We start from the raw sequence: 56,926 nt of genomic DNA on the forward strand, positions 1-56,926 counted from the left end.
CTGGTGCCGAAGAGGCCGCAGACGGTGAAGCTGTAGACGGCGGAGCTGACCAGGGGGGTCCAGCCCGGACGGGTGGCGGCGATCGAGCAGAGCACGATGCCACAGACCAGAGCGACGAAGAACGCGTACGTGTGCAGCCAGCCGCGCATCCGGGGTTTCCCGATGTCGACCGGCTTGAGCCGGGGGCGTGCTGAGGTGGTCACGCCCTTAGGTTACGGCAGCGTAGGTTACTTTCGGGTAGTGCAACTGGTCACGCTGTCCGACCAGTGGCCGACGCGGAAGCGTCGCTCCTCCGGCAGGATGGCCGAATGCGGATCAGACCGGTCGGCAGGCACGCCCTCCTGCTCGACCTCGCCCCACCGGAGGACACCGATCCCGCAGCCCCGTCGAGCCGGGACACCGACGTGGCCGCCGCCGTCGAGGCGTGGCGGGCGGAGCTGTGGCGCCGCCGCGACCAGGGCGAACTGGTCGCCGTCGAGATCGTGTCGGCCGCCGCCACCGTGTTGCTCGACGGCGTACCCGATCCGCCGGCGACCGCCGCCCGGATCGCCACCTGGACCGCCCCCGAGCCTCCCGCCGGAACAGTCCTGGCAGAGCCCACCGCCGCACCCGCCCGTATCGTCGAGGTACCCGTCACCTACGACGGGGCGGACCTCTCCCGGGTGGCCGAGCACTGGCGGACGGAGGTGACCGACGTGGTTCGCCGCCTGCGGGACACCGAGTTCCAGGTCGCGTTCTGCGGTTTCGCGCCCGGTTTCGGGTACCTCACCGGGCTGCCCGTCGAGCTGGCGGTGCCCCGGCTGGCGACTCCCCGGCAACGGGTGCCGGCCGGTTCGGTCGCCCTGGCCGGCCGGTACGCGGGCATCTATCCCACCGCGTCCCCGGGCGGTTGGCTGCTGGTCGGGCGGACCGAGGTGACCCTCTTCGACGTGACGGCGGACCCGCCGGCCCTGCTCGGCCCCGGCACCCGGGTCCGGCTGGTGGACCGGTGAGCGGCATCGTCGAGGTGCTCCGGGCCGGGGTGTTGACCACCGTGCAGGACCTCGGCCGGCCCGGCTGGGCGCACCTCGGCGTACCCCGTTCCGGTGCCCTCGACCCGGCGGCGCTGCGCCTGGCCAACCGGCTGGTCGGCAATCCGGAGCACGCGGCCGGACTGGAGATCACCCTGACCGGCTGCGAGTTGCGCCCCACCCGGGCCACCACCGTCGCCGTGATCGGTGCCGAGGCCGACGTGCGGGTCGGCCAGCGTCCCGGTGACACCGGCCGCCCGTTGGCCGTACCGGGCGGGGCGGTGCTGCGCATCGGTCCCGCCCGACGGGGCCTGCGCTGCTGGCTCGCGGTGGCCGGTGGCATCGCGGTCACACCGGTGCTGGGCAGCCGCTCCACCGACACCCTCGCCGGGCTCGGGCCGGCCCCGCTGCGCGACGGCGACCTGCTGCCGCTGGGCACTCCCGCCGGACCGCCCGCCCCGGTCGACGTCACCATGCCGGTGGCGTCCCTGACGGAGTTGCGGCTCACCGTGCGGCTCGGCCCTCGGCACGACTGGTTCACCCCGGCGGCGCTGGACCGGCTGCTCGCCACGGCGTACCAGGTGAGTCCACTGAGCAACCGGGTCGGTGCGCGCCTGAGCGGCGCGCCGCTGCCCCGCGCGGTGGCCGGGGAGCTGCCCAGCGAAGGGCTCGTGCTCGGCGCGGTGCAGGTGCCGGCGGACGGTCAACCACTTGTCTTCCTCGCCGACCACCCCACCACCGGCGGATACCCGGTCATCGCGGTGGTGGACGACGTGACCCCGCTCGCGCAGGCCCGCCCAGGCACTACGGTGAGATTTCATGGACCTCAACGCTGACCTCGGCGAGGGATTCGGCATCTGGCGTCTCGGCGACGACCGGGCCCTGCTGGACCTGGTCACGTCCGCCAACGTCGCCTGCGGCTTCCACGCCGGGGATCCGGCCACGATGCGCCGGGTCTGCGCCGCCGCCGCGGAGCGGGGAGTCGCCGTCGGAGCCCAGGTCGGGTACCGGGATCTCGCCGGCTTCGGTCGGCGGCACATCGAGTACGAATTCGCGGAACTGCGCGACGAGGTGCTCTACCAACTCGGCGCGCTGAACGCCTTCTGCCGGGCGTACCGCACCCGGGTTCGCTACCTCAAGCCCCACGGGGCGCTCTACCACGCGGCGGCCAGCCAGGAACTGCCGGCGGCGGCCCTGCTGGCCGCCGTCGACGACTACGACCCGGAGCTGCCGGTTCTCTGCCCACCCGGGTCGGTCCTCGCCCAGCTCGCCCAGGGCGCCGGTATCCGGGTGGTGGCCGAGGGGTTCGCCGACCGGAACTACCTGCCCAACGGCCGCCTGGTACCACGCACCTCCCCGGACGCGTTGGTCACCGACCCGCAGGAGGTGGCCCGTCGGGCGGTGCGGATGGCCACCGAACGGGTCGTGGTGACCGTCGAGGGCGGTACGGTCCCGTGCGTGGTGGAGTCGGTCTGCCTGCACGGCGACACCCCCGGCGCGGTGGCCGCGGCGGAACTCGTCCGCGCCGCCCTCGTCGAGGCCGGAGTCACCCCCGCCCCGTTCGCCTGAGGTGCAGGCAGGGCACCGTGTCGACGGGCCCTTCCTGTCGACGTGGTCGGATCTCAGCCGGCGTCCATGCCGCGCAGGACCAACGGCAACCGGCCGGCACCGCCGTCGACCACCCGTACCGGTACGCCCCAGTCCTGCCGGGTCAGGTGGCAGGCCGCGTGTTCCACCTCGGCGTCACAGGTCGCCGCCTGGGCGGTCACCTGAAGTACCCCGTCGGGCACCGATCCGTCGATCACCAGGCGGCGGGACAGGTCGGTGCCGGTGCCCGCCCCCTCGACCAGCAGCTCCGGCGGCGACGCGGAGACGACGAGCCGGGTGGACGGTCCGAAGGTTTCGTCGAGCTTCTGCCCGGGGGCCGGGGTGAAGACGACGTCCAGCACGACATCGCCCGCAGCCAGCTCCGTCGGCTTGCGCTCGGTGCGGTGCCGGGGACCGTCGACGGTCTCCGCGCCGGCCGCCGAGAGCGCACCGGGAGCCAGCCGGGTGATCCGGTGCGCCGCCGACTCCACCACCAGCACGGCGCCATCGGCGGTCAGCACCAGGTCGCTCGGCTCGGCCAGGCCGGTGGCGACGGTGGCGACCCGGTCGCCGGCCGGGTCGTACCGGCGTACCGCGCCGTTGTAGGTGTCGGCGATCAGGACCGAGCCGTCGGGTAGGGCACATACGCCGAGCGGGTGCTGTAGCAGGGCCTGCGCCGCCGGCCCGTCCACGTGCCCGAAGTCGAACAGGCCCTGACCCACGGCGGTACCCAGGACGCCGTTCTCGACGTAGCGGATGGCGCTGGTCTCGCTGTCGGCGACCCACAGCCGGTTGCCGTCGGTGGAGACGGCGAGCCCGGACGGCTGGGCCAGCCACGCCTCCGACAGCGGCCCGTCGCGCAGCGCCTCCACCGTGGTGCCGGCGTACATGCCGGCGGTGCGCTTGATCGGGTCGAACCACCAGAGCTGGTGGATGCCGGCCATGGCGATGACGATCTTGTCGTCGTACCAGGCGACGTCCCAGGGGGAGGAAAGGTCGACCGAGCGGGCGTCGTGCGCGTGGTCGTCGACCGTCGACCGCCACTGCCGCCCGGTGCCGGCCACGGTGAGCACCTCGCCGGTGGCCAGCCGTACGCCCCGCAGCAGGTGGTTGACGGTGTCGGCGACCACCAGGTCGTAGCCGGCGACCTCGGCCACCTGCGGCGGCAGCAGACACAGCCCCTGCGGCTCGGAGAAGGTCGCGGCACCGGCGGAGCCGTCGGTGCGACCCCGCTCGCCGGTGCCGATGCCACGGACGACGGTCTCCGCATCGGCGGCCAGCTCGACCAGGCGGTGCCGCGCCGAGTCGGAGACCAGCAGACCGCCGTCGGGCAGAGCCACCGCCTTACCCGGGAAGCGGAGGGTGGTCTCCGGCTCGGCGAGCGGGACGTACGGACCGTCGCCCCGGTGCAGCGTGCCCTTGGCCTCGTGGGTGGCGATCAGGTCGTCGATCAGCCGGGCCAGCCCGTCGGCGTGGCCCTCACCCGCCATGGTGGCCACCACGTATCCCTCCGGGTCGATCACGGCGAGGGTGGGCCAGGCGCGGGCCGCGTACTGCTGCCACATGTCCAGCTCGGGATCGTCGAGGACGGGGTGGTGTACGCCGTACCGCTCGACGGCGGCGGCCAGCGCGTCGGCGTCCTTCTCGTGCTCGAACTTCGGCGAGTGCACACCGATCACGACGAGGACGTCGGCGTACTTCTGCTCAAGAGGGCGCAACTCGTCCAACACGTGCAGGCAGTTGATGCAGCAGAAGGTCCAGAAATCCGCGATCGTGATCTTGCCTCGCAGGTCGGCGAGCGTCAGCTGCCGCCCGCCGGTGTTCAACCAGGCCCGGCCCCGAAGCTCGGGAGCCCGCACGCGTGCACTCATCGCCCCATCGTGCCCTACCGGCGAAGTTCAGCCGGTGCGAAGGGGGGAGGCTGAGGGGCCGCGCACAGTTCGCGGCATCGTGGCCCGCACGCCGCCCGGTAAGGCACGCCGCAAACCGCGAGCACAGCGCGGCGGGGCCACGGTTGCCGTGACCCCGCAACGCGGTGAGCGGACTCAGCCGCCGGTCGCCTCCTTGAGGCAGAGCACCGGGGTGTCGGTGGCGCTGCGGAGGTCCACGTGGGGCATGGCCGGGTCGGGGCACTTGTCCTTCGACTCGACCTTGGACACCACGGTGAAGGCTTCCGGATCGGCGCAGTCGACCGCCACGGGGGTGTTGCCGGAACGCTTGACGCACGAGCCGACCGCTGGGTCGAAGGCGTTCGCGTCGTCCGAACCACCGATCATGCCGAGGAGCATCAGCAGGCCGAGCGGAATGGCCAGGATGAGCACGGCCGCGACCAGCACCGCGGCGAGTACCCGTCCGTTGCGTACCTTCGGTGCCGGTGCTTCCGGAGCCGGCTCAGCGACCGGCTTGAACGCGTCGAAGCGGCCCTGCTCCGCCTCGCCCGACCCGCCGCCCGGACCCGGGCTCCACGGTGGCGCGGACTGCGGCGGCGGGGGGAACGCCGGATTGTGCTCGACACCCGGCTCGGACCTGACGGGAGAGCCGTAGGCGCCACTCGGGCGCTCGGACGGCCCGCCGAACGGGTCGTTGCCCGGCCCGCCGAACGGGTCGTTGCCCGGCCCACCGAACGGGTCACGCGGTGCACCGCCGAACGGGTCGGCCGGGCGTTCCGGCTCGGCGTGCGGCCGTACGCCGTTGACCGGCCGGTTGGCCGGAGGCGCGTCGATGAAGGACGGTATCCCGGGCGGGAAGGCGGGTGGGGCAGCCGGCGAAGCCGGGGCGGCCGGACCGGCGAAGGCGTTCGGCCCGCCCATCGGCGGCTCCCGGTCGGCGAAGCGGGGCTCCGGGGGCTGCTCGAACCGCTCTGGGCCCTGATCGCCGCGCGCTGCGGCCTGGTCCACGTCGAACCGCCCCGGGCCCTGGTCGAAGCGGGGCACCAGGGGCTGCTCGCCGTGCTCCGGGGCCGGCTCCTCGGTGTGCTCGGGGCGGGCCGGCCGACCGTACACCCGCGGTTGCGGCGCGGGTGAACCGGCCGGGCGGACCGCGTGGTCGGTCGGGGGCATGACCCGGCTGGACAGTGGTACGGAGGCGCTCGCCGCGACACCGCCGCCGGCCGGCGGCGCGGCGCGGCCCTCGGCCTCCGGAGAGGTGCGGGGCGCCGGGATGGCCGGGGACTGCGGCTCGTCGTGTCGGGGCTCGGGTTGGCCCCAGGCCGTGCCGCCGGCCGCCTGGTCGGCGACCGGGCGGACAGGCGCTCCAGACGGGTCGTCGGTGAACGGCGTGGGCTGAGCGAAGTCCGCGGGCGGTGTGGCGGCCAGGCTGGCGCCCGGCACCCGCTGCTCCTGCGGAGGCAACGGCACCATGTTGGCGGGGGAGATGCCCGGGCCAGGTGCGGGCTGGTAGACCGCGTCCTCGGACCGACCCGCGTCGGGTTCAGAGGTGGTGCGGGGTGCGGCGGGCTCCGCCGCCTGACCCCACGCCTCACCGGGTGCCCACGGCTCGATGTCCGGCGTGGCGGACCGATCGGCGGCGTTACGGGACGGAAGTGGCTCGGCGGACGGGCTCCAGGACGGTGGCGGGCCAGCAGCCGGGTTGCCTCCGGCCCAACCGGCCGACTCCTCCTGTGCGGGCGTGGCCCAGTCGGGCTGCGCCGGCCGGTCACCGCCCGGGTGCCAGCCCTCGGCCGGCTGCTCGGTGGCCCAACCGCCAGCGGCGGGCTCCCGCCGCTGGCCGGTCGCCCAGCCGGACTGCTCCGGCTGTTCGGCGGGCCAGGCGTCGGCGCGTGACGACCCGTCGGCGGGCCGCTGCTGCTGGCCCGCGTCCGGCGCCGGCACCTGGGCGCTGGCCCGGGCTGCCGGCGGCTGGTCGGACTGTGCCCAGGCCGGCTGGACCGGCTCGGGCTGAGCTGCGGTCGAGGCCCAGCCGGGAGTCTGGTCGTCGGCACTCGGTGCGCCGGCCCAGTCCGGCTGCTGGCCGCCGGCCCACCCACTGGGGGCTGCCGGGTTGGACTGGCCCGGGGCGGGCTGCCCGCCGGCCCAGTCGGGCTGACTCGCGGCTGGCTGGTTGGCGGCCCAGTCGGGCTGGCTCCCGGCCGGCTGGTTCGGCGTCCATTCGGCGGGGCGTGCGGTGTCCCCAGTGGCGGGATCAGTGGCCCAGGCGGGCCCGGCCTGACCGCCGTTCGCCCAGGCAGGTCGATCCGATGTGGGCGGTGCGGCCGGTGCCCAACCAGGGGCGGGTTGCTGCGGCTGGTCTCCCTGGGACGCCCAGGCCGGCTGGTTGCCGGCGGGCTGGTCCCAGTTGCCGGGCGTGGTTTCCGCCTGCCGGGTCGCCTGGGCGCTGCCCCACGCGTTGCCCTGCTGGTTCGCCCAGGCTGGTGCGGACGTGTCCGGGCGGGCGGGGGGTGGCGGAGCCCAACCGAGGTCGGGGGCGGATGCGCCGTACCCGTTGTCCTGCTGAGCCGGTCGGTCGCCGTACGGCGCCGGTCCGCCGCCGCCCGGCGGCACCTCGTCCGGCTCCTGGCCGGGGCGGTGCGGGCCCTCGGACGTCATGCGTGCGCCTCCTCCATCACATGTCGGCCGCCGTCGCCGATGGTCTCGGCAGGGCAGCCGGCGGTGCCGGCGTACCGGCTGTGCCGGCTCCCCGCACCGTATCCCGGTCGCCGCCGGTGGGCTTCCGGGGAGCTCCGGTCGTCACTGTCCGTCGCCGGGCGGTGTCGAGGTGCTTCTATCGCCTCGGCCTGTCCCCGAGCGCGGACGACGACCGAGCCCCACCGTACCGGGCGCTGCGTCGGGGCGGTATCCCGGTGTCAGCGGCGGTCGTAACGCCGACGACCCGCCCGGTTCACCCGGGCGGGTCGTCGATCTGGAGGAGGCGGATAACGTCGTGTGGCGTCAGTGCATGTGACGCTGGGCGATGGCGAGGATCTCGTCGCGGACCGCGGGCGAACTGGCGGAGCGCAGGGCCCGCTCGATGGCGCGGGCGCGGCGGTTGGCGTCGCGGCGGTTGCGGATTCGCTCGATCATGCTCATGGTGTCTCTCCTCCTGGGCTATTCGGTTGTCGTCCCGTCGTCCCTTCCATTGAAGCGCACGGTGCCCTGGTTTTCCAGCGATTGTTAGGTGAGCTGAGCCACCAGCCTAAGAATCTTAGGTAAGCCGCACCGAACGGCCACCCTTTCTTCATCAAACGACAACGGCCGGTGTGCCGGGCGTCAACCCGTGCACACCGGCCGTCGCCGTCGTCGCGCGTCAGGTCCAGGCGAGCAGGGCCGCCTCCGGATCGGCGAGGAAGTCGCCCACGTCGCGGAGGAACTTCGAACCCAGCTCACCGTCGATGATCCGGTGGTCGAAGGAAAGGCCGAGCGTGGTGACCAGGCGTGGCTTGACCTTGCCCTTGTGGACCCAGGGCTGTTCGCGTACCGCACCGAAGGCCAGGATCGCCGACTCACCCGGAGGCAGGATCGGCGTACCGGTGTCCACCCCGAACACCCCGACATTGGTGATCGTCAGAGTGCCGCCGGACATGTCGGCCGGCGAGGTCTTGCCGGCCTTGGCGGTCTGCACCAGGTCGGTCATCGCGTCGGCCAGTTCGCGCAGGGTCAACCGGCCGGCGTCCTTGATGTTCGGCACGATCAGACCACGCTCGGTGGCCGCCGCGATGCCGAGGTTGACGTACTCCTTGACGACGATCTCGTCGCCGGCCCAACTGGAGTTGACCATCGGATGCCGCCGGACCGCCAGCAGTACCGCCTTGGCGACCAGCAGCAGCGGCGAGACCCGTACGTCACGCCACTCCCGCCGCTCACGCAGCCGGTCCAGCGCCTTCATGGCTCGGGACACGTCCACGGTGAGGAACTCGGTGACGTGTGGGGCGGTGAAGGCCGAGCGGGACATGTTCTCGGCGGTGAGCCGGCGTACGCCCTTGACCGGGATGCGCTGCTCGCGGTCCGCGCCGAAGCTCGCGGCCGAGCTGGCCGAGGTGGTGACCGTCAGCGGCTCGGCCGCCGCCGGGGCCGCCGCCGCCCGCTGTACGTCCTCCCGGGTGATCGAGCCCGACGGCCCGGACCCGGTGAGGGTGGCCAGGTCGACCCCGAGGTCCTTGGCGAGCTTGCGTACCGGCGGCTTGGCCAGCACCGGACCGCCGGCCCGCCCGTTGCCGTTCACCGCAGGCGCAGGGGTGACCGGTGCTGCAACGATCCGTGCCGGCGTCGGCTGGACCGGCGTCGGCTGGACCGGCGCCGTCGGCACGGCCGTGTTGCCGGCCGGCCCGGTGGCCTTGCGGGGGCGACGCTTGGCCGCCGTGGTGCGCGGACCGTAGCCGACCAGAACGGCGGTACGGCCACCCGGGGCGGGACCGCCGATCAGGCCCGGCTCGACCGCACCCTCGGCCGGCGCGACCTCGACGGCGGCCAACGACGCCGCCGACGGGGTGGGCAGCTCAGTGGCGGGCGCACCGGTGGTGGACTGCTCCACCGGGCCGGCGCCCGGGTCGGTGTCGATCGCGATGATCGGGGTGCCGACCTCGACGGTGGTGCCCTCCGGATGGAAGATCGCCTGGACCTGGCCGGCCCACTTCGCCGGGATCTCCACGGCCGCCTTGGCCGTCTCCACCTCGACGATCGGCTGGTTCAACTCGATCGTGTCGCCCACCTTGACCAGCCAGGCGAGGATTTCGCCCTCGGTCAGGCCCTCGCCCAGGTCGGGCAGGTTGAACTCCTTGATCCGTGACATGGCGCTCACCAGCCGAAGGTGCGGTCGACGGCGTCGAGCACCCGGTCGAGGTCGGGAAGGTACTCCTCCTCCACCCGGGCGGCCGGGTAAGGAGTGTCGAAGCCCGCCACCCGTAGCACCGGCGATTCCAGCGAGTAGAAGCACTCCTCGGTGATCCGGGCCGCGATCTCCGCGCCCATGCCCAGGTTGCCCGGAGCCTCGTGCACCACCACCGCGCGGCCGGTACGCCGCACCGACTCGTACACCACACCGAGGTCCAGCGGGGAGAGCGTGCGCAGGTCGATGACCTCCAGGTTCCGCCCGTCCTCGGCCGCGGCGGTCGCCGCGTCGAGGCAGGTACGCACCATCGGCCCGTACGCGAGCAGGGTGGCGTCGGTGCCGGCCCGCGCGACCCGGGACGAGTGCAGCGGGTACGCCTCGGACAGCGGGGCGTCCAACTCGACCTGCCCCTTCTCCCAGTAACGCCGCTTCGGCTCCAGGAACACGATCGGGTCGTCCGAGGCGATGGCCTGCTGGATCATCACGTAGGCGTCCTGCGGGCTGGCGCAGGAGACCACCTTCAGCCCGGCGGTGTGCGCGAAGTACGCCTCGGGCGACTCGGAGTGGTGCTCCACCGCACCGATGCCGCCACCGAACGGGATCCGGATCACCATCGGGATGTTGAGCTTGCCCCGCGAGCGGTAGTGCATCTTCGCCACCTGCGACACGATCTGGTCGTACGCGGGGTAGACGAAACCGTCGAACTGGATCTCGCAGACCGGGCGGTAGCCCCGGATGGCCAGGCCGACCGCGGTGCCGATGATGCCGGACTCGGCGAGCGGGGTGTCGATCACCCGCTGGTCGCCGAAGTCCTTCTGCAACCCGTCGGTGATCCGGAAGACGCCGCCGAGCTTGCCGACGTCCTCGCCCATGATCACGACCTTCGGGTCGTTCTCCAGTGCCTTGCGCAGGCCGACGTTGAGGGCCTTGCCGAGGGTGAGCGTCTCCGTGGCCATCAGTGCGCGCTCCCCTCGAACGACTCCAGGTACCGGCTGAACTGCGCGCGCTGCTCGTCCAGCAGCGGCGATCCGTTGGGGTAGACGTGGTCGAACATGGTGCCCGGCTCCGGGTTCGGCATGGCGAGCACCCGCTCACGCAGGTCCACCGCCTCCCGGCGGGCCTGCTCGTCGACCTCGGTGAAGAAGCCGGCGTCGGCGATCTTCTCCCGCTCCAGGAACGCCTTCATCCGGGCGATCGGGTCCTTGGCCTGCCACGCCTCGACCTCGCTGGCGATCCGGTAGCGGGTCGGGTCGTCGGAGGTGGTGTGCGCGCCCATCCGGTAGGTGTACGCCTCGATCAGGCTCGGGCCCTGCCCGTGCCGGGCGTTGTCCAGCGCGTGCCGGGTCACCGCGTAGGTGGCCAGCACGTCGTTGCCGTCGACCCGGACGCCGGGGAAGCCGAAGCCGGCGGCCCGCCGGTAGAGGGGGATCCGGGTCTGCCGCTCCAGCGGCTCCGAGATGGCGTACTGGTTGTTCTGGCAGAAGAACACCAGGGGGGAGTTGAACACGCCGGCCCAGACGAACGCCTCGTTGACGTCACCCTGGCTGGTGGCACCGTCACCGAAGTAGGCGATCACCGCCTCGCCGTCGTCGGTGCCGGTCTTGCCGTCCATCGCGACGCCCATGGCGTAGCCGGTGGCGTGCAGGGTCTGCGCCCCGATCACGATCGTGTACATGTTGAACTTGAACTCGTTCGGGTCCCAGCCACCCTGGTCGACCCCGCGGAACAGGCCCAGCGGCATGATCGGGTCGATGCCGCGGCAGTAGAGCACGCCGTGCTCGCGATAGGTGGGGAACGCCATGTCCTGCGTACGCAGCGCCCGACCGGAACCGACCTGCGCCGCCTCCTGGCCGAGCAGGCTCGCCCAGATGCCCAGCTCGCCCTGCCGTTGCAGGGCCGTCGCCTCGGCGTCCAGCTTCCGGACGAGCACCAGGTCGCGGTAGAGGCCGCGGTACTCCTCGTCGGTGAAGTCGACGCGGTACTCGGTGCCGTCCGGGCCGGTCACGCTCTCGATCCGCTCGCCCGAGGGCGTGAGCAACTGCACCAGCTCCGGATCGCCGGCCGTGGCCTTCCTGGATCGGGGTGCGGCTCGCCGGCCGCGGGCCGGAGCCCCGGGGTCGCCCTTTGCCATCCGTCTCTCCCTGTCGTGTCTGCGTCGGCACCGGGGGGTCACCCGGCCGCGCGACTCGTGCGCCCGTCCCGGCTGGTGCCGGGATGGTTCCTGGCGGCCGCGCCTGACCCCGGTAGGGGTTGCCGCGCGGCATGAGCCGGATTCTGGCCGAACCCGGTTCGGGAGCGCCGGTGCCCAGTCGCGCCTACCGCGTGGGTGCGCGGAGGTCGCGGCTGCGCTGCCGCCGTGACTCCAGTTTCGCATCAGAGGTGAGGCGTCCCACACCCCGCCTGCCCCGCATCCAGCGGCCGGCCCGCTTCGTTACCCGAAGCGCTGGAGTGTCCGCTCGAACGACGCGCGACCGTTCCGGTGGTGGTTCGTCACCATTCGGTCAGATACGCATGTCGACACGCGGTACGGGGTTGGCCGACGCAGAGTCACTGCCCCAGGCTGATCGCGCGGGTCGGATCCAGCTTCGGCGGCCCGCCGGGGTGCCCCATCGGGCGGCCCTGACCAGGGGCGACGACGAGGAGTGCGTGGTGTCCGAACCAGGTGAAGGCCCCGGGACGCCGATCCTCGGCCGGCACCGGGCGTCCGGCTACCGCCGCGTGGTGGGTGCGCACCGGGCCGTGCGTACCGCCGGGCCCACCCGGGGCTACCTGCTGACTGTGGCGCTGCTCGCCGGCACGGCCTCGATGCCGGTCCTCGCCGCGATCAGCACCGGTTCCGCGACGGTCGGCAGCACGGCACTGCCGGACGGCAGCACGCCGTTCATCCCGACGCCCTCCGTCGGTCCGGTGGTGGTCCCGCCGCCACCCACCGGTTCGCCGACGTCCACCGTGACCGCGGTGCCGTCGGTCGAGCCGGCGGCACCGCCGGTCAACCCCGTGGTGCCGACGCCACGACTGACGATCGTCGGCACACCGGTCGAGCACACGCCGGCCCGTCGCCCCGGCGCGCCGGCAACCGCACCGGCTCCCCGGCCGCCCACCAGCACACCGGCTCCTCGCCCGGCGCCCACCCCGACCCGGACACCGTCGCCGGCCCCGACGAGCGGTTCGCCGACGCCGACCGCCGATCCGGACCCGCCGACCGCCTCGGCCGACCCGACCGCGTCCAACGACCCGCCGACCACGGGCCCGAGCCCGTCGACCGATCCTTCCGCGTCCGCCGATCCGACCGCGTCGAGTGATCCTTCCGCGTCCGCCGATCCGGGCCCGTCGAGCGGTCCCACCGCGTCCGCCGAGCCGACCGCGTCGAGTGACCCGTCGCCGACGACCGACCCGACCGCGTCGAGCGGTCCTTCGGCGTCGGCTGAGCCGACCGCGCCGGGAGGTCCGTCGGCCGCCCCGAGCGGTGGCGGATCCGCGCCGGAGCCTCCGCCGACCAACATCGTCACCGAACCGCTGTTGCCCGGCACGCCCGAGCGAAACGGCAGCGCCCGATCCCGGGCACGGATCCGCCTGCGGAACCGGTGCCGGTCCGCTGCCGGCCTGACGGACGGTGCCTGACCGACGGTGCCGGCCTGACCGACGGTGCCGGCCGCGAGGCGGCCCGCCGAGCGTAGGTGCGGGTCAGCCGTCGTCGGCCAGGCGGTGTCGGTTTGCCTCGATCCAGGCGTCCAGGGCCGCCGGATCATCCGGGTCGATGCCGTCGGCCATCAACTGGGCCACCGCGGCGGTGGCCGGGCTGCGCCGCTCGCCGGTCGCGTAGAGCCGGACGAACTCCGGCACCATCTCCTCGATCGCGGCGTCCGTGGCGGCGGTTGCCGATTCGGGCAGCCCACGTCGGCGGGCCGCGTATCCGGCCCAGGCGCGCAGCACCCGGGGCAGCATCGCCGCGTCGTCCATGTCGAGTACCGCCCGGCGGTGCACCCAGTCGAGCAGGAAGAGGCCGGCGACGGTCGGGCTCCACCGCAGCGGGTCGGCGTCCGGGAAGGTGGCCGCATGATCGAGCAGCAGGCCCAGACAGAAATGCAGCGAGGCCAGTTCGGCGTCGTCGACCGCGTCCAGCCCGGCCCGGGCGGCGTCCGGTGAGCCCAGGAACCGGCGGATCTCCGCGGCCCGCGCAGCGTCGGGCAACGGGTCGTCGGCCTGCCGGGGCGGCGGTGCGGTCGCGGCCGGCAGGACCGCCAGCCGGGCCCCGACGAGCGCCCGGTCGGTGGCCAGTGAGGCGGCACCGGGCAGCTGACCCAGATGGTCGGTGACGGCCAGATGCCGGCTCACCTCGTCGCGCATCCGGGTCGGGCTCTCCTCCCGGAACCAGGTCAGCTCGTCCTCGGCGCACAACTGCCGGACCTGCTCCAGGATGCGGCCCGCCGGACCGCCGACGAACACGTCCTTGGTGATGCCGATGTTGTGGTCGATCAGGGCGACCAGGGCGTGCTCCGGCCCTCCGCTGGCATCGTCGTAGGCGAACGTGGCCAGGTAGGAGGTCTGGTCGCCGTACACGTCGCCGTACGCCCAGGTGCCGGTGAGGTGCACCTTGCCGAGCTGCCCGGACCAGGCTGGTGCGGTCGCACCGGGCCGTACCCGGTCCGCGCCGGCAGCGTCCGGCACCAGGGCCGCGAAGACGGCCCGGACCGTGGTCGCCGCGACCGCGCGTCGTCTCGACGTGGCGGCGAGGAACTCGCCCACGAAGTCGCGTACCGCCGCCTCCCGGTCCGTCTCGGCGACCTCGTACACGCTGCCGAGCAGGGCCGCACCGAGCATCTCCGCGTCGAGGGCCGAGTCGAGCTTGGTCACGTCGCGTGCGGCGTGCAGCACCGCGTCGTAAGGGGTCTGTGGCGTGGCCATGACCCGACCCTACGCCGATCGTGCGGGGTCCAGGAACGTTCAGCGGCCGGGTCAGCGGTGTCGGGCGACCTCGAGGACGGTGCGTGCGTCGGCGTGCGCGGCGATGACGGCGCGCACCGGGGCCAGCACCTGCTGTTCGCCGACGCCGGCGACGGCCCGGGTGAGCTGCGCCTCCGCCCGGTGACGGGCCCGCCGGGCGGCCCACCGCACCAACGGGCGGGTAAGCGCCGCGACGAGCAACCCGGTCAGCAACCCACCGAGCAGCAGCAGGGTCGGTACCGGTACCTCACCGACCATCGGGTGCCGCAACTCCGGCAACCCGAGTGCCCGCATCGCGTAGCCGAGGACCAGCCAGCCCAGTCCGACCGCCGCGGCGAGCGTCACCAGCCACTGCACCCCGCCGACCAGTCGCCACCAGGCACGGGGACGGTCGACGCCGAGATCGGTGCCGGCGAGTGCGCCGTCCAGGGCGTCCGGCAGGTCGCCGAGGCGGGACCGGGCCGCCGTGGCCATCGCATCCGGCCAGGCGTTCGGCAGGCCGGCGCCGGCCTGCTCGGCCACCGTCCGCAGGGCCAGGACCAGCGCGGACTTGTCGGCCGCGCTGGGCTCGGGCACGGAGGTGGCGGCCACCAGGCTCTCCGCCGGGTCACCGCCGGCCCGCCGGTCGGGCAGGTGCAGCCGGCGCAGCGGGTCGGCCCGCAGCCGCCGCCAGAGCCGCATCAACGGCCAGCCGGTGGCCGCTGCGGCGCGATGCCGGTACGCCTGCTCGACCGCCGCGACGACGGTCGGCACTCCCGCCGCCTTGCACAGGGCGCGGTCCAGCGCGGTGACCGCGGGATCGTCGGCGGCGAGTGCGGTGCGGGGTGCGCCGACCATGTCGTCCAGCGCGGCGACGACGGCGTCGACGTCACCGGAGAGACGACGCAGCGCGGCCTGTCGTTCGGCGACGGTGCGCTCCAGCGCCGCCCGCAACCGCTCCGGGCCCTCCGGGTCGGCGACGGTGGTGGCCAGCAGGGGTACCCCGTCCAGTCCGTCCGCGTCGATCAGGCGGCGCAGGTCGGCCAGTACCCGGGGCACCTCGGCCGGCGGCAGCCGGTCGGTCTGGTTGAGCACGACCAGGGTCACGTCCCGGTGCCGGTGGAACTCGCGGAGGTAGCTGCGGTGCATCAACCGGTCGCCGTACTTCTGCGGGTCGACCACCCAGACCACCAGGTCCACGAGGCCGAGCAGCCGGTCCACCTCCAGCCGGTGCGAGTGCTCGACGGAGTCGAAATCCGGCAGGTCGAGCAGGATCAGCCCGTGCAGCGTGGACTCGTCCTCGCCGTCGAGCAGGCTCTCCCGTACGAACCGGTGGCGGGGCAGCACGCCGAGCCAGTCGAGCAGCCGGGTGCCCCCGTCGAGCGGGCCCCAGACGCAGGCGTGTGTGACACCGGTGGTGGGCCGGCGTACCCCGACGGGTGAGAGATCCATCCGGGCCATCGCGTTGAACAGGCTCGACTTGCCGCTACCGGTGGCTCCGGCCAGCGCCACCACGGTGTGGTCGCGGGAGAGTGCCAGCCGGGTCCCGGCGCGTTCGACCAGGGTGCGGGCCGGTACCAGCGGGGTGTCCGGCAGGTGGCCGTCGACGATGCCGAGGAACCGCCGCACCGCCTCCAGCCGGGCGACCAGTTGGTCGGCGTCCACCCGCCCGTCGGCGATGCGCAACGCCTCGCGGAGTCGTCCGCCCATGCCGGTCACGGCCGCTCCCCCTCGGTCACCGGGGCGTCGACGCCCATCTTCTGGGCGCTGAGCGCGGGTGCGGCGTCGGCGAAGCCACTGCGCAACCGGGCCGCCTCGACCCGTTCGGCCGCCTGGCGCAACGCCGTCGCGGTCCGGCCCGCCGGTCGGGCCTGCCGGGTCCGCGCGAGATAGCGGGTGGCCTCGTCGTCCAGCAGCACCGTCACCCGCTCCAGCAGATCCTCCCGGGCCTTTCTGGCCAGCGCACGCACGGCCTGATCGCCGAAGATCGCCTGAAGCACCGCCTGACCGGCGAGGGTGGTGCCGGCTCCGGTGGCGACCTCCAGCCCGGTCGGGATGAAGGCGGTGGAGGCGAACACCGCGATCATCACGGCCAGCCCGGTGGCGTTTACCGCGTACGCGGCCGTCCGTGCCACGAAGCGTCGGTCGCCACCTTCGGCCCGGACCAGTTCCAGGACGCCGCGCTGCCAGTCGCGTACCAGGCGCTCGGCGCGCTGCGGCAGGTCGGCGGAGTGGTGGGCGAGGTCGGGTTCGAGCAGGGCCGCGCCGGCCGGGTGCGCCTTCCATCCGGTGTACGCGTGCTCGGCCGCCTCGGCGGCCACCCCCCGCAGCAGGGTGACCAGTTGCGACTCGATCGCGTCCCGCAGCTCGACCGCGGGGGCCGGGCGGCGGGAGAAGGAGGCCATGACGCGGTCCCGCAGCCGGCCGATCCGCGCTTCAAGGGTGCGGAAGAGGTCGCTGGTGCCGATGAACTCCTGCCAACGGGCGAGCACCTCGCCACGGAGCAGTCGACCGTCGCGCAGCCCCTGCTCGACGGTCCGGTTCGCGGCCCGGTACGCCGCACGTACCCGGTCGTCCATCGCGTCGGCGGCGGCGGCCTGCTCGTCGACGGCGAGGGCCAGGCTCTCGACGGTGGGTTGCAGCAGGGCCAGCGCGCCGCCCAGCGTCTGCCGGACCACCGCCGAACGGGCCTCCGCGTCGGCGGCGAGTCGGGCGAACCAGTCGGCCAGCGGTGCGGTGCTGCGGCCCGGTAGCAGCCCCTGCCCGTCGACCCAGGTCTCCGGGAGCACGAACAGTGGGGCCGCGTCGAGACCCTGCCCGGCGAGCATCTCGGCGAGATGGGCGGCCACCTCGTCGGTCGCCTCCGCGGGCACCCGGTTGAGCACCAGGGCGAGTACCGCACCTCTGGCCCGGGCGCCGTGCAACAGCTCCCAGGGGACGGCGTCGGCGTACCGGGCGGCGGTGGTGACGAAGAGCCAGAGGTCGGCGGCGGCGAGCAGCTGGTTGGCCAGCGCCCGGTTGGCGTCGACCACCGAGTCGATGTCGGGGGCGTCCAGGAACGCCAGCCCTGGCAGGAGCGCCGGGGCGGTGACCAGGTGCAGGGTGCGGGGATCGTCGCTGGGCTGGTTGGTGCGGGTCAGCCCGGGCAGCAGCTCGCCCCGGCGGAACCAGGCCGAGTCGGCCGGATTGCAGACCAGTACCGGGGATCGGGTGGTGGGCCGCAATACCCCGGCCGCGCTGACCCGGGCCTGCACCAGGCTGTTGACCAGGGTCGACTTGCCGGCGCCGGTGGATCCGCCGACCACCACGAGCAGCGGTGCGTCGAGGCGGGCCAGGCGGGGCAGCAGGTAGTCGTCGAGCTGGTCGGCGAGGGCGGCGACGGTGCGCGCGGCCAGCTCGGCCGAGGGCAGGGCCAGCGGAAACCGGGCCGCCCCGATCGCGGCGCGCAGGCTGGTCAGAGCGTCGGGCAGGGTGTCGTCCCCGGTGGCCGCGGGCCGGTCCTCGCCGACGCCGGTGGACCCGGTGCGGGCTGCGACGGCGGGCGCGCCGGACGGTGAGGCGGAATCGCCGTGCGTCGTCACCGCTAAAGCGTGCCCGACCGACACAAGGTAAGACAACCGGTCGGTAGGACTGACGACTTGCGTCGATCCGACTCAACCTTGACTTGACGATTTCCGGGGGCGTGGCACTATTGAGTCAAGTTCACTCAACTTGAGGTGGGGTCGCTGCGGACGGCATGCGCCGCGTAGCGGGACGGGAGGGCCCGTCACCTGCTCAACGTAACGAAGCGAGGAAGCGAAGATGGCACGTGCGGTCGGTATCGACCTCGGCACGACGAACTCCTGCGTCAGCGTTCTGGAGGGCGGTGAGCCCACCGTCATCGCCAACGCTGAGGGCTCGCGGACGACCCCGTCGATCGTCGCGTTCGCCCGTAACGGCGAGGTGCTCGTCGGTGAGGTCGCCAAGCGCCAGGCGGTGACGAACCCGGACCGGACGATTCGCTCGGTCAAGCGGGAGATCGGCACCAACTGGTCCGTCGACATCGACGGCAAGAAGTACACCCCGCAGGAGATCTCGGCCCGGACGCTGATGAAGCTCAAGCGGGACGCCGAGGCCTACCTGGGCGAGCAGATCACCGACGCGGTGATCACCGTCCCGGCGTACTTCAACGACGGCCAGCGTCAGGCCACCAAGGAGGCCGGTGAGATCGCCGGCTTCAACGTGCTGCGGATCGTGAACGAGCCGACCGCGGCCGCGCTGGCGTACGGCCTGGACAAGGGTTCCAAGGAGCAGACCGTCCTGGTCTTCGACCTCGGTGGCGGCACCTTCGACGTGTCGCTGCTGGAGTTGGCCGAGGGCGTCATCGAGGTCAAGTCGACGAGCGGTGACAACCTGCTCGGTGGCGACGACTGGGACCAGCGGATCATCGACCACCTGGTGAAGACCTTCCGGGGCGAGCACGGCATCGACCTGTCGCAGGACAAGATGGCGATGCAGCGCCTCAAGGAGGCCGCCGAGAAGGCCAAGATCGAGCTGTCCGCCGCCACCACCAGCAACATCAACCTGCCGTACATCACCGCCGGTGCCGCCGGCCCGCTGCACCTGGACGTGACGCTCAGCCGGGCCGAGTTCCAGCGGATGACGCAGGATCTGCTGGACCGCTGCAAGGGCCCGTTCGAGCAGGCCGTGAAGGACGCCGGGATCAAGGTCTCCGACGTCGAGCACGTGATCCTCGTCGGTGGCTCGACCCGGATGCCGGCCGTGACCGACCTGGTCAAGCAGCTCACCGGCCGTGAGCCCAACAAGGGCGTCAACCCGGACGAGGTCGTCGCCGTGGGCGCCGCCCTTCAGGCCGGTGTACTCAAGGGCGAGGTCAAGGACGTCCTGCTGCTCGACGTGACGCCGCTGAGCCTGGGCATCGAGACCAAGGGCGGCATCTTCACCAAGCTCATCGAGCGCAACACCACGATCCCGACCAAGCGGTCCGAGGTGTTCACCACCGCCGACGACAACCAGCCGTCGGTGCTGATCCAGGTCTTCCAGGGCGAGCGTGAGATCGCCGCGTACAACAAGAAGCTCGGCACCTTCGAGCTGACCGGCCTCCCGCCGGCCCCGCGCGGCGTGCCGCAGATCGAGGTCACCTTCGACATCGACGCGAACGGCATCGTCAACGTCCACGCCAAGGACCTGGGCACCGGCAAGGAACAGAAGATGACGATCACCGGTGGCTCCTCGCTGCCGAAGGACGACATCGAGCGGATGCGCCGGGACGCCGAGGAGCACGCGGAGGAGGACAAGCGCCGCCGCGAGGAGGCCGAGACCCGCAACGTGGCCGAGGCCCTGCAGTGGCAGACCGAGAAGTTCCTCGCGGAGAACGGTGAGAAGCTCCCCGCCGAGAACCGCGAGAAGCTCAACGAGGCCCTCGGTGAGCTGCGCGGCGCTCTCGGTGGCAGCGACATCGAGAAGATCAAGTCGGCGCACGAGCGGCTCGCGCAGGTCTCCCAGGAGGCGGGCTCGCTGCTCTACGCCCAGCAGGCCGAGCAGCCCCAGGAGGGCGGCGAGGCCGGTGCCGGTACGGCCGGTGCCGCCGGTGCGACCGGCGGCGCGCAGGCCGGCGGCGCACGGCCCGGCGCGGACGACGTGGTCGACGCGGAGATCGTGGACGAGGACAAGAAGTGACGGTCCTGGCCACCCGAGCGCACGGGCAGAGGGATGAGGTAGTCGTATGACGGAGAAGCCACGAGCCGCCGACCCGGGTGACACCGGGTCGGCGCCGGGTGGCTCGGCGTCCGAGCCGGCCACCGGCGACGCGCCGCGGGTCGTCATCCGCAACAATCGCAAGATCAGTCAGATCCGCGAGCCCGACGGTACGGCGGCGGACGCCGGACCGGACGTGCCAGCGGAGGGCCTGGTCGAGGAGGCCGAGGTCGTGGTCGACTCGATCGAGGTCGAGGCGGGCGCGCTCAGCGACGCGTCCACCGAGGGACCGCCGGTCGTGGACGCGCCGGCACAGCCGGTCGGGGAGCCGTCCGAGCCGGCCACCGGCGGGCTTGGTGCCGAGTTGGAGGCACTCCGCGCCGAGCTGGACGAACGCACCCGCGACGTGCAGCGGGTGTCGGCCGAGTACGCCAACTACCGCAAGCGGGTCGAGCGCGACCGTGGCCTGGTCACCGAGCAGGCGACTGGGTCCGTGCTCGCCGCGCTGCTGCCGATCCTGGATGATCTCGACCGGGCCCGGGAGCACGGCGACCTGGTCGGCCCGTTCGGTTCGGTGGCCGAGCAGCTCGTCACGGCGCTGGGCAAGTTCGGGCTGACCCCGTTCGGCGAGCAGGGCGATCCGTTCGACCCGACGCGGCACGAGGCGGTGGCGCACCAGACCTCGGCCGACGTCACCGAGCCGACCTGCGTGCAGGTGATGCGTCGGGGCTACCAGGTCGGTGAGCGACTACTGCGGCCCGCGCTGGTCGCGGTCGCCGACCCCGAATAGTGCGCGACGGTGATCCGGCCGCCCCGCTCGCCGAAACCCGGCGGGCGGGGCGGACCGGGCCCGGAGGTGGGGAGGAGGTGTACGGGTGAGTTCGAAGGACTGGATCGAGAAGGACTACTACGCGGTCCTGGGCGTGGCGAAGACCGCCCCGGCTGATGAGATCAAGAAGGCGTACCGCAAGCTGGCCCGCGAGTCGCACCCGGACCACAATCCCGGCGACGCCAAGGCCGAGGAGCGCTTCAAGGCGGTGTCCGAGGCGTACGCGGTGCTCGGCGACGACGCGAAGCGCCGCGAGTACGACGAGATGCGCTCGCTGTTCGGCTCGGGCGCGTTCCGGCGCGGTGCCCGTCAGGGCGGCCAACCGGGCGGTGCGCCGTTCGACGTCTCCGACCTGTTCGGTGGCGCGCAGTCAGGTGGCGGCCGGTTCGCCGGTGGCAACATCTCCGACCTGTTCAGCTCGATTTTCTCCGGTGGCGGCGGGGGTGCGGGCGCGCCGGGTCCGGCCCGGGGCCGGGACATCGAGACCGAGGTGGCGCTCGATTTCAACGACGCGGTACGCGGCGTGACCCTGCCGCTGACGCTGCGCGCACCCGGTGTCTGCGACACCTGCCACGGCAACGGTGCCAAGCCCGGGACGCTGCCACGCACCTGCCCGGTCTGTCACGGTGCCGGGGTCACCAACCGGAACCAGGGTGCGTTCAGCTTCTCCGAGCCCTGCCGCAACTGTCAGGGCGTGGGCACGGTGGTGGACGAGAAGTGCCCGGAGTGCCAGGGCACCGGCGGGGTCACCAAGACCCGGACGCTAAACGTCCGCTTTCCCGCCGGGGTGGCCGACGGCCAGCGGATCCGGCTGGCCGGCCGAGGCGAGCCGGGTGAGCGCGGCGGTCCGGCGGGTGATCTGTTCGTGCACGTGAAGGTCCGCCCGGACGAGGTGTTCGGGCGCACCGGCGACGACCTCACCCTGACCGTGCCGATCACGTTCGCGGAGGCCGTCCTCGGCACCGACCTGCGGGTACCGACGCTCGACGGTCCGGTGACCCTGCGGGTGCCGGCGGGTACGCCGAGCGGCCGCATCCTGCGGGCCAGGGGCAAGGGCGTCAGCCGCCGGGACGGACAGCACGGCGATCTGCTGGTCACCCTCGACGTGGTGGTGCCGGCGGGGATCTCGGACGAAGCGCGGGCCGCGCTGGAGACGTTCGCCGAGCAGACCCCGCCGGCGGCCCGGGAACATCTCGACGCGCGGGTGCGTCGGTTCGGTTGATCGGTGAAGCGGTGCGGAGGTGAGCGGGATGGACGGGTTCGTCGGCTCGGATGACCCGGCATACGAGGCCAAGGTGCTGATGATCTCGGTTGCGGCGCGGATGGCGGGTATGCATCCGCAGACGCTGCGCCAGTACGACCGGCTCGGCCTGGTGCAGGCCGGGCGGGCGGCCGGTGGTGGGCGGCGGTACAGCGTCCGGGATGTGGTGCTGCTGCGCGAGGTGCAGCGGCTCAGCCAGGACGACGGCGTCAACCTCGCCGGGATCAAGCGGATCATCGGGCTGGAGCAACTGCTGGAGCAGGCACAGCAGCGGGTCGCCCAGCTGGAGGCTGAGCTCGACGCCGCGTACCGCCGGATGGCCGAGCTGGAGTCGCTGGCCCGCTTCCCCGGCCGTGATCTCGTTCCCACCAACCAGACCTCGACCGCCCTGGTGGTCTGGCGTCCCCGGCGCAGCCCGGGGCGCTGACGCCCGTTACGGCAAAGGGGTGTGGCTCCGACCTCGGGGCCACACCCCTTTCCGCTTCTCCGCAGGCGCTGCACCGCTCGTGTTTTCGCAAACCCGAGCACGAGACAGGTTGTCTCGACTAGTCTTCAGAAATCAGGTCTAAACCATCTCAATCCGGACTCCGATCTGGCGGGGGGAGCCATGACGGAATCGGCGAGGAAGGTGGCCGAGGAGACGGAGCAACGCCTCGACGACCTGGCGGAGAACGTCCAACACCGGTTCGACCGGCTCACCAAGGGACGCTTCGCCGACCAGATCCAGGCCGGCAGGTTCAGCGGCAAGGGCGATCGGGTCGCCGCGGGCAGCGGTCGGGTCGGTCGTGGTGCCGGCCAGGTGCGCAGCGACCAGCACCGGCGCGAGCGGGGCGGGTCGCGCTGACGATCCGCCGACGTGCGGGCCGGGAGCCACGGGGGGTCCCGGCCCGTTCGGCACGTTCAGAGCCTGCGGTTCTCCCGCACCAGGCCGCCCTCGCACCACTCCCGGTACACGAAGAGCTCCGGCCGGGTCAGCAGCACCCGACTGTTGTGCGCCCAGGTGCGCATCATCTCGTCGCCGTTGCGTTCGGCCTGGTCGACCAGCTTCCGGAAGCGACGCTTCGGGTGTGCCCGGAAGTTCGTCCGGATCCCGTCGGCGGCGTAGATGTAGAGACAGTGCAGCGCGAACCGACGCGCCGGACAGCGGGTGTCCATGGCGAGATCGAACAGCGTCGTCACCAGCCGGTCACCGGAGACCAGCAGGTCCCAGTCCGGCGGCATCGACGTCAACGGGACCGAATCGGGGTGGTAAGCCCACGCTCGCAACTCCGCCGGGGTTGGGTCGACGGGGTTGGCGAAGCCGTGGAACGCTGACTCCTGCACGCTCACCGGCCAACCTTCCGCTTTCGCCCGCGGGGGCGTCCGCCCACCGCGAACCCTGGCTGCTGGGGCGACACGTTAACGCGGTACCGGTGAGTACCGGTAGCCCCTGCGGGAAGCAATTCGGCATCTCTTGGTCGGCGAGGACCTCCGGACGGTCGAATCGGCTGGTCCGACGGTCACGCTCGGTCCGACGGTCACGCTCGATTCGACGGTCACGCTCGGTTCGACGCGGCCGCCGCCTGGGCCCGCTGCGCCGCCGCCCGGGTCCGCAGCCAACCCTTGAACCAGGCGAGGTCGGGTAGCCGGGCCAGCACCGGCCCGGTGACGACCGTGATCAGCACGTACGTCGCCGCCAGCGCCGCCAGCTTCGGTGAGACGCTGCCGGAGGCCACCGCGATTCCGGCGATGACGATGGAGAACTCGCCCCGGGGTACCAGCGCCAGGCCGGCACGCCAGCGACCCGGTTCGGCGATGCCCACCCGCCGCGCGGCCAGGTAGCCGGTAAGCGTCTTGGTCCCCATGGTGGCCAGCGCGAGCAGCAGCGCGGGCAGCAGTACCGGCGGGATGTGCCGTGGATCGGTGGCGAGGCCGAAGAAGACGAAGAACACGGCGGCGAAGAGGTCCCGCAGCGGAGTCAGTAGCTCGGTGGCGTGGTGGGCGACCGGCCCGGAGAGCGCGATGCCGACCAGGAAGGCGCCCACCGCCGCCGACACCTGCAACTTCGCGGCCACCCCGGCCACCAACAGGGTCAGTCCGAGCACCCCGAGCAGCAGTGCCTCGGCGTTTCCGGCCGACAAAGCCCGGGAGAGGACGTTGCCATAACGCAGGGCCACCACCAGCACCGCGATCACGGTCAGCACCGCGACGGCGAGGGAGACACCGCCCTTGACGAATCCGACTCCGGCCAGCAGAGCGGTAAGCAGCGGCAGGTAGAAGGCCATTGCCAGGTCCTCGACCACCAGCACGGAGAGGATCACGGGGGTCTCCCGGTTACCGAGCCGGCCCAGGTCGGCCAGGATCTTGGCGATCACCCCGGAGGACGACACCCAGGTGATCCCGCCGAGCACCACCGCGGCCAGCCAACCCCAACCGAGCAGCAGCGCGAATGCCGCGCCGGGCAGCGCGTTCAACAGTGCATCGAGCAGTCCTGCCGGCGCGGCCGACCGCAGGCTGCCGACGAGTTCGTCGGCGGAGTACTCCAGGCCGAGCATCACCAGCAGCAGGATCACACCGATCTCGGCCCCGATCGCGAAGAACTCCTCGCTGGCGCTCAACTCCAGCACGCCGCCGTGACCGAAGGCCAGCCCCGCCAGCAGGTAGAGCGGGATCGGGGAGAGCCCGACCCGGCGGCCCAGCCGGCCGAGCAGCCCGAGCAGGAACAGCAGCCCGCCGACCTCGATGAGCAGGGTGCTGAAATCGTGCATCGGGGCTCAGCCGGCGGGATCGTCGGCGGCGAAGATCGCGCTCGCCCCGTCCAGGCCCTGCCGGTTGCCGACGATGACGAGTACGTCGCCGGCGGCGAGGCGGAAGGTGGGTACCGGCGAGACGATCACCTCACCGGCGCGCAGGATCGCCACGATCGAGGCGCTCGTACGGGTGCGCACCTTCGCGTCACCGAGGGGCCGGTTGACGTAGGTGGAGGAGGCCGGGACGGCGATCTGCTCGGTGAGCAGGCCGGCGGCCTGCTCGCGCAGCCCGGAAAGTTGCCCGAGGATCAGCGAGGCACCCAGGATGTCGGCCAGCGCCTCCGCCTCGTCGTCGGTGAGTGGGATGTCCGCCGAGCAGCCGTCCGGGTCGTCCGGGTCGTACAGGACGAGGTCGCGGCGACCGCTGCGGTGGGAGACGACCCCCAGACGCCGGCCGGATTCCGTCATCATGTCATGACGTACGCCGATCCCTGGTAAGGCAGTCTGTTCGACACGTACTCGCACCCGGGCAACGCTACCGGCAAGCCGCCGGGCGTACGGAGCCGGTGTGTTGCGAGGTGGGTGCGAACCCGATGCCGACCGGCTGATGTCTAACAAGTGATGCAGCTCACACCGCTGAGGTTGAGTGGAATAGACTCAACTCTGGTTCTGTCGGTACCAGTGGACACACCGATCCAGGGGAGCCCATGAACACCGAACGCCTCACCACCAAGAGCCGCGAGACCATCACCGGTGCCGTCGCCCTGGCCAACCAGCGCGGGCACGCCACCGTCGAGCCGTGGCACCTGCTGTTCTCGCTGCTGGACACCGAGGGCTCGACCGCTGCCGGCCTGTTGCGCGCCGTCGGGGCCGACCCGACCGAGCTGCGCCGGGCCACCCAGCGGGCCGTCGAGGCGCTGCCCGCCGCCCGCGGCTCCAGCATCGCCGAGCCGACCCTGGCCCGCGAGTTCGTCAACGCCATCGGCGCCGCCGAGCAGATCGCCCGCCCACTGGGCGACGAATACACCTCCACCGAGCACCTGCTCGCCGGGCTCGCCCGGGTCGGCGGCGCCGTGTCCGCCGCGCTGAAGGCCGCCGGTGCCACCGAGGAGAGCCTGGTGGCCGCCTTCCCGACGGTACGCGGCGGGGATCGCCGGGTGACCACCGCCGATCCGGAGCAGACCTACCAGGCGCTCACCAAGTACGGCGTGGACCTCACCGCGAGCGCGCGGGACGGCAAGATCGATCCGGTGATCGGCCGGGACTCCGAGATCCGCCGGGTGATCCAGGTGCTGTCCCGGCGTACCAAGAACAACCCGGTGCTGATCGGCGAGCCCGGTGTCGGCAAGACCGCGATAGTCGAGGGCCTGGCCCAGCGGATCGTGGCCGGCGACGTGCCGGAGTCGCTGCGCGACAAGAAGCTGGTCTCGCTCGATCTCGGCGCCATGGTGGCGGGCGCACAGTACCGGGGCCAGTTCGAGGAGCGGCTGAAGTCCGTCCTTGAGGAGATCAAGAACTCTGACGGGCAGGTCATCACCTTCCTCGACGAACTGCACACCGTCGTGGGTGCCGGCAAGGGCGAGGGCTCGATGGACGCCGGAAACATGCTCAAGCCGATGCTGGCCCGTGGTGAGCTGCGCATGGTCGGCGCGACCACGCTCGACGAGTACCGCGAGCACATCGAGAAGGATCCGGCGCTGGAGCGCCGCTTCCAGCCGGTGCTGGTGGGCGAGCCGACAGTGGAGGACACCATCGGCATCCTGCGCGGGCTCAAGGAGCGCTACGAGGTGCACCACGGCGTACGCATCACCGACGCCGCCCTGGTCGCCGCCGCCGCCCTCTCCGACCGGTACATCACCGACCGGTTCCTGCCGGACAAGGCGATCGACCTGGTCGACGAGTCCGCGTCCCGGCTCCGGATGGAGATCGACTCGCGTCCGGTCGAGGTGGACGAGATCGAGCGGGCGGTGCGTCGGCTGGAGATCGAGGAGATGGCGCTGGCCAAGGAGCCGGACGCGGCGTCCGCCGAGCGTCTGGAGCGGCTGCGCAAGGAACTGGCCGACAAGCGCGAGCAGCTCACCGCCCTCTCCGAGCGGTGGCAACTGGAGAAGAGCCACATCACCAAGCTCTCCACCGCCAAGGAGGAACTGGAGCGGCTCGGTGGCGAGGCCGAACGGGCCGAGCGTGACGGCGAGCTGGAACGCGCCGCCGAGCTGCGGTACGGCCGGATTCCCGCCCTCCAAGCCGAACTGGCCACCGCCGAGGAGGAGTTGGCTCGGCTCCAGTCCGCCGGCGCGATGCTCAAGGAGGAGGTCGGCGCGGACGACATCGCCGCGGTGGTCGCCTCCTGGACCGGCATTCCCGCCGGTCGACTGCTGGAGGGTGAGACCGCCAAGCTGCTGCGGATGGAGGAGTCGCTGCGCGGGCGCGTGGTCGGCCAGACCGAAGCGGTCGCCGCGGTCTCCGATGCCGTCCGCCGGGCGCGTGCCGGGGTCGCCGACCCGGACCGTCCGACCGGCAGCTTCCTCTTCCTCGGCCCGACCGGTGTCGGCAAGACCGAGCTGGCCAAGGCGCTCGCCGAGTTCCTCTTCGACGACGAGCGGGCCATGGTCCGCATCGACATGAGCGAGTACGGCGAGAAGCACTCCGTGGCCCGCCTGGTCGGTGCACCGCCCGGCTACGTCGGCTACGAGGAGGGCGGCCAGCTCACCGAGGCGGTGCGCCGCCGGCCGTACTCGGTGATCCTGCTGGACGAGGTGGAGAAGGCCCACCCGGACGTCTTCGACATCCTGCTCCAGGTGCTCGACGACGGCCGGCTCACCGACGGCCAGGGGCGTACGGTCGACTTCCGCAACGCCATCCTGATCCTCACCTCGAACCTCGGTTCGGCGGTGATCAGCGATCTGACGTTGGCCGAGGAGCAGCGCCGCGAGGGCGTCCTGGCAACGGTCCGGGCGCATTTCAAGCCGGAGTTCCTCAACCGACTCGACGACATCGTGGTCTTCGCCGCCCTGCACGGCGACGACCTGCGGGCCATCGTCGACATCCAGCTGGCGCGGCTGGGTCGGCGTCTCGCGGACCGCCGGTTGACGTTGGACGTCACCGAGGACGCCCGCGCCTGGCTCGCCGAGCACGGGTACGACCCGATCTACGGTGCCCGGCCGCTGCGTCGGCTGGTCCAGTCGGCGATCGGCGATCAACTCGCCAGGGCCCTGCTCGCCGGCGAGGTCCGCGACGGCGACACGGTGCGGGTCGACCTCCGGGACAGCAAGGACGGCCTGTCGGTCACGTCCAGCTGAACCCGTCGCACCCGGCCCGCCTCCGACGAGCGGAGGCGGGCTCCCGGGGCGAGGATGGAGACATGTTCGGGATGCGGCGCAAGAAGGAGTCGGAGTTGGCGAGGGCCGTCGCGGAACTCGGTCACGCCAGCACGTTGGCGTTCGGCGGGGTCGGGATCGCGGGCACCCTGCTGCCCGAGACCGCGGCGTACCAACGCGTCGCGGCGGCCGTGACCGACCACCCGGAGGAGGTACGCGACCTGCTCGACCGGTTGCTTGCCGGCGGTGCCCCCGCTGGTCGGGTCTACGCCGCCACGCTGCTGGAGCGGCTCGACCCGGCGGCAGGACGGGCGGCCTGGACGACGCTGCGCGGTGATGAGGCCGAACTGAGCACCATGACCGGCTGCGTGATGGGAAGCACCACCGTCGGGGAGTACGCCGCCGAGCGACTCGACGCAGCATGATCCGTACGCCGATCGGGTCCACCCGAACGGCGCTGCCGGGGCTTGCGGCCGGTCCGTACCGTCCGCGGTATGACCGCGACCGCCGACGCACCGGCAGCCGTGCCCCCGCCCCGTCCGCCGCGTCCCGGCACCGTCACCGTGGCCTTCTGGCTGCAACTCGGCACCGTGCTGATCCTGCTCGGCCTGGTCGCCCTGCTGGTGATCGAGGCGGTCCAGTGGGATGCCGCGATCGACCGCGCCGTGCGGCTGGTGCCCGACGCGGACCCGGACGAGGTACGCGCGGAGCGCTGGAACGGCGTCATGATGGCGGCGGTGCTCGGTGTGCCCGCGCTGCTGCTGGCGCTCTGGCTGGGTCTGACCGCGCCCCGGGTACGGGCGGGCAGCAACACCGCCCGGACGATGGTCTTCGTGGCCGGTGGCGTGCAGCTGCTGCTCTGCATCGTCCAGGGATGTCTCGGCGCGTTCCTGATTCCGTTCGGTCTGGCGTTCGCGGTGTCCGGCGCGCCCTACGTCGACGAGCCGTACGTCGACGAGTCGTACCCGGACGACGTGCCGCCGCCGGGCGAGGATTTCTGGCAGGAGTCGGACTTCGCCGAGGCGCTCTACAGCCAGCCGAGCCCGTTCGACATCCTCTTCCCGCTGGCGGGCCTCGGCGTGCTGCTGGTGTTCCTGCTCACGGCAGCGGTGGTGCTGCTGCTGGCGCTGCCGCCGGCCCACCGCTGGTCCGTGCCCCGCTCCGGGCCGGCAGCAGCCTGGCCGCCCGCCCGGGGCGACATCCCGAACGCCCACCTCGTCGGCTATCCCGTGCCGATGGGCTACCCCGCCTATCCCGTGCCGCCCGGTGGTCCCGTGCCGCCGGGCGCCTATCCGACGATCCCCGGCTACCCGGTGCCGCCTGGATACCCGCCGCTGCCCGGACATCCGCCAGTCGGTGCCGCCCCGCCGGTGTCCGGCCACCCGATACCGCCCGGGTATCCGCCTGGTTATCCGCCGCCGCCCGGGTATCCGGTGCTGCCCGGGTATGGGGTGCCCGGTGCGGGGTATGCGGTGCCCGGGTATCCCGGGCCCGGTGGCGTGGGCGGCCCGGATCCGGCCGGGTATCCCCCGCACCAGGCGGCCTCGCCGACCGTCCCGGAGACGCCGCCGGCACCGCCTGCTCCACCCGCATCCGACGGACCGGCTTCTCCCGGCGAGGGTGAGCAGAACGGTGTCGGCTCCGGCGGACCGGATCAGGCGGACCGGTAGCCGGTTGGCGGAAGGCGGCACCTGCCCGGATCATGGTCGACGTCTCCGCTGAACTGTTCGGGAGGTGACCGGGTGGACGGGACGACGGCGTACCTGGCGGCCGGTTGCCTGGTCGGGCTGGTCGTCGCCGGGTTCGCGCTGCGCTGGTGGCGCGGCCGGTCGGCAGCGGCACGTCGGCAGCAGCGGCGGTACGACGGCGGGCAGCGACGTGACCCGCGGCGGATCGAGGTCGGGGACATCGTCGAGATCGGCGACGCCACCTATTCCGTGCAGGGCTCGATTCGCCTGGTGGAAGGCGAGTGGAGGTGGGCCGAGCACCTCCTCGACGAGCATGGCGAGCATGGCGACCGGTGCCGGCTCTCGGTGGCGGAGAGTCCCGCATTCGAGCTGGTGCTGTGGGAGTCGGTGCCGCGCGACCCCACCGTCACGCCGGGCGCGCCGGTGGTGGAGTCCGGTGGTCGGCGCTACAGCTGGCACGAGTCCGGTCAGGCCCGGTACACCGCTTCCGGGGTCACCGAACTGACGCCGAGCGGCACCATGCGCTACCACGACTACCGCGCCCCGGGCGGGGCGCGGCTCACCTTCGAGGCGTACGGGGAGGCGGGCTGGGAGATGGCCCGTGGCGAACGGCTGGACAGTGACAGCGTGACCGTCCACCCGCAGCACGGGTCCTGAGCCGGAAACCAGCCCGTCCGATCGATCCCGGTCGACCCGGGCGGCCGGTGACGCGCCCACCTCTCGGCGTCGCACCGTGCCGGAATGGCCTGTTGCCGATACGGTGAAGCGCGTTCCAGGAAGGGAGAAAGATGGTCGATCCTCAAAACACCCCGGCCCGGTCGCGGCCGGGCGTGGTGACGATATCCACCTACCTGCTGTTGCTGTTCGCGATCTGCCAGCTGATCAGCGTGATCATCTCGCTGGCCACCATCGGCACCGTCCGCGAGGTGATGGAGGACGCCTACCGCGACTCCACCGTCGAAGGGGCGCAGAACGTCGCCGACATCACCGTCGTGATCGGCGTCGGCACCGCCATCTTCCTGCTGGTGGTGGCGTTCGCGCTGTTCGGCCTGGGGCTGATGAACCTGCGCGGCAAGAACGGCTCCCGGATCGCCACCTGGATCGTCGGTGGCATCCTCTTCTGCTGCACCGGATTTAGTCTGCTCAGCGGGTTCGCCGGCAACTTCAGCGCGCCCGGCGAGACCAGCGGCGACATGCCCAGCGGTGAGGAGATCCAGCGTCGGCTGGAGGAGGCGCTGCCGAGCTGGGCCACGCCGGTCAGCATCCTGCTCGGAGTGATCAGCCTGATCTCGCTGCTGACGGCGCTGATCCTGCTGGCACTGCCGAAGGCCAACGAGTTCTTCCGCAAGCCGACCCAGCAGTGGGAGCCGCCCACGCCCGGCGGTGCCTACCCGAGCCAGCCCGGCTACCCGCCGGCCCCCGGCTACCCGGGCACCACGCCGGCCGAGCCGGGTTACCCGGGCACCCCGCAGCAGCCGACCGAGCCCGGCTATCCGGCTACCGGCGGCCAGCCACCGGCCGGCGACCAGGGCAGCCAGCCGGGCGGGCAGACCCCGCCGTCCGGTGGCCCGGAGCAGCCCGGTACCCAGCCGCCCACCGATCGTCCCGGCTGACCTTCGTTGAGTTGGCGGGGGTGTCGACGCACCTGGCCAGCCGCTGTCTGAACTCGGCCTCGGCTCTCCCCAGGACTTCGACACACGCATAAGGCACGACCGCGACGGTCCCTCCGAGTAGGTTGCTTTCCGAACGCCTACCGGAGGGACTCGTCGTGTCGTACCCCGATCAGGCACCGGCCCGTCGACCGGCCGCGGTCGTGCTGGCCGTGGCGACGCTTGTGGTGATGGCGCTCGGCGCGCTCGTGTTCGCGGTGATCGGGCTCGCGTCGGTCAGCGGCACGGTGGACCGGTTCCGCGCGACGGCCGACGCCGGTGCCGACCCCGGTCAGGTCGACGCGGTGGTGGCTCTGTTGCGGGCCTCGGTCGTGGTGTCGGCGGTGCTGAGCATCCTCGCCGGTCTGCTCCTCGTCGGCCTGGCGCTGGGGCTGGCCGCCCGTCGGCCGGCGGCCCGGGTGGCGACCTGGGTGGTCGCCGGGCTGGGCATGTGCTGCGGGTGTGGTGGGATCGCCGCGCTGATCGTGCAGCGCGCGACGCCTCTTGAATTCGGTGACGACCGGGCGACCGCCGAGTTGCTCGCCCTGGTGCCGGATGCCCACCCGTCCTGGTGGATTCCGCTCACCGCCACCCTTTCGATCGCCCAGGTGCTCGGTTACCTTGTGGTAGCCGTGCTGCTGGCACTGCCTGCGGCCAACGCCTGGTTCCGGCGTCGGCCGGCATCCCAGCGACAGGCGTTCCCCTACCAGCCACCCACCCCACCGTTCGGACAGCCACCGGCGGCGCCGCCGTACCAGCCGCCGCCGTACCAGCCCTACCCGCCGCCCGGGGCGCCGACGTCGCCCCCGTACCCCCCGAGGTGATGACGCCCGTGACGCCCGACCGGACGACCGAACGATGGGCGTTGATCACCGGGGCGACCGCGGGTATCGGAGCGGCGTTCGCCAGCCGGCTCGCCTCCGACGGATGGCACCTGGTGCTGGTCGCCCGTGACGCGACCCGGATGGCGGCCCAGGCCGCCGAGTTGACCGGGCGGCACGGCGTGGAGACCGAGACCATCACCGCGGATCTGTCCACCGACGACGGTTGTGCCGCGGTCGAACGACGGCTGACCGACGGGCCGCCCGTGGAGCTTCTGGTCAACAACGCCGGCATCAGTCTGAACAAGCCCTTCCTCCGGTCGTCCGTCCAGGACGAGACCCGACTGCTCCGGTTGAACGTGCACGCGGTGCTGCGGCTGACCCTCGCCGCGCTGGCCACAATGACCGAGCGTCGCAGCGGGGCAGTGATTAATGTCTCTTCCGTTGCGGGTTTCGGTGCGGTAATGCCCGGGTCCACGTACTCGGCCAGCAAGGCATGGGTCACCAACTTCAGTGAGTCCGTCGGGCAGTCCGCCCGCCCCTTCGGCGTACGCGTGATGGCGCTCTGCCCGGGCTACACCCGCACCGAGTTCCACCAGCGAGCCGGCATCGACATGTCGAAAACCCCCGAATGGATGTGGCTCGAAGCCACCGATGTGGTCGACGAGGCCCTGCGTGACCTGCGCAAAGGCAAGTTGGTAAGCGTCCCGTCGTGGAAGTACAAGCTGGCCGTGGCGGGGCTGCGGCACGCTCCGCGTCGGCTGCTCGACGTGGTCTCCCGGGACACCCGTGGGCGCATCGGCCGCGACCGCCACTGACCGGCGGCCGAGTGGCCCCGCCGTCGGGCGGGGACGATGACATCACTCGATCCGCCGCCATGATCGACGTAGCGTAACCGGACATCGCCACTCATCGGTCCCCCGGAGGGTTGACCAGGGTGGCCCGCACACGCGACACACAGACTTGCGCAGTACCCTCTATCGCCATGGGGGACCACGACGACCTGCGTAAATTCATCTCCGACCTGGCTGTGGTCCATGGCCGGGTGGTGCTCTCCTCCGGGCGGGAGGCCGACTGGTATGTAGATCTGCGTCGCGTCACGCTGCATCACCGGGCGGCACCGTTGGTGGGACGGGTGATGCGGGAGCTGACCGCCGACTGGTCGTACGACGCGGTGGGCGGTCTGACCTTGGGGGCCGACCCGATCGCCTTCGCGATGCTGCACGCTGCCGGGCGTCCATTGGACGCGTTCGTGGTTCGCAAGGCGGGCAAGGCGCACGGGCTGCAACGTCGGATCGAAGGGCCCGATGTGGCGGGTCGCCGGGTGCTGGCGGTGGAGGACACGTCCACCACCGGGGGAAGTGTGTTGACCGCCGTCGAGGCCCTTCGCGAGGCCGGGGCCGAGGTCGTGGGGGTGGCGGTTATCGTTGATCGTGGTGCCGGCGACGCGGTGCGAGCCGCCGGATTGCCCTATCGGGCGGCCTATACGTTGGCTGACCTCGGCCTTGTGGCGTAAAAGTCTGCCGATTCGGATCTGCTGATATGCAGGCGGATCGATGCTGCTGGTGGAAGGATGGAATACGTGGGAACTGCGTTGGCCGAAATGACTATGCCTCAGATCTCGCCGCTTGCCGGCGAGCCGATCGAACGCGCCGACGCCGAGCGGCTGGCGGGGGTCCTCAAGGCCCTCGCCGACCCTGCTCGGCTGCGGCTGCTCAGCCTGATCCAGTCGGCACCCGAGGGTGAAGCGTGCGTGTGTGACCTCACCGCGCCGCTCGGCCTCTCCCAGCCGACGGTCAGTCACCACCTCCGAATCCTCACCGAGGCCGGCTTGCTGGAGCGGGAGAAGCGCGGTGTGTGGGCCTACTACCGGTTGGTCCCGAGCGCGATCGCCACGATCGCCGACCTGCTGACCCCGCCGCGTAAGCGGGCTACCAAAAAGGCTCGCTGAACCGGAACCGCTTGGTGGCGGCCCAGCCGGGCAGCCACCAAGCGGTGGTTGTCAGCGGACGTGCGGCGTCTCGTACGTCTCCTCGGTCAGGTCCCGGGCGGCCCGGCGCAGCCGGCGACGCTCGGCGATGATCATTGCCGTGACGACGGCGACGCCGATCAGGAACAGCGCCACGATGGACGGAATGTGGTCGCCCGGCGCGTGCAGGGCGCGGTCCTCGGACTGCCACGGCCACAGCGCGCGCAGGCTGCCCAGGATGACGCCGGCCATCACCGCCAGGGTCATCCGGCGGTGCTGTTCAAGCAGCCACTGGAGCAGCTTGACGAAGAGCGCCAGGCCGATGACCATGCCCGTGGCGAAGACCGCCAGGTAGCCGAAGTCGCGGTCGTTGACGGCGCTGATGGTCGGCTCGTACAGGCCGACGGTCAGCAGCAGGAACGACCCGGAGACCCCGGGCAGCACCAGGGCGCAGACCGCGACCGCCGCCGCGACCAGCACGACCAGCGGGTGCGGCTCGATGGTGGCCTGAGGCAACCCGGTCAGCACGAACGCCGCGACCCCGGCGACGACCAGAGCGAACACCTCCAGCCCTCGCCACGGCTTGCCGACCATCGAGATCGGCACCAGCACCGAGGCGAGGACCAGCCCGAGGAAGAGGCCCCTGGTCTGCTCCGGATGGTCGGCCAGCAGCGGTTCGAGCAGCTTCGCCGCGATCAGCAGGCCGGGCAGCATGCCGATCAGCAGCGGGATCACCACCTCCCAGTGCACCTGCCGTAGCTGGTGGCCCGCCCGCGTCCATCCGCGCCCGCGCGGGACGTCGGTCACCGCGTACCGCACCGTGTTCACCAGATGCCCGGCGGACGCGATGACCCGCTCGTAGACGCCGGTCACCAGCGCGATCGTCCCGCCGCTGACGCCTGGCACGGCCTCGGCCACGCCGATGGCCGCGCCGCGCAGGACATGGCCTACCCGTTCGCCAAATGCCATGAAGATTCCGTTCCGTGAATCGCTCGATCACTGGCCCGTGTGGCGTCCGCCACGGTCAATCAGGCTACCGGGGTCCCCGTGACCCGCCCGGCCAGGTCACAGCCGCGGGTCCACCGGCTCCGATTCGCAGGCCAGGATCGCGAAGACCAACTCGTGGCGACGCCACAACGGAGCACCGTCGACCAGGGCGTCCAGGGCGGCCAGGCCGAGCGCGTGCTCGCGCAGCGCCAGGCCCCGCTTGCGGCCCAGGGACCGACGTCGCAGCACGGCGAGTTGCCCCGCTTCGGTGTACTCGGGACCGTAGATGATCCGCAGGTACTCCCGCCCCCGGCACTTGATTCCCGGCTGGAGCAGCGTGCCACGCCCGCTGCGGGCGGCCGGGCCCGCGTACGGCTTGACGACCATGCCCTCGCCGCCGGCCCCGGTCAGCGCGAGCCACCAGTCGGTCGCCTCCCGCACCGCATCGCTGTCGGACAGTTCGACGACTTGACGCCGGGTCGGCGTGAAGAAATCCGGGTCGACCGCGCAGAGCCGGTCGGCCAACGCCAGATGCCAGCCATGGTCGCGGTCGCGGTAACTGGCCTTCGCCCCGGCGAGCACCGCGAAGGGCGCGAGCCGCACCCCGCGCAGCCCGTCGGTCGGTCCCACGTACGCCCGGTACGCAGCCGTGTAGGCCGAGACGTCGTCGCGGCGACGGGCCGTCCGGTCCCGTAGCTCGGCCACGTCCAGTCCGCGACCGAGCGCCGCGTCCAGCATCGCCACTGCCACCGGCAGGCCGGCCCGGCCAGCCGCGCCCACCCCCGCGTACTGCCCGCGGATCAGGCCGGCGGCCTTGGCCGACCACGGCAGCAGCTCGCAGTCGAGCAGCAGCCAGTCGGTCGCCAGCTCGTCCCAGAGCCCGGCGTTGGTCACCGCTGCGCGTACCCGGTTTAGCAGTTCGGTGCCCAGCGGGTCATCGAAGAACGGCCGACCCGTGCGGGTGTACACGACCCCGCCACCCGGCCCGAACGGGCCACCGTCCGGCTCCCGGCAGACCAGCACCACGGCCCGGGAACCCATGTGCTTCTCCTGGCAGATCACCCGGTCCACGCCCGCCGCCCGGTAGTCGGCGAACGCCTCCGCCGGATGCTCCAGGTAGCCGTCCAACTGGGACGTCGAGCAGGGCGCCATGGTCGGCGGCAGCCACACCAGCAGGCGCGGGTCGACCGCGAAGCGGCTCATCACCTCCAACGCGGCGGCGGCGTTCTCCGCCGGCACGGTGAGCGAACCGTACGCGTGCTCCACGTGCCGCCGACCGGTCACGTCGGTCAGTTCCAGCACCTCGTCGGGCCGGGCCGGCGCGGCGGTCAGCGGCCGGACCGGTGCGTACCACTCGCGTTCCGCCGGCACCGCGACCAGTTCCCGCTCGGGGTAGCGCAGCGCAGTCAGTCGACCGCCGAAGACGCAGCCGGTGTCGATGCAGATGGTGTTGTTGACCCACTCCGGCTCCGGGGTGGGGGTGTGACCGTAGACGACCATGGCCGAACCGCGGTACTCCCGGGCCCACGGGTAGCGCACCGGCAGGCCGTACTCGTCGGTCTCACCGGTGGTCTCGCCGTACAACGCGAATGCGCGTACCCGCCCTGACGCCCGGCCCTGGTACTCCTCCTTGAGTCCGGCGTGCGCCACCACCAGCCGGCCGCCGTCGAGCACGTAGTGGCTGACCAGTCCGTCGACGAAAGTGGCCACCTCGGCGGTGAACTGGGCCGGCTCCGCGTCCAGTTGCGCCAGTGTCTCGGCCAGACCGTGGGCCACCTTCACGTTGCGACCGCGCAGCTTGCGCAGCAGCTTCTGCTCGTGGTTGCCGGGCACGCAGAGCGCGTGCCCGGCGGTGACCATGCCCATCACCAGGCGGAGCACCCCGGGTGAGTCCGGGCCGCGGTCAACCAGGTCGCCGACGAACACGGCGGTACGCCCCGACGGATGCGACGCGTCCACCGCCCGGCCCGCGTCGTCGCGGTGCAGCCGCCAGCCCAACCGGGTCAACAGCGCCTCAAGCTCGGCCCGGCAACCGTGCACGTCACCGACGATGTCGAACGGGCCGGTCAGCTCGCGCCGGTCGTTGAACAGCCGCTCGTAGCGGATCTCGGCGGCCTCGATCTCGTCGATGCCACGCAGCACGTGCACCTTGCGGAAGCCCTCCCGGGCCAACTGGCCGTAGCTGCGCCGCAGGTCCCGGGACATCCGGGTCAGCACCTGCCGGCCGAAGGTGCGGTCGGACCGCGCCTCGGTCCGCTCCCAGGCCAGCGCCTCCGGCACGTCCAGCACGATCGCTACCGGCAGCACGTCGTGTTCGCGGGCCACCCGGACCAGGGCGGCTCGGGCGTGTGGCTGGAGGTTGGTCGCGTCGACCACGGTGAGCCGACCACCGCGCAGCCGCTTGCCCGCCACGTAGTGCAGCGCGTCGAAGGCCTCCGCCGAGGCGGACTGGTCGTTCTCGTCGTCGGCGACCATCGCCCGGAAGGCGTCGGAGGAAAGGACCTGGCTCGGTGCGAAGTGCCGGCCGGCGAAGGTCGACTTGCCGGAGCCGGAGATCCCGACCAGCGCCACCAGGGCCAGCTCGGGAAGTTCGAGGACGGTCATCGGGCTGCCTCCGCACGGGTGAACACGGCCATCTGGGTAGGTGCTCCGACCTCCGGATCGTCCGCGCCGAGGCCGTGCACCACGGCCGAGTAGCCGTACGCGGCACCCACCCGCCGTACCCATTCGGCGAACTCGGCGCGGGTCCACTCGAACCGGTGGTCGGCGTGCCGGAACGTGCCTGCGGGCAACCCCTCGTAGCGCACGTTGTGCTCCACGTTGGGCGTGGTGACCACGACCGTCGTCGGTCGGGCGTAGCCGAAGACGGCGTCCTCCAACGCCGGCAGCCGGGCCGGGTCGACGTGCTCGATGACCTCCATCAGCACCGCCGCGTCGTACCCGCGCAGCCGCTCGTCGCGGTAGGTAAGCGCGGTCTGCTGAAGCGTGACGCGGGTGCGCTGACGTTCGGGCAGCCGGTCCAGTCGCAGTCGCCGGGCGGCCAGGGCGAGGGCCTGGGTGGAGACGTCGGTGCCGACGATCTCGGTGAACCGGCGGTCACCGATCAGCGTGGCCAACAGCGCGCCCGCGCCGCAACCCAGGTCCAGCACCCGGTGGGCGCCCGCGTCGACAAGCGCGGCGTGCACCGCCTGCCGGCGAAGGGCGGCCAGCGACGCCCGGGGCGCTGACCCGGCCGGTACCGCGTCCTCCAGCTCGTCGTCGGCGGTCGGCTCGTCGGTGGGCCGCTGGGCGTCCAGCCGCTCCATCGCCTGACCCGCCAACGCCCGCCGGTGCGCCAGGTAGCGGCGGATGATCAGCCCGCGTTCGGGATGGTCGGCCAGCCAACCCGCGCCGGCCCGCAGCAACTTGTCCACCTCGTCCGGTGCCACCCAGTAGTGCTTCGCGTCGTCCAGCACGGGCAGCAGCACGTACAGGTGGTTGAGCGCGTCGGCGACCCGCAGCGTGCCGGTGAGGGTCAGGTCCACGTAGCGGCTGTCGCCCCACTGCGGGTGCAGTTCGTCGAGCGGGATGGCGGTGGCGCTGACCGTCCAGCCGAGCGGACCGAACAGCCGCTCGGCCACATCGGCCCCACCACGGCAGCGCAGCACCGGCACCCGCACCTCCAGCGGGATGCCGCTGGCCGCCAGCTCGGGGCGTTCCTTGGACGCACCTCGCAGCGCCGAGCGGAACACCTTCGACAGCGCCGAGGCGAGCAGGCTGGACGCGGCGTACGGCCGGTCGTTGACGTACCGCCCGAGGGTGAAACTCTCCGGGGTCGTGGCCGATTTCCGGCCGCGCCCCCGGGCGGCGGCAAGCTTCAACGGATCGACGTCGAGCAGGAGGGCGGCGGTGCAGCGCTGCCCGTCGGCCTCCGGGTAGAACACGTGCGCGGTGCCGACGGGCACGTCGAAGGCGTGCACCCGGTCGGGGTGCTTGATCAGCAGGTGACCGAGGTCCGTCGCCGGCTGGTGCGTGGTGGTGAGGGTGAGCAGCACCCGCCCATGGTGTCAGCTCTCTCGATCTTGTGCGGTCCTGTTTTTCGGTGGTTGCGGTGGGGTCTTCGGTGGTTGCGGTGGGGTTTGCGGGGCAGCCCCACCCGCTCCGGGCGGTCAGGCTTGATCCCTGCGCGGGTGGGGCTGCCCCGCAAACCCGTCGGGGTCCGGCTTCCAGCGGCAGTGCCGGCTTTCAGCGGCGGCGAGGGTTGGTGGGGTGGGCTGGGCGGCGGGTGCGGGGATGGTGGCAAACGTGGGAGGTGGCCGGGGTGGAGACAGCGGGGACGTGAATGGTGGCGGGGTGGAGACAGCGGGACGTGAATGTGGCGGGGTGGAAAGGGGGGTGCCCCGCCGAGGTGGTCGGCGGGGCACCGGTGGTGCTGTCGTTTCCGTGCGGGGTTATGCGGTGAAGTGGGTACGGCGGCGGCGGGCCAGCACGAAGCCGGCCACACCGGCGGCGAGCAGCACGCCGCCGACGCCCGCGATAAGCGCGGTGTTGGCGCCGGTGATCGGCAGTTCGCCGCCGTCACCGCCGCCGTCGCCGCCTTGGCCGCCGCTCGGGTTGACGACGAGCTTGGCCACATCGTTGGCCGGCTTCAGGTCGGCGTAGAAGCCACCGTCGCACTGGCAGGCGACGTTGACCTTGACCTCGCCGGTGGCGTTCGGCACGACCTTGTCGATCCGGAGCCCGAACGCCATGGTCTCCGCGTCACCGGCCTTGATGAACCAGCTGGTGTAGCAGCGGTACAGGCGGGCACCCGGCTCGCCCGGCTCGCCCCACTCGTTCTCGCCACGCACCGGGGAGCAGTTGTCGGGCACCTTGACCGCGCTGGTGCCGTTCGGAATTTCGACCTGCATGTTGGTGACCGAGGATCCGGAACGGCCGTAGTCCAGGGTGGCCGGGCCGTTGTTGCGGAAGCCGACGGTGGCGACGACCTCGTCGCCCTTCGCACCGGAGACCTCGTCACCGACCGCTTCAAGGTCGGTGCTGTTCTTGCCGGTGACCGTCACCCCGAGGCTCGACCAGTTGTTGTCCGGCTGGGTGTCCGCCTGGAAGGTACGCGCTGAGATGCTCGGGCCGGCCTCGTCCAGCAGCAGTTCGCCGCCGGTGCCCGGCTTGCCGATGGTGGCACCGCGGCTCTTCACGTACGCCTCGTAGTCCTCGAACTCGGCCGGAGTCAGCCACAGGATCTCGCCATAGTCGAAGCCCGGCGCGAACGCGTCCTTGGCGATCCGGTACGCCAGGGTGGCGACGTAGCTGGTACGCGGCTCCAGCGAGCGGTCGAAGTGGCAGGTACGCAGCCAACCCTCGTCGTAGGTGCAGTTGGCGTACTGCTTGTCGGCCTGGATTCCATAGTCGTTGTAGAAGACGGCGACGGCACCCTTGGCGACCGTCTCTCCCGGGTTCCCGACCCGCAGCGGCACGGTGAACGCCGAGCCCGGCTTGCCGGAGTGCTCCGTCTCCGGACCGGCGGCCAGATCGACGCCCTCGCCGATCCGCACCCGCGCCTCGTGGGTCACGGCCGCGTAGCCGGTGGCGCTGAGGCTCACCTTGACGGTGCCCTCGTCGCCGTCCTTCGCGTCCTTGGTCGGCGCGAGGACCACCGAGTAGAGGCCACCGAAGCCGCCCTCGTACAGCTCGACCTCGAACGGGTCGGTGCAGACCAGGACGTTCGGCTCGGGCGTCGAGCAGTAGCTGGAGTCGCTTTCTGACGTCACGGTGGCCTTGCCCGCGAGGTCGGTGAAGTCGTAGCGCACGGTGAGGTCGTGTACCACCACCGTGGAGGAAGCGAACAGGATCGGGCTGTCGATCTTGCCGGGCGAGCCGGCGGCGATGGTGGTGTCGCCGAAGTAGACGCCCAGCGAGACCTCGGACTCATCGGCCGAGGCGGGAGTGGCAGGGGTGGCGACGGCGGCGATCAGCGCGCCGGCCACGCCCAACCCGGCCAGCCGGCGCCGGGTGGAGTGGGTGAGCATGAAGGGGGGTCCTCCCGTGAAGGGTGCAGGCGAAGCCCCCGGATGCTAAGGAATCTCTAAGGTTCCCGCTGTCCGTGTCGACCGCCCCGGACAAAGTCCGACCGAAAGGTTGATCAGCGGTAGTCGTCCTCGTCGGCACCGACCACGCGGGCCTGCTCCATGGCGTCCCAGTCGTCGACCTCCAAGCCGCGATGCGGTTCGACATCGACCTGGCTCGGGTCGACCACGGCGGCCTGCTCGACGGCGTCGGCCGGCTCGGCCTCCAGGTCGCGCTCCTCCGGGCTGAGGTGGTCGCCGGGGGCGAAGTCCTCGTCGGGCTGGCCCATTCGATGCCTCCGGGTGTCGGCGGGCGGGTACCCACCCACCGTACGGGGTGTGCCGCCGGCACGCTGGGAACCACCGAGCCGCCGGGCCGTGCGCCCGCGTCGGGCCGCCGAGGGTACGCCGTCGCCGCAGCCGAGTCGGCCGATCGCCCCACCGGCGACTGTCGCCGGTGCCAGGATGGGACCGTGGGCTTCCTCATCCGACTGGCGGCGACCGCCATCGCACTGTGGATCACCACGCTGATCGTGCCCGGGGTCGAGGTGACCGGGCGCACCGGTTACGAAACGGCGTTCACCCTGCTTGTCGTGGCGCTGATCTTCGGCCTGGTCAACGCGGTGCTCAAGCCGGTCATCAAGGTGGTGGGCTGCGTCTTCTACCTACTGACCCTCGGCCTGTTCGCCCTGGTGGTCAACGCCCTGTTGTTCCTGCTGACCGACCGGATCGCCCGGGCGCTCGATCTGCCGTTCCAGGTTGACGGCTTCTGGGCGGCCTTCTGGGGAGCCATCGTGATGGCGGTGGTCACCTGGCTGATCAGCGTCGCGGTACCGGATCCAGCGGACCGGCGGTGAACCGGCCCGGTTGTGCCGGTCCGGTGCCGCTACGGGATACTTCCCGCGGAGGACAGCGCGGTCCGGCGCAGCACGGTAGAACAGGCGGCCGCACGGCCGGCCCCCAAGGTGGAACAGGCGGCCGCACGGCCGGCCCCCACAGGTAGAACAGGCGGCCGCACGGCCGGGCCCCTACGGAGAACAGCGGCCGTACGGCCGACAGCGGCAAGTAAGGAGCGTTCGACATGCCCATCGCTTCCCCCGAGGCTTACGCCGAGATGCTGGACCGCGCCAAGGCCGGCCGGTACGCGTACCCGGCGATCAACGTGACGTCCTCGCAGACGCTGAATGCGGCGCTCAAGGGCTTCGCCGACGCGGAGAGCGACGGCATCATCCAGGTCTCCACCGGTGGTGCTGAGTACCTTTCCGGCCCCTCGGTCAAGGACATGGTCACCGGTGCGGTGGCGTTCGCCGCGTACGCGCACGAGGTGGCCAAGAAGTACCCGGTCAACATCGCCCTGCACACCGACCACTGCCCGAAGGACAAGCTGGACAAGTTCGTCCGGCCGCTGATGGCCATCTCCCAGGAGCGGGTCAAGCGGGGCGAGGAGCCGCTGTACCAGTCGCACATGTGGGACGGTTCGGCCGTGCCGGTGGCGGAGAACCTGGAGATCGCGGCCCAGCTGCTCGACGAGGCGGCCAAGGGCAAGATCGTCCTGGAGATCGAGGTCGGCGTCGTCGGCGGCGAGGAGGACGGCGTCGAGAACGCCATCAACGACAAGCTCTACACCACCGTCGAGGACGGCCTGGCCATGGTCGAGGCCCTCGGCCTGGGCGAGAAGGGCCGCTACATGGCGGCGCTGACCTTCGGCAACGTGCACGGCGTCTACAAGCCGGGCAACGTCAAGCTCCGCCCGGAGATCCTCAACCAGATCCAGGAGGCGGTCGGCGCCAAGTACGGCAAGGAGAAGCCGCTCAGCCTGGTCTTCCACGGCGGCTCCGGCTCGCTGCTCTCCGAGATCCGCGAAGCGCTCGACTACGGCGTGGTGAAGATGAACATCGACACCGACACCCAGTACGCCTTCACCCGTCCGGCGGCGGACCACATGCTCCGCAACTACGACGGCGTACTGAAGGTCGACGGCGAGGTCGGCAACAAGAAGATGTACGACCCGCGGGTGTGGGGCAAGGCCGCCGAGGCGGGCATGGCCACCCGGGTGGCGGAGGCCTGCGAGCACCTGCGCTCCACCGGCACCACGATGACCAAGTGACGAACTGACGTCGTCCGGACGGCGGCTGGCCCCGACCCGGGGCCGGCCGCCGTGCCGTTACACCCGCCTCCGCTCAAGCTTGCTTCCTTGACCGGATGCCCTGTCTCACCTCGTCAGCAGGCGGGCGGCCTCGTGGACGTCGTCGGTCAGGTGCACGGTGTTCGAGAGGTCACCGAAGGGGGAGGCGGCCAGCAGCGGGCGCAGCAGCGACTCCACCGGCAGTTCCGTCGTCCAGTAAGCGCGGTCCAGGAAGACGTACGCGCCGCTGGCTCCGTCGGTGCCGTAGTAGGTCTTGGTGGCTGCCTGGAAGACCTCCTGTACGGTCCCGGCCCGGCCGGGGGCGAAGACGATGCCACCCCGGGCCAGCCGCAGGATGGTGTCCTCCCGGATGGCGTTTGAGAAGTACTTGGCGATCCGGCCCGCGAACAGGTTCGCCGGTTCGTGCCCGTACAGCCAGGTCGGCACGGCGAGTCCGCCGCAGCCCGCCCAGTCCAGATCACCGGTGCTCAGCGCGGCCGAGTCCGCCCGATAGGCGGTCACCGGCTCGGTGCCGTTCACCGGCGGCGTGACCGACCGGCCGAAGAGTTCCCGTACCCGCAGCGCCGCCGCCGTGTAGCGGTCGTGATCGGTGTAGTCCGGCGCGGTGGCGAGCAGGTCGATGGCTGCGGTGAGGTCCTCCGCCGGCCGGGTCGACAGGTACGCACCCAGGTTGGCGGCCTCCATCACGCCCGGCCCACCACCGGTGACCACCAGCCGGTGTGCCCGCGCGAGTTCCCGGCCGAGCACCGCGGCCATCCGGTACGGCTCACTGCCGCGGCGGACCGCGTGCCCGCCCATCACCCCGACCACCGACTGCGGCCCGTGGGTGGTCAGCCAGGCACGGGTGGCGTCGGCGAGCGCGTTGTCCACCCCGTGGTCGTGCAGGCGCTGGCCGAGCGCCTCCCGGACATCGGGTAACGCGCCACCGTGCGCGCGGAAGTGCGCGTACACCCGGGTGTCGTACATCGCCGCGAAGCCGCCCTCGGCGAAGCCGGCGGCGAGTTCCTCCGGCGTGTAGAGGTGGGACGGCTGGGTCGGGTACGGCAGCCCGGAGAACGGCGGCACCACGTTGGCACCCCGCCGGACCAGGTCGGCGCCGACCTGCCGGGAGGCGAAACGGCAGCCGACGAAGAGCGTGCCGGCCACCTCGACCCCGGTGAGGTCGGGGACCGGCTCCAGGTCCAGTCGGAGCCCCTGCACGGTGAGTCCGACCAGGCTGCCGGTGGCCAGTCGCCGGTCGAACTCCGCCCGGGTCTGGATCTCGTCTGTCCAGGTGTGCGGCTCGATGACGTCCGCGGGAGGTGGAGTCGGCATCGGGCCATCCTGCCGGGCCGGCGCAACGCCGTGGACGCGGCCCCGGGACGGCCCCGGTCGTGAGACGGGAGCCCGGCGGCCTGGCCGGGCTCCCGCACTTCCGGTTCCTGGGGAGGCTCCGGATCCATAGTTGTAGTGGATACGGCCCGACGGCGGCATGGGCCGCAGGCGTGACCGACCTCTCGGCCGTTCAGCCGACCGGCTCGCCGGACCCCCTCGCGGGCCGCCGTGCGAAGCGGGTTGAATGGGGCGATGCAGAACCTCCTACCTGAGCCGCCCGCCACGCTCCTGCCCGCGCACGTCGAGGCCGACTCCGCGCTGGCCGCAGCCGAGCAGGCCGGCAGCGACGAGGCGTTCGCCGAGGTGGCGGCCCGGTACCCGACGCACAGCGCGGCGTGGGCGGCGCTCGCCGCCCGGGCGTTCGCGCAGGGCCAGGTCGTGCCGGCGTACGCGTACGCCCGTACCGGCTACCACCGGGGTCTGGACCAGCTGCGACGCAGCGGGTGGAAGGGGCACGGGCCGGTGCCGTGGTCGCACGAGCCGAACCGTGGCTTCCTGCGCTGTCTCTACGTGCTGTCCCGGGCGGCGGACGCGATCGCCGAGGCGGACGAGGCGGCCCGCTGCGCCCAGTTCCTCCGCGACTGCGATCCGGCCGCCGCCGACGCGCTGGCCAGCAACTGACCGGTACGTCTCGCCGGCCCGGGGTACACCCGGGTCGGCGGCGCGTCGACAGGTGGCCTACAGGCCCTCGGCCACCGAAGCGGCGATCTTGAGCCAGGCGTCCCGGGTGGCCGTCGAGAGGTGCGCGTAACGCAGCGGCTCGCCGGTGTCGATGAGCCGCTCGTACGGGGCCAGCAGCACCGCCCGGGTGCGGGCGGCGAAGTGCTCCTGGATCGCGGGCAGGTCGATCTCCTTGCGGGACGGCGGCATGGAGACCACGGTGACCGCCTGCCGGACCAGCCGTTGCCGTCCGCTCTGCTCCAGGTGGTCGAGCATCCGGGCGGCTGTCTCCGCGGAGTCGTTACGAGCGGACATGGTGACCACCAGTTGGTCGGTGGCGTCCATGGCGGCCTGCCAGTTCTGCGCCCGGACGTTGTTGCCGGTGTCCACGAAGATCAACTTGTAGAACCGGCTGACCACCTCGCGGATCTCGCCGAACGCGGCGGCGGTGAGCATCTCGCCGCCGGTGGCCGACTCGTCGGAGGCGAGCACGTCGAACATCCCCTCGCCCTGTGAGCGGACGTACTGGGACAGGTCACCGACCCGTCCCTGCGCGCCGTGGAACTGGCCGAGATCCCGTAGCAGGTCCCGCACCGTACGCGAATGGAAGTCCTGCTGGGCGCGCATCCCGAGGGTGCCCTGGGTCTCGTTGTTGTCCCAGGCCAGCACATATCCACCGCGATTCTGACCGAAGGTCATCGCGAGCAGCAGGATGGCGACGGTCTTGCCGGCGCCGCCCTTCGGGTTGACCACGGTGACCTGCCGCAGCCCACCGAAGTTGCGGCGCACCATCTCGATGTCCCGCTTGCGTTCCACCTCGTGCCGCCCGGGTGGGAGCTTCACCAGGCCCGTCTTGTTGACCACGGCGCGGAGCCCGGTCGTCGCGACCGGGTCGGCGGGACGCACCTGCCGACGGCGGGCGAAGTCCTCGGCGGTGGGCGCGGCACCGACCTCCGGGTTCCAGGCCGGCTCCGGGTACGCCGACGGCACCCGTGCCGCGGTGTTCGTCTGCGGGTAGGGCTGCGGCGGTGCCGGCGGCACCATCGGCGGCGTTCCGCCCTGCTGCCAGGGCGCGGGATTCCAGGCCGGCTGCGGTGGGAACGGACCGGGTGGCGCCGGCGCGTACGACGGCTGGACGGGTGGGGCAGGCGGCTCGGGCTGCGGTGGAGCGCCGGGCCCGGCGTCCGCCGGTTGCGGACCGGAGGGCGGTGCCCCGGCATCGGCTGGCACGGGCGGCAGGGGAGCACCGGGTTGCGGCACCGGGGCGCTGCCGTGCTGGGACGTCGGCGGCGCGACGAAGGGGTACGGACCGGGTTGCTGGGGCGTCGGCGGCAGCGGCTGCGGAATAGGTGGTAGCGGCTGGGCCGGCCCAGCCCAGGTGGGACGGGGCGCGTCGGCCGAGGTCTCGGCGGACGCGACCGGCTCGGATCCGGAACGCTGCGGTGGATGTGCCCACGGCGATTCCGTCTGCGGTCGGGCCACCGGCTCCGTCTGCGGTCGGTCCACCGGCGGAGCCGCATCGTCGTCGGCGCGGGTGTCGGCCACGGTCACCGCGTCGTCCGACGGATCCGGTGGACCCGATTCGATCGGCCCACCGTCGCGGGTAGGTGCGACGGCGGTGGGTCGGTCCAGGGTGAAGGGCAGGTCCAGGTCGACCTGACCGGGCCCGGGTTGAGGTGCCGGCTCCCAGCCGGTGGCGGTCGGCGCGCCGTTGGTCAACGACGGATAGTCCGCGGGTGACGGAGGTGCACCGGGTACGTGCGTCGGCCGTCCGGGCGCGTGCTGCGGCCCTGCCGAGGTGGGCGGAAAGGTCGGTCCCGCGACCGGGGGCGGGTAGGCCGGTCCCGCGACCGTGGGCGGATCGGTTGGCTGCGCGACCGGATGCCGGTCGGTCGGTTGCGCGTGCGACGGCTGCCCGGGTGGGGGCGGCACGGTGGGCGGCACCGGTGGCGGGGCACCCCACGTGGGCGCGCCGAAGCCGTCGATCTGCTCCGGTGGCCAGAGTGGTTCGATGTCCCGTTCCGGCATGCCATGCTGACCGGGCACGTGCACCCGGTCGGCGTTGTCGTCCACCACGGTGTCCTCCCCATTCCTCCTGACGAGGATAGGCCCAGCGGCCGACCCCGGCCTCCGCTGCGCCGGCCGGGTCAGGTCAGGCCGTCCAGACCGCCCAGGCACCCGGCTCGGTCCACCAGGACCGCTTGCGCGTCAGCTTCCCCGCCACGCCGTCGTCCAGGTACGGCAGCGCCGCCTCGTCCCGAGGCAGCACCGACGTGGCCCGGCCCCGGGCCCGCCGGACCTCCAGGCGTACCCGGCGGCGACCCAACCGCGACCGGGTGACCACCGGGACGGCCACCGCCACCTCGACCAGGCCGTCGGTCGGGTCGGGCCCGGCCAGCAGCGCCACGTCGTCGAGCCGGGCGTACCCGCCCGCGTTGCCGATCGCGCAGGCGAGCAGCGGTTCGTCGCCGTTGGACAGCACGGTGTCGTCCACCTCGACCCGGCCGCGCCAGGGCAGCGGGGTGCCGTCCTCACCGGCCGCGCCGAGCAGTGCGCCGTCAAGCGTCACCGAGCCGCCGTCGTGGCGCAGCAGGTCGAGCCGGCGTGGTGTGCCGTCCAGCACCGCGGCGGCCACCGCCACCGGGTCGCGGGCCAACCCGAGCTGCGCGGCGAGGTCGCGGTGCGTCGTGCTCCGGGCCGGATCGAGCGGCAGTACGCCGACCGGTGGCAGGTCCGGCACGGTCCGGTTGCCGGCCAGGTCGGTCGGGCGGCGACTGGGCGGCGGCGCGTACCGCCGGACCATGCGGCGGAGCACGGCGCGCAACTGTGCGTCACCGGCCACGGCGACCACGAGCCGGGTCTTGGCATCGGGGTCCGGCCAGGTGAGGCCGTCCGGTCGCGGCGGCCCGTCCAGCCGGGCCAGCACCTCGTCGATCTCCGCGTCCGAGCGGGCGGTCACCGTCTCGACCCGGGCACCCCGGGCGGTCAAGGCATCGGAGCAGGTCAGCACCGGTACGCGCGGCGTCTCGCAGCGTTCCTCGCGATCCTTGGCGGCGTCCGTACCACCACAGCAGGCTTCGCCGCTGCCACACCTGGCTCCCGGAGCATCCCGCTCCGAGCCGAGGGTGAGCAGCACCACGTCGTACACGGGTAGCTCCTCCTGCTGTTCCCGACGCGACCCCTGCCGGTCGTGCCGTCACTACTTGTTAACCTGACACCCCGGGCTCGCTGACCGGTCGCCATCTGGCACCCGAGCCTTCTGGAGGCGAGAAGATGCCAGCGATCGTGCTCCTCGGCGCTCAGTGGGGCGACGAGGGCAAGGGCAAGGTTACCGACCAGCTGGGTGAGCGGGTCGACTACGTCGTCCGCTTCTCCGGCGGCAACAACGCCGGTCACACGGTGATCACCCCGGACGGGCAGAAGTACGCCCTGCACCTGATGCCGTCGGGTGCGCTCTCCCCGAACGCCGTGATCGTCATCGGCAACGGTGTGGTGGTCGATCCGAAGGTGCTGCTCAGCGAGATCGACGGCCTGGCCGAGCGGGGGGTGGACGTGTCCCGGCTGCGGATCTCCGGCGACGCGCACCTGATCATGCCGCACCACCGGGCACTGGATCGGGTGGTGGAGCGATACCTGGGCAGCTCGCGGATCGGCACCACCGGACGGGGCATCGGTCCCGCGTACGGCGACAAGGTGGCCCGGATGGGCATCCGGGTGCAGGACCTGCTCGACCCGGGCATCCTGCGCAAGAAGCTGGAACTCGCGCTGCGCGAGAAGAACCAGGTGCTGTTCAAGGTCTACAACCGCAAGGCGATCGACGTCGACGCCACCATCGAGGAATACCTCGAGTACGCCGAGCGGCTCCGGCCGTACATCGCGGAAACCCGGGCGATGCTCTGGGACGCGTTGGACCGTGGCGACACGGTGCTGCTGGAGGGTGCCCAGGCCACCATGCTCGACATGGACCACGGCACCTACCCCTTCGTCACCTCGTCGAACCCGACGGCCGGCGGGGCGTGCGTGGGTACCGGCATCCCGCCGACCGCGATCACGAAGGTGATCGCGGTGAGCAAGGCCTACACCACGCGGGTCGGTTCCGGACCGTTCCCCACCGAGCTGTTCGACGACAACGGTCAGCACCTGCGCAAGGTCGGCCACGAGTACGGCACCACCACCGGCCGGGAGCGCCGCTGCGGCTGGTTCGACGCGGTCGTCGCCCGGTACGCCTGCCGCCTCAACGGCGTCACCGATCTGGTGATCACCAAGCTGGACGTGCTCACCGGGCTGCCCACCGTCCCGATCTGCGTCGGCTACGAGATCAACGGCAAGCGGGTCGACGACATGCCGATGACCCAGACCGACTTCCACCACGCCGTCCCGATCTACGAAGAGCACGACGGCTGGTGGGAGGACATTACCAAAGCGAGGACCGAGGACGACCTCCCCGAGAACGCCAAACGCTACATCGCCCGCATCGAGCAACTCTGCGGAACCCGCGTCAGCGTCGTAGGCGTAGGCCCCGGCCGCGAAGAAAACGTAACCCGCCACCCCCTCCTCCCCTAAACCCCCACCCCCACCCCCACCCCGCCCCACCCCACCCCCACCCCCTCTCACCTCCGCGTTGATCATGGAGTTGTTGCCACCAGTGCGGCGTGTCCAAGGCAATAACTTCATGATCAACACGTCGGATGGTCGAGTTATCCACAGGGCGGGGGTGGGTTTTCCACAGGGGGTTTAGTCGATCTCCATCGCCCGGGACAGTCAGCCGGGTGGATGCGTTGACGGTGGTCCGACGGGTGGCGGCCACACAGGATTCAGTGATCACGTTGGCCCAGGCGCGTGCCGCCGGTCTGACCGTGCACGAGGTGCATCGTCTATGCCGCGCGGGTCGGTGGCGCGTAGTGGCCAGGGGTGTCTACCTGGTGGATGCTGAGCTGCACGATGGAGTGCCACGCCGGGCGCGGATCAGGGCGGCGGTCGCGTCATGTGGCCCCAATGCCGCCGCAGTGCTGGCGACGGCCGCCGAGTTGTACGAGATCGCAGGCGTCCGCAGATCGGAAGAAATCCATGTTTCGGTTCCGGGTGTCGCCGCGAGACCGACGAGACCGACCGACCCTCGGGTGACGCTGCACCAGCTTGCGATCAAGTCGACCGAACTCGTTGCGGTCGCCGGGATCGCTGCCACAAAACCGGTACGCACGGTCGCCGACCTCATCCTGAGGCTGACCCGCTATCCGGCGGTGTGCCTCGTCGACTCGGCGCTCAATCGGAGGTTGATCAGAGACGAGGACCTGCCAGACATTCATCGCCTCATCCGGGGGCGGCGCGGGGCGGTGGCGGCCCGTGGCTACCTTGCCGAGGCGGATTGCCGGGCACAGTCTCCGCTGGAGACGCGTACCCGATTACGGTGCGTCGACGGAAAGGTCCCGCCCGACGTCCTTCAACTGGAGGTGCGAGATCACGACGGCTATCTGCTTGGCATCGGTGACCTGGGTTGGCGGCGGCATCGGATCCTCGCGGAAGCTGACGGGAAGGGGTCGCACAGCGGCCCCAACCCTGTCTTCGCCGACCGCCGTAGGCAGAACCGACTGCTCAACGCAGGCTGGGCCGTTCTTCGTTTCACCTGGGCCGACACACTCCACGCCGACTACATCCCCTGGACCGTGCGCCAAGCCATGCAGGTAGCCGCCCCTCGTGACCGATCATGAAGTTGTTGCCCGACTAACGGCGTGTCGGAAGCAATAACTTCATGATCAACGGGATTGGCGGTGGGGTCGGTAGGATGACTCGGCGTGCGGGTTCTTCTTCTTGGTGGCGGTGGGCGGGAGCATGCGCTCGCGCTGAGGTTGGCCGATGATCCGTCCGTCGAGGCGCTGTTCGCGGCGCCCGGTAATCCGGGGATCGCGGCGGTGGCGGAGTTGCGGGCCGTCGATCCGGTCGATCCGGTGGCGGTGGCGGGGCTCGCCGTCGAGGTGGGCGCGGACCTGGTCGTGATCGGGCCGGAGGCGCCACTGGTCGCCGGGGTGGCCGACGCGGTTCGGGCCAAGGGCATCGCGGTCTTCGGGCCGTCGGCCGAGGCGGCCCGGTTGGAGGGCTCCAAGACCTTCGCCAAGGAGGTGATGACCGCCGCCGGTGTCCCCACCGCACGCGCGTACACCTGCTCCGACGAGGCGAGCACGGCCGCCGCGCTGGACAGGTTCGACCCACCGTACGTCGTCAAGAACGACGGGCTCGCCGCCGGTAAGGGCGTGGTGGTCACCGACGACCGCGCCGCGGCCGAGGCGCACGCGCGTGAGTGCGGCCGGGTGGTGATCGAGGAGTACCTCGCCGGTCCCGAGGTGTCGCTGTTCGTGGTCACCGACGGCGAGACCGCGGTGCCGCTGCTGCCGGCACAGGATTTCAAGCGGGTCGGTGACGGCGACAGCGGCCCGAACACCGGCGGCATGGGGGCGTACGCGCCGTTGCCGTGGGCGCCGGCCGATCTGGTGGACGAGGTCATGCGGGACGTGGTGCACCCGACGCTGGCCGAGCTGCGCCACCGGGGCACGCCCTTCTCCGGACTGCTCTACGTCGGGTTGGCGATCACCGCCGACGGCCCCCGGGTGATCGAGTTCAACGCCCGCTTCGGTGACCCCGAGACCCAGGTGGTGCTCGCGCTGCTGGAGACGCCGCTGGGTGGGCTGCTGCACGCCGCCGCCACCGGCTCGCTGGCCGACCATCCGCCGCTGCGCTGGCGTACCGGCGCCGCGGTGACGGTGGTGGTCGCCGCCGAGGGTTATCCGGCGGGGCCGCGCACCGGCGACGTGATCACCGGCGGCGAACAGCCCGGCGTGATCCACGCGGGCACCGCCCGCCGGGCCGCCGACGGCGCCCTGCTCTCCGCCGGTGGCCGGGTCCTCTGTGGTACGGCCACCGGCCCGGACCTGGCCGCCGCCCGGGACGCGGCCTACCAGGTGGTACGCGGCGTCACGCTGTCCGGCTCGCATTACCGCCGGGACATCGCCGCCGCCGCGGTCGACGGACGGATCTCCCTTCCGGTCTGACGCGCCACCGATCGCGACGCCGAACACCCCCTGGCCACCCTGCAACAGGTCGACCACCTCTACCCGACCGACGCCGCCGAGTTGCGGGCCGCCGGGAACGCCCGGAGCCCGGTGGCCGGACCACCGGAACGCACGGGGCGTGGCAGGGCTGCGGTTCGGTCTCCGTGCGTACGCCGGTTCCTGGTCCTTTTGGTGCTGCTTCACCACCAATCGACCCGGTGGCCGTGCTGTGCGCCATAGGGGGCGCATGCCGACATTGACTTGTATGCCTCTCGGGGCGACCGGCCCGCCCTGGTCGTTGTTACTGTCTGCCCAGGTCGAGAAGGGACACTGCCGGTGTGTCTTCTCGGTGCTGACGGTGCTCGTCCCCGCGCTGTCGTGAGGCGTCCCGCCCGTCGGTGAGAACCGACGGGCGACACTGCAACTCGACGCACCGGTGGTGGCGTTTCTTACCGGTGAGGGAGGTGGGATGGACGCCGACGATTTCGAGACGTTCGTACGCGATTCAGCGCCCGCGCTACGTCGGTACGCACGCGCCGTCACCGCCGATCCGGAGCAGGCTGAGGAACTCCTCCAGCGGACCTATGTACGGATGGCCACGGCATGGCATCGCCTCCTGGCCGAGGGCGGACCATTGGCGTACGCGAAGGTCACGATGGTGCGCCTGCACGTGGGTCGGCTGCGGACGATCGTCCGGTGGGCCCGGTCGGCCCCGGTCGCCCCGTCGGTGGCTGCCGACGAGGTCGGCCGGGTGGACGCGGGCCGGCTGCGCCGGCTGCTCGCCGGGCTTCCCCCGTTGCAACGGGTCGTACTGGTCATGACCTATCTGGACGACCTGGACGACGAGTCCATCGCGGCGGCGATCGGGCGCCGCCCGGCGACCGTCCGGTCGCTGCGCCATCGCGCCCTGCTGCGGACAGGGCTGCCGACCGCCCGGGTACGCGCGGCACGGGAGGTGGCGGGATGACCGATGTCCGGGACGCGCTCCGCGAGGTCTGGAACGCCGATTCCGGGCCGCCCGCCCAGGATCCGCTGCCGGCGGTGCGGGCCCGCCTGCGTCGTCGCCGCAAGCTTCGGGCCACCGCCGCCGCGCTCGCCTCGTGCGCAGTCGTCGGGATGGCGGTGTTCATGGCCGCGACCGCACGACACGACGAACCTTCACCACCCGTAGCCGGGCCACCTGCCAGCCCGGTCGTACCCGAGCTGCGGGGCCTGCCGCCCTACCTGCGGACGGTCGATGCCACGGACGCGGTGCTGCGGATGGCTCGGCCGGAGGTGGTGCCGAGCGGCACCCGGTTCGCGTACGAGGGATCCGGCCCGGTGTCCCGGGTGGTGGTGGTGTTCGACTTCGAGGCTCCGCGTGGCCTGCCCGGCACGCCACGCGAGGTGACCGTACCGACCCGTGCCGAGGTACTGGCCACGGATGAGCCGGCGACGTCCACGGCGTACCTGTCGGCGTGGGCCCCGGACGGGCGCTGCTGGTTCATTGCGGTGACGGCGGCCGAGGCCGAGATCCGGTCGTCGACGTTGGACGCCCTCATCGAGGCCAATCTCGGCTGAGAGCGACCGCCGGTCGCTGACCCTGACCGGTCAGGCCGGCGGGATCAGCCGATCGGCCACCGTGGGGCGTTGACAACCCGTGTCACGATCATCGTGCCGGTGGCTGGCCAGGACCCATCGGTACGGGGAGGAGGACGCGGTGACCGGCTTTCTCGGCGCGGCGCTCAGCTTTCCCACCGTGCTGTTCAGCTTCCTTCTGGTGGTGGTCGTCGGCTACTGGTTGCTGGTGTTGACCGGCGTGCTGGATCTGGGCGACGACCTCGACGTCGACGGCGTGCCGGGCACCGTGCTGGCCGGTCTCGGCCTGGGCGGTGTGCCCAGTGCTGTCATCTTCTCCCTGCTCGTGGCGGTGGCCTGGTTCGTCAGCCTCGCCGGCACCGCACTGCTCGACGGCCTCGGGCTCGGCTCCGGCACCCGGATCGCCGTCTCGGTAGGTGTCCTGCTGGCCGCCGCGGCCTGCGCCTGGCTGGTGACCCGCCTGGTCGCGGTGCCGTTGAGCCGGCTCTTCCCGACCGAGACGGACGCCACCCGGCACGCCTTCGTGGGTCGCCTCTGCATCGTGCGTACCGGTACGGTCACCGCCGACTTCGGTCAGGCCGAGGTGACCGCGGCCGACGGTTCGTCGGCGGTGGTGCAGATTCGGCAACCGGGCGAGGAGCGGATGTCGGCCGGCAGCTCCGCGTTGATCTACGACTACGACACCGATGGCGAGTTCTTCTGGGTGATGCCCGCCGGACCCGCCTTCGACCCGATGAGACACATCCCCGAATAGTTCACCACCAACCCGCGAGGGCAGCCGGTCTCAACCCCCTTCCGCCGGCCCGCCCCACGCTGCCCCTGAGCCGCCCCGAAAGGAGGATGCGCGGCGTCCCGCCCGGCCCGTCGGCCGGTCGTCACCGCACGCGCGCCCAGCCATGGATGTCATCACCACCGGTATAGGTGTACTCCTCGCCGTCGTCCTGCTCGTCGCGCTCGGCGTGGTGTTCATGGTCAGCCGGCTGTTCCGCAAGGTCGAGCAGGGCAAGGCCCTGATCGTCTCCAAGGTCCGGCGGGTCGACGTGACCTTCACCGGCGCGGTCGTGCTGCCCGTCCTGCACAAGGCCGAGATCATGGACATCTCGGTCAAGACGATCGACATCGAACGGACCGGCAACGAGGGTCTGATCTGTCGCGACAACATCCGGGCCGACATCCGGATCACCTTCTTCGTCCGGGTCAACAAGACCGTCGAGGACGTCATCAAGGTGGCGCAGGCGATCGGCACCGCGCGCGCCAGTGACCGGGAGACGCTCCAGGAGCTGTTCAACGCGAAGTTCTCCGAGGCACTCAAGACGGTCGGCAAGCAGCTCGACTTCGTCGACCTCTACACCAAGCGCGACGAGTTCCGCGACCAGATCATCCGGGTGATCGGCACCGACCTCAACGGCTACAGCCTGGAGGACGCGGCGATCGACTTCCTGGAGCAGACGCCGATGGCGCAGCTCGACCCGAAGAACATCCTCGACGCCCAGGGCATCCGGAAGATCACCGAGCTGACCGCGCTGGAGCACGTGCGGACCAACGAGTTCCGCCGCAGCGAGGAGAAGGAGATCACCCGGCAGAACGTCGACGCCCGGGAGGCGATCCTGGAGCTGGAGCGCCGGCAGGCGGACGCCGAGGCCAAGCAGCGCCGCGAGGTCGAGACGGTACGGGCGCGGGAGGAGGCCGAGGTCACCCGGGTACGCGCGGAGGAGCGACTGCGGGCGGAGACCGCGAACATCCGTACCGACGAGCAGTTGGGCGTCCAGCACGAGAACCGGGCCCGGGAGATCGCGGTCGCGGAGAAGAACCGCGAGCGGGTCATCGCCATCGAGACCGAGCGGATCGAGAAGGACCGCATGCTGGAGGTGATCGGCCGGGATCGGGAGACCGAGCTGAGCACGATCGCCAAGGACAAGGAGGTAGAGGCCGAGAAGCGGGCCATCGCCGAGGTGATCCGGGAGCGGATCGCGGTGGAGAAGACCGTGGCCGAGCAGGAGGAGAACATCAAGCGGCTGCGGGTGGTCGAGGAGGCCGAGCGGACCCGGCAGGCAGTTGTCATCCAGGCCGAGGCCGAGGCGCAGGAGAACCTGGTCAAGGACATCAAGGCGGCGGAGGCCGCCGAGGCGGCAGCGAAGCACAAGGCCCGCGAGGAGCTGGTGCTGGCCGAGGCCCGGCAGCAGGCCGCCGAGCTGGACACCCGGGCGAAGATCCGGCTGGCCGAAGGCGTCCAGGCCGAGGCGGCAGCGGCCGGCCTGGCCGAGGTGCAGGTCCAGGAGCGCAGCGCCGAGGCGATCGAGAAGGTCGGGCGGGCCGAGGCCGCCGTCGAGCGGGAGAAGGCCGTGGCCGCCGCCGACGCGGTGCGCGAGAAGCTGAAGGGCGAGGCCGAGGGTCTCACCGAGAAGGCCGCCGCGATGGCCGCGCTTGACGACGCGACCCGGGAGCACGAGGAGTACCGGCTGCGCCTGGAACTGGAGAAGGAGGTCCGGCTGGCCGGGCTGGACACCCAGCGTCAGGTCGCCGAGGCGCAGGCCAAGCTGGTCGCCACCGGCCTGGAGAAGGCGAACATCGACATCGTCGGCGGGGACAGCATCTTCTTCGACCGGCTGCTCAGCTCGATCTCGTACGGCAAGAGCGTGGATGGTTTCGTGGCCCACTCGGACGTGGCGAAGAACCTCGCCCAGCCGTGGCTGGACGGCACCGCCAGCTTCACCGACGACCTGGCCCGCATGATCGGCTCGATCGACAGCGCCGACGTGCAGAACCTCACCCTCTCGGCGTTCCTGATGCAGCAGATGCGCTCCGGTGGCGCGGACAAGGGCAAGCTCCAGGAGCTGCTGAAGGCCGCGCAG

Annotated in this window: 50 protein-coding genes (2 of these 50 cut by a window edge); 27 read left to right on the forward strand and 23 right to left on the reverse strand. The window is 71.9% G+C overall.

Annotated features, from left to right (window positions below; genetic code table 11):
- Positions 1-203, reverse strand: the 5' portion of a protein-coding gene (locus AB0J93_RS12885) for a hemolysin III family protein (protein ID WP_363921222.1). Its footprint begins 475 nt before the window's first position; 203 of the gene's 678 nt are visible here — the first part of the coding sequence; it begins with the start codon at positions 201-203; its stop codon lies beyond the left edge, outside the window.
- Between the two features lie 105 nt (positions 204-308).
- Between AB0J93_RS12885 and AB0J93_RS12890 the strand changes: the two genes are divergently transcribed.
- Genes AB0J93_RS12890 through AB0J93_RS12900 form a run of 3 tightly spaced genes read left to right on the forward strand, consistent with a single transcriptional unit; the run spans position 309 to position 2,579 of the window.
- Positions 309-992 (forward strand): allophanate hydrolase subunit 1, encoded by a 684-nt coding sequence (locus AB0J93_RS12890; protein WP_363921224.1) that lies wholly within the window; start codon positions 309-311, stop codon positions 990-992.
- The gene (locus tag AB0J93_RS12895; RefSeq protein WP_363921226.1) at positions 989-1,846 is read left to right on the forward strand and encodes a biotin-dependent carboxyltransferase family protein; all 858 of its coding nucleotides are present in this window, start codon (positions 989-991) and stop codon (positions 1,844-1,846) included. The genes AB0J93_RS12890 and AB0J93_RS12895 overlap by 4 nt, the downstream gene beginning before the upstream one ends.
- On the forward strand, positions 1,830-2,579 hold the full coding sequence (locus AB0J93_RS12900; protein WP_363921228.1) for a 5-oxoprolinase subunit PxpA: 750 nt from the start codon (positions 1,830-1,832) through the stop codon (positions 2,577-2,579). Before AB0J93_RS12895 ends, AB0J93_RS12900 begins: the two co-directional genes overlap by 17 nt.
- A 53-nt stretch (positions 2,580-2,632) precedes the next feature.
- Here the strand turns inward: AB0J93_RS12900 and AB0J93_RS12905 are convergent, their stop codons facing one another.
- The 11 genes from AB0J93_RS12905 to AB0J93_RS12955 all read right to left on the reverse strand — a co-directional run bounded on the left by AB0J93_RS12905 (position 2,633) and on the right by AB0J93_RS12955 (position 17,863).
- Complete coding sequence (locus AB0J93_RS12905; protein WP_363921230.1) at positions 2,633-4,468, reverse strand: NHL domain-containing thioredoxin family protein; 1,836 nt, start codon at positions 4,466-4,468, stop codon at positions 2,633-2,635.
- A 174-nt stretch (positions 4,469-4,642) separates the two neighbouring features.
- On the reverse strand, positions 4,643-7,141 hold the full coding sequence (locus tag AB0J93_RS12910) for a hypothetical protein (protein ID WP_363921232.1): 2,499 nt from the start codon (positions 7,139-7,141) through the stop codon (positions 4,643-4,645).
- A gap of 342 nt (positions 7,142-7,483) precedes the next feature.
- Positions 7,484-7,621 carry a hypothetical protein gene (locus AB0J93_RS12915; protein WP_165521953.1) on the reverse strand — a complete coding sequence of 46 codons (138 nt, stop codon included), beginning with the start codon at positions 7,619-7,621 and terminating at the stop codon, positions 7,484-7,486.
- 217 nt (positions 7,622-7,838) lie between these two features.
- Positions 7,839-9,320: a dihydrolipoamide acetyltransferase family protein gene (locus AB0J93_RS12920; RefSeq protein WP_363921543.1), complete on the reverse strand. Its 1,482-nt coding sequence runs from the start codon at positions 9,318-9,320 to the stop codon at positions 7,839-7,841.
- Between the two features lie 5 nt (positions 9,321-9,325).
- On the reverse strand, positions 9,326-10,315 hold the full coding sequence (locus AB0J93_RS12925; protein ID WP_363921235.1) for an alpha-ketoacid dehydrogenase subunit beta: 990 nt from the start codon (positions 10,313-10,315) through the stop codon (positions 9,326-9,328).
- Positions 10,315-11,490 (reverse strand): pyruvate dehydrogenase (acetyl-transferring) E1 component subunit alpha, encoded by a 1,176-nt coding sequence (pdhA, locus tag AB0J93_RS12930; protein WP_363921237.1) that lies wholly within the window; start codon positions 11,488-11,490, stop codon positions 10,315-10,317. The genes AB0J93_RS12925 and pdhA overlap by 1 nt, the downstream gene beginning before the upstream one ends.
- 416 nt (positions 11,491-11,906) lie before the next feature.
- The gene (locus tag AB0J93_RS12935) at positions 11,907-12,092 is read right to left on the reverse strand and encodes a hypothetical protein (RefSeq protein WP_363921239.1); all 186 of its coding nucleotides are present in this window, start codon (positions 12,090-12,092) and stop codon (positions 11,907-11,909) included.
- A 32-nt stretch (positions 12,093-12,124) separates the two neighbouring features.
- A complete protein-coding gene (locus AB0J93_RS12940) occupies positions 12,125-12,862 on the reverse strand; it encodes a hypothetical protein (RefSeq protein ID WP_363921545.1) in 738 nt (245 codons plus the stop codon).
- Positions 12,863-13,043: 181 nt separating this feature from the next.
- Positions 13,044-14,264 (reverse strand): hypothetical protein, encoded by a 1,221-nt coding sequence (locus AB0J93_RS12945; RefSeq protein WP_363921241.1) that lies wholly within the window; start codon positions 14,262-14,264, stop codon positions 13,044-13,046.
- Positions 14,265-14,315: 51 nt separating this feature from the next.
- Complete coding sequence (locus AB0J93_RS12950) at positions 14,316-15,992, reverse strand: GTPase (protein ID WP_363921546.1); 1,677 nt, start codon at positions 15,990-15,992, stop codon at positions 14,316-14,318.
- Between the two features lie 5 nt (positions 15,993-15,997).
- Positions 15,998-17,863, reverse strand: coding sequence for an ABC transporter (locus AB0J93_RS12955; protein ID WP_363921243.1), 1,866 nt, complete (start codon positions 17,861-17,863; stop codon positions 15,998-16,000).
- Between the two features lie 220 nt (positions 17,864-18,083).
- Here AB0J93_RS12955 and dnaK point away from each other — a divergent pair, with 220 nt between their 5' ends.
- The 5 genes from dnaK to AB0J93_RS12980 all read left to right on the forward strand — a co-directional run bounded on the left by dnaK (position 18,084) and on the right by AB0J93_RS12980 (position 22,913).
- On the forward strand, positions 18,084-19,961 hold the full coding sequence (gene dnaK / locus AB0J93_RS12960; RefSeq protein ID WP_363921245.1) for a molecular chaperone DnaK: 1,878 nt from the start codon (positions 18,084-18,086) through the stop codon (positions 19,959-19,961).
- A 46-nt stretch (positions 19,962-20,007) separates the two neighbouring features.
- The gene (grpE, locus tag AB0J93_RS12965) at positions 20,008-20,769 is read left to right on the forward strand and encodes a nucleotide exchange factor GrpE (protein ID WP_363921247.1); all 762 of its coding nucleotides are present in this window, start codon (positions 20,008-20,010) and stop codon (positions 20,767-20,769) included.
- An 85-nt stretch (positions 20,770-20,854) separates the two neighbouring features.
- Positions 20,855-22,030: a molecular chaperone DnaJ gene (gene dnaJ, locus AB0J93_RS12970; protein ID WP_363921249.1), complete on the forward strand. Its 1,176-nt coding sequence runs from the start codon at positions 20,855-20,857 to the stop codon at positions 22,028-22,030.
- 28 nt (positions 22,031-22,058) lie between these two features.
- On the forward strand, positions 22,059-22,496 hold the full coding sequence (locus AB0J93_RS12975; protein WP_363921251.1) for a MerR family transcriptional regulator: 438 nt from the start codon (positions 22,059-22,061) through the stop codon (positions 22,494-22,496).
- A 180-nt stretch (positions 22,497-22,676) separates the two neighbouring features.
- The gene (locus AB0J93_RS12980) at positions 22,677-22,913 is read left to right on the forward strand and encodes a hypothetical protein (RefSeq protein ID WP_363921253.1); all 237 of its coding nucleotides are present in this window, start codon (positions 22,677-22,679) and stop codon (positions 22,911-22,913) included.
- Between the two features lie 56 nt (positions 22,914-22,969).
- Here the strand turns inward: AB0J93_RS12980 and AB0J93_RS12985 are convergent, their stop codons facing one another.
- The 3 genes from AB0J93_RS12985 to AB0J93_RS12995 all read right to left on the reverse strand — a co-directional run bounded on the left by AB0J93_RS12985 (position 22,970) and on the right by AB0J93_RS12995 (position 25,323).
- Positions 22,970-23,398: a hypothetical protein gene (locus AB0J93_RS12985; RefSeq protein WP_093403754.1), complete on the reverse strand. Its 429-nt coding sequence runs from the start codon at positions 23,396-23,398 to the stop codon at positions 22,970-22,972.
- 206 nt (positions 23,399-23,604) lie between these two features.
- The gene (locus tag AB0J93_RS12990; RefSeq protein WP_363921255.1) at positions 23,605-24,816 is read right to left on the reverse strand and encodes a cation:proton antiporter; all 1,212 of its coding nucleotides are present in this window, start codon (positions 24,814-24,816) and stop codon (positions 23,605-23,607) included.
- 6 nt (positions 24,817-24,822) lie between these two features.
- Positions 24,823-25,323, reverse strand: coding sequence for a cation:proton antiporter regulatory subunit (locus AB0J93_RS12995; RefSeq protein WP_363921257.1), 501 nt, complete (start codon positions 25,321-25,323; stop codon positions 24,823-24,825).
- Between the two features lie 182 nt (positions 25,324-25,505).
- Here AB0J93_RS12995 and clpB point away from each other — a divergent pair, with 182 nt between their 5' ends.
- The 9 genes from clpB to AB0J93_RS13040 all read left to right on the forward strand — a co-directional run bounded on the left by clpB (position 25,506) and on the right by AB0J93_RS13040 (position 34,224).
- Entirely contained in the window at positions 25,506-28,097 is a 2,592-nt protein-coding gene (gene clpB, locus AB0J93_RS13000) for an ATP-dependent chaperone ClpB (RefSeq protein ID WP_363921259.1), read from the forward strand.
- A gap of 62 nt (positions 28,098-28,159) precedes the next feature.
- The gene (locus tag AB0J93_RS13005; RefSeq protein WP_363921261.1) at positions 28,160-28,540 is read left to right on the forward strand and encodes a hypothetical protein; all 381 of its coding nucleotides are present in this window, start codon (positions 28,160-28,162) and stop codon (positions 28,538-28,540) included.
- Positions 28,541-28,609: 69 nt separating this feature from the next.
- Positions 28,610-29,785 carry a hypothetical protein gene (locus AB0J93_RS13010; protein WP_363921263.1) on the forward strand — a complete coding sequence of 392 codons (1,176 nt, stop codon included), beginning with the start codon at positions 28,610-28,612 and terminating at the stop codon, positions 29,783-29,785.
- 72 nt (positions 29,786-29,857) lie between these two features.
- On the forward strand, positions 29,858-30,460 hold the full coding sequence (locus AB0J93_RS13015) for a DUF4178 domain-containing protein (protein WP_363921265.1): 603 nt from the start codon (positions 29,858-29,860) through the stop codon (positions 30,458-30,460).
- A 131-nt stretch (positions 30,461-30,591) separates the two neighbouring features.
- Complete coding sequence (locus AB0J93_RS13020) at positions 30,592-31,416, forward strand: hypothetical protein (protein ID WP_363921267.1); 825 nt, start codon at positions 30,592-30,594, stop codon at positions 31,414-31,416.
- A 155-nt stretch (positions 31,417-31,571) separates the two neighbouring features.
- Positions 31,572-32,276: a hypothetical protein gene (locus tag AB0J93_RS13025; RefSeq protein WP_363921269.1), complete on the forward strand. Its 705-nt coding sequence runs from the start codon at positions 31,572-31,574 to the stop codon at positions 32,274-32,276.
- Entirely contained in the window at positions 32,276-33,091 is an 816-nt protein-coding gene (locus tag AB0J93_RS13030) for an SDR family oxidoreductase (RefSeq protein WP_363921271.1), read from the forward strand. Before AB0J93_RS13025 ends, AB0J93_RS13030 begins: the two co-directional genes overlap by 1 nt.
- Positions 33,092-33,258: 167 nt before the next feature.
- Positions 33,259-33,789, forward strand: coding sequence for an orotate phosphoribosyltransferase (gene pyrE / locus AB0J93_RS13035; RefSeq protein WP_363921273.1), 531 nt, complete (start codon positions 33,259-33,261; stop codon positions 33,787-33,789).
- A gap of 57 nt (positions 33,790-33,846) precedes the next feature.
- Positions 33,847-34,224, forward strand: a complete 378-nt coding sequence (locus tag AB0J93_RS13040; protein ID WP_007454255.1) for a metalloregulator ArsR/SmtB family transcription factor — start codon at positions 33,847-33,849, stop codon at positions 34,222-34,224.
- A gap of 51 nt (positions 34,225-34,275) precedes the next feature.
- Here the strand turns inward: AB0J93_RS13040 and AB0J93_RS13045 are convergent, their stop codons facing one another.
- The 5 genes from AB0J93_RS13045 to AB0J93_RS13065 form a co-directional block, all read right to left on the reverse strand.
- Positions 34,276-35,211, reverse strand: a complete 936-nt coding sequence (locus AB0J93_RS13045) for a DUF368 domain-containing protein (protein WP_363921275.1) — start codon at positions 35,209-35,211, stop codon at positions 34,276-34,278.
- Positions 35,212-35,307: 96 nt separating this feature from the next.
- A complete protein-coding gene (locus AB0J93_RS13050) occupies positions 35,308-37,833 on the reverse strand; it encodes a polynucleotide kinase-phosphatase (RefSeq protein ID WP_363921278.1) in 2,526 nt (841 codons plus the stop codon).
- Entirely contained in the window at positions 37,830-39,263 is a 1,434-nt protein-coding gene (locus AB0J93_RS13055) for a 3' terminal RNA ribose 2'-O-methyltransferase Hen1 (RefSeq protein ID WP_363921280.1), read from the reverse strand. Before AB0J93_RS13055 ends, AB0J93_RS13050 begins: the two co-directional genes overlap by 4 nt.
- Positions 39,264-39,659: 396 nt before the next feature.
- Complete coding sequence (locus AB0J93_RS13060; protein ID WP_363921282.1) at positions 39,660-41,237, reverse strand: LPXTG cell wall anchor domain-containing protein; 1,578 nt, start codon at positions 41,235-41,237, stop codon at positions 39,660-39,662.
- A gap of 113 nt (positions 41,238-41,350) precedes the next feature.
- Positions 41,351-41,563 (reverse strand): hypothetical protein, encoded by a 213-nt coding sequence (locus AB0J93_RS13065; protein WP_093403775.1) that lies wholly within the window; start codon positions 41,561-41,563, stop codon positions 41,351-41,353.
- A gap of 183 nt (positions 41,564-41,746) precedes the next feature.
- Here AB0J93_RS13065 and AB0J93_RS13070 point away from each other — a divergent pair, with 183 nt between their 5' ends.
- Positions 41,747-42,130, forward strand: a complete 384-nt coding sequence (locus AB0J93_RS13070) for a phage holin family protein (RefSeq protein WP_363921285.1) — start codon at positions 41,747-41,749, stop codon at positions 42,128-42,130.
- 224 nt (positions 42,131-42,354) lie between these two features.
- Positions 42,355-43,380 carry a class II fructose-bisphosphate aldolase gene (fbaA, locus tag AB0J93_RS13075; protein WP_363921287.1) on the forward strand — a complete coding sequence of 342 codons (1,026 nt, stop codon included), beginning with the start codon at positions 42,355-42,357 and terminating at the stop codon, positions 43,378-43,380.
- A 105-nt stretch (positions 43,381-43,485) separates the two neighbouring features.
- On the opposite strand, the gene AB0J93_RS13080 is transcribed toward fbaA, so the two are convergent.
- Positions 43,486-44,733 (reverse strand): hypothetical protein, encoded by a 1,248-nt coding sequence (locus AB0J93_RS13080; protein WP_363921289.1) that lies wholly within the window; start codon positions 44,731-44,733, stop codon positions 43,486-43,488.
- A 252-nt stretch (positions 44,734-44,985) separates the two neighbouring features.
- Here AB0J93_RS13080 and AB0J93_RS13085 point away from each other — a divergent pair, with 252 nt between their 5' ends.
- Entirely contained in the window at positions 44,986-45,414 is a 429-nt protein-coding gene (locus tag AB0J93_RS13085; protein WP_093403779.1) for a DUF3151 domain-containing protein, read from the forward strand.
- Positions 45,415-45,471: 57 nt separating this feature from the next.
- On the opposite strand, the gene AB0J93_RS13090 is transcribed toward AB0J93_RS13085, so the two are convergent.
- Together AB0J93_RS13090 and AB0J93_RS13095 are read right to left on the reverse strand one after the other, a co-directional pair.
- Positions 45,472-47,529, reverse strand: coding sequence for a chromosome partitioning protein (locus AB0J93_RS13090; protein WP_363921292.1), 2,058 nt, complete (start codon positions 47,527-47,529; stop codon positions 45,472-45,474).
- A gap of 76 nt (positions 47,530-47,605) precedes the next feature.
- Positions 47,606-48,601: a hypothetical protein gene (locus tag AB0J93_RS13095; protein WP_363921294.1), complete on the reverse strand. Its 996-nt coding sequence runs from the start codon at positions 48,599-48,601 to the stop codon at positions 47,606-47,608.
- Positions 48,602-48,726: 125 nt separating this feature from the next.
- Between AB0J93_RS13095 and AB0J93_RS13100 the strand changes: the two genes are divergently transcribed.
- The 7 genes from AB0J93_RS13100 to AB0J93_RS13130 all read left to right on the forward strand — a co-directional run.
- The gene (locus AB0J93_RS13100) at positions 48,727-50,016 is read left to right on the forward strand and encodes an adenylosuccinate synthase (protein ID WP_363921296.1); all 1,290 of its coding nucleotides are present in this window, start codon (positions 48,727-48,729) and stop codon (positions 50,014-50,016) included.
- Between the two features lie 233 nt (positions 50,017-50,249).
- Positions 50,250-51,161, forward strand: a complete 912-nt coding sequence (locus AB0J93_RS13105) for a type IV toxin-antitoxin system AbiEi family antitoxin domain-containing protein (RefSeq protein ID WP_363921548.1) — start codon at positions 50,250-50,252, stop codon at positions 51,159-51,161.
- Positions 51,162-51,245: 84 nt separating this feature from the next.
- Positions 51,246-52,496 carry a phosphoribosylamine--glycine ligase gene (gene purD / locus AB0J93_RS13110; protein ID WP_363921298.1) on the forward strand — a complete coding sequence of 417 codons (1,251 nt, stop codon included), beginning with the start codon at positions 51,246-51,248 and terminating at the stop codon, positions 52,494-52,496.
- A gap of 469 nt (positions 52,497-52,965) precedes the next feature.
- Positions 52,966-53,463: a sigma-70 family RNA polymerase sigma factor gene (locus AB0J93_RS13115; RefSeq protein ID WP_363921300.1), complete on the forward strand. Its 498-nt coding sequence runs from the start codon at positions 52,966-52,968 to the stop codon at positions 53,461-53,463.
- On the forward strand, positions 53,460-54,056 hold the full coding sequence (locus AB0J93_RS13120) for a hypothetical protein (RefSeq protein WP_363921302.1): 597 nt from the start codon (positions 53,460-53,462) through the stop codon (positions 54,054-54,056). Before AB0J93_RS13115 ends, AB0J93_RS13120 begins: the two co-directional genes overlap by 4 nt.
- Before the next feature lie 139 nt (positions 54,057-54,195).
- A complete protein-coding gene (locus AB0J93_RS13125; protein WP_363921304.1) occupies positions 54,196-54,828 on the forward strand; it encodes a hypothetical protein in 633 nt (210 codons plus the stop codon).
- Between the two features lie 142 nt (positions 54,829-54,970).
- On the forward strand, positions 54,971-56,926 hold the 5' portion of the coding sequence (locus tag AB0J93_RS13130) for a flotillin family protein (protein WP_363921306.1). The gene runs 66 nt beyond the window's last position; the window shows 1,956 of its 2,022 coding nt (coding positions 1-1,956); its start codon is at positions 54,971-54,973; its stop codon lies off the right edge, out of view.

Origin of the sequence: Micromonospora sp. NPDC049374 (genome assembly GCF_040677165.1) — a bacterium.
Lineage (GTDB): Bacteria > Actinomycetota > Actinomycetes > Mycobacteriales > Micromonosporaceae > Micromonospora.

Bases quoted from the DNA above. Each gene is read 5' to 3' on its own strand.
- AB0J93_RS12890 (WP_363921224.1), top strand. From the start codon at position 309: ATGCGGATCAGACCGGTCGGCAGGCACGCCCTCCTGCTCGACCTCGCC.
- AB0J93_RS12900 (WP_363921228.1), top strand. From the start codon at position 1,830: ATGGACCTCAACGCTGACCTCGGCGAGGGATTCGGCATCTGGCGTCTC.
- AB0J93_RS12905 (WP_363921230.1), bottom strand. From the start codon at position 4,468: ATGAGTGCACGCGTGCGGGCTCCCGAGCTTCGGGGCCGGGCCTGGTTG.
- AB0J93_RS12910 (WP_363921232.1), bottom strand. From the start codon at position 7,141: ATGACGTCCGAGGGCCCGCACCGCCCCGGCCAGGAGCCGGACGAGGTG.
- AB0J93_RS12915 (WP_165521953.1), bottom strand. From the start codon at position 7,621: ATGAGCATGATCGAGCGAATCCGCAACCGCCGCGACGCCAACCGCCGC.
- AB0J93_RS12920 (WP_363921543.1), bottom strand. From the start codon at position 9,320: ATGTCACGGATCAAGGAGTTCAACCTGCCCGACCTGGGCGAGGGCCTG.
- AB0J93_RS12925 (WP_363921235.1), bottom strand. From the start codon at position 10,315: ATGGCCACGGAGACGCTCACCCTCGGCAAGGCCCTCAACGTCGGCCTG.
- pdhA (WP_363921237.1), bottom strand. From the start codon at position 11,490: ATGGCAAAGGGCGACCCCGGGGCTCCGGCCCGCGGCCGGCGAGCCGCA.
- AB0J93_RS12940 (WP_363921545.1), bottom strand. From the start codon at position 12,862: ATGTTGGTCGGCGGAGGCTCCGGCGCGGATCCGCCACCGCTCGGGGCG.
- AB0J93_RS12945 (WP_363921241.1), bottom strand. From the start codon at position 14,264: ATGGCCACGCCACAGACCCCTTACGACGCGGTGCTGCACGCCGCACGC.
- AB0J93_RS12950 (WP_363921546.1), bottom strand. From the start codon at position 15,992: ATGGGCGGACGACTCCGCGAGGCGTTGCGCATCGCCGACGGGCGGGTG.
- dnaK (WP_363921245.1), top strand. From the start codon at position 18,084: ATGGCACGTGCGGTCGGTATCGACCTCGGCACGACGAACTCCTGCGTC.
- grpE (WP_363921247.1), top strand. From the start codon at position 20,008: ATGACGGAGAAGCCACGAGCCGCCGACCCGGGTGACACCGGGTCGGCG.
- AB0J93_RS12975 (WP_363921251.1), top strand. From the start codon at position 22,059: ATGGACGGGTTCGTCGGCTCGGATGACCCGGCATACGAGGCCAAGGTG.
- AB0J93_RS12980 (WP_363921253.1), top strand. From the start codon at position 22,677: ATGACGGAATCGGCGAGGAAGGTGGCCGAGGAGACGGAGCAACGCCTC.
- AB0J93_RS12990 (WP_363921255.1), bottom strand. From the start codon at position 24,816: ATGCACGATTTCAGCACCCTGCTCATCGAGGTCGGCGGGCTGCTGTTC.
- clpB (WP_363921259.1), top strand. From the start codon at position 25,506: ATGAACACCGAACGCCTCACCACCAAGAGCCGCGAGACCATCACCGGT.
- AB0J93_RS13005 (WP_363921261.1), top strand. From the start codon at position 28,160: ATGTTCGGGATGCGGCGCAAGAAGGAGTCGGAGTTGGCGAGGGCCGTC.
- AB0J93_RS13010 (WP_363921263.1), top strand. From the start codon at position 28,610: ATGACCGCGACCGCCGACGCACCGGCAGCCGTGCCCCCGCCCCGTCCG.
- AB0J93_RS13020 (WP_363921267.1), top strand. From the start codon at position 30,592: ATGGTCGATCCTCAAAACACCCCGGCCCGGTCGCGGCCGGGCGTGGTG.
- AB0J93_RS13030 (WP_363921271.1), top strand. From the start codon at position 32,276: ATGACGCCCGTGACGCCCGACCGGACGACCGAACGATGGGCGTTGATC.
- pyrE (WP_363921273.1), top strand. From the start codon at position 33,259: ATGGGGGACCACGACGACCTGCGTAAATTCATCTCCGACCTGGCTGTG.
- AB0J93_RS13040 (WP_007454255.1), top strand. From the start codon at position 33,847: ATGGAATACGTGGGAACTGCGTTGGCCGAAATGACTATGCCTCAGATC.
- AB0J93_RS13045 (WP_363921275.1), bottom strand. From the start codon at position 35,211: ATGGCATTTGGCGAACGGGTAGGCCATGTCCTGCGCGGCGCGGCCATC.
- AB0J93_RS13050 (WP_363921278.1), bottom strand. From the start codon at position 37,833: ATGACCGTCCTCGAACTTCCCGAGCTGGCCCTGGTGGCGCTGGTCGGG.
- AB0J93_RS13060 (WP_363921282.1), bottom strand. From the start codon at position 41,237: ATGCTCACCCACTCCACCCGGCGCCGGCTGGCCGGGTTGGGCGTGGCC.
- AB0J93_RS13065 (WP_093403775.1), bottom strand. From the start codon at position 41,563: ATGGGCCAGCCCGACGAGGACTTCGCCCCCGGCGACCACCTCAGCCCG.
- fbaA (WP_363921287.1), top strand. From the start codon at position 42,355: ATGCCCATCGCTTCCCCCGAGGCTTACGCCGAGATGCTGGACCGCGCC.
- AB0J93_RS13080 (WP_363921289.1), bottom strand. From the start codon at position 44,733: ATGCCGACTCCACCTCCCGCGGACGTCATCGAGCCGCACACCTGGACA.
- AB0J93_RS13085 (WP_093403779.1), top strand. From the start codon at position 44,986: ATGCAGAACCTCCTACCTGAGCCGCCCGCCACGCTCCTGCCCGCGCAC.
- AB0J93_RS13100 (WP_363921296.1), top strand. From the start codon at position 48,727: ATGCCAGCGATCGTGCTCCTCGGCGCTCAGTGGGGCGACGAGGGCAAG.
- AB0J93_RS13115 (WP_363921300.1), top strand. From the start codon at position 52,966: ATGGACGCCGACGATTTCGAGACGTTCGTACGCGATTCAGCGCCCGCG.
- AB0J93_RS13120 (WP_363921302.1), top strand. From the start codon at position 53,460: ATGACCGATGTCCGGGACGCGCTCCGCGAGGTCTGGAACGCCGATTCC.